General features: G+C 71.9%; 47 protein-coding genes. 32 read left to right on the forward strand and 15 right to left on the reverse strand.

Annotated elements, in window-relative coordinates; genetic code table 11:
- Positions 1 to 170 precede the first annotated feature (170 nt).
- Positions 171 to 770, forward strand: a complete 600-nt coding sequence (locus ABZ193_RS25790) for a hypothetical protein (RefSeq protein WP_354711784.1) — start codon at positions 171 to 173, stop codon at positions 768 to 770.
- Between the two features lie 50 nt (positions 771 to 820).
- On the opposite strand, the gene ABZ193_RS25795 is transcribed toward ABZ193_RS25790, so the two are convergent.
- On the reverse strand, positions 821 to 1096 hold the full coding sequence (locus tag ABZ193_RS25795) for a DUF2631 domain-containing protein (protein WP_020418174.1): 276 nt from the start codon (positions 1094 to 1096) through the stop codon (positions 821 to 823).
- 98 nt (positions 1097 to 1194) lie between these two features.
- Between ABZ193_RS25795 and dxr the strand changes: the two genes are divergently transcribed.
- The 8 genes from dxr (at position 1195) to map (ending at position 8349) form a co-directional block, all read left to right on the forward strand.
- Positions 1195 to 2400, forward strand: a complete 1206-nt coding sequence (gene dxr, locus ABZ193_RS25800; RefSeq protein ID WP_027935888.1) for a 1-deoxy-D-xylulose-5-phosphate reductoisomerase — start codon at positions 1195 to 1197, stop codon at positions 2398 to 2400.
- A 3-nt stretch (positions 2401 to 2403) separates the two neighbouring features.
- Positions 2404 to 3627, forward strand: a complete 1224-nt coding sequence (locus tag ABZ193_RS25805) for a site-2 protease family protein (protein WP_354711785.1) — start codon at positions 2404 to 2406, stop codon at positions 3625 to 3627.
- 127 nt (positions 3628 to 3754) lie between these two features.
- A complete protein-coding gene (ispG, locus tag ABZ193_RS25810; protein ID WP_027935889.1) occupies positions 3755 to 4906 on the forward strand; it encodes a flavodoxin-dependent (E)-4-hydroxy-3-methylbut-2-enyl-diphosphate synthase in 1152 nt (383 codons plus the stop codon).
- 39 nt (positions 4907 to 4945) lie between these two features.
- Positions 4946 to 5320: a hypothetical protein gene (locus ABZ193_RS25815; RefSeq protein WP_354711787.1), complete on the forward strand. Its 375-nt coding sequence runs from the start codon at positions 4946 to 4948 to the stop codon at positions 5318 to 5320.
- Between the two features lie 3 nt (positions 5321 to 5323).
- Complete coding sequence (locus ABZ193_RS25820) at positions 5324 to 6151, forward strand: AraC family transcriptional regulator (protein WP_354711788.1); 828 nt, start codon at positions 5324 to 5326, stop codon at positions 6149 to 6151.
- Entirely contained in the window at positions 6148 to 6543 is a 396-nt protein-coding gene (locus ABZ193_RS25825; RefSeq protein ID WP_020418180.1) for a VOC family protein, read from the forward strand. Before ABZ193_RS25820 ends, ABZ193_RS25825 begins: the two co-directional genes overlap by 4 nt.
- A gap of 48 nt (positions 6544 to 6591) precedes the next feature.
- The gene (locus tag ABZ193_RS25830; RefSeq protein ID WP_027935890.1) at positions 6592 to 7446 is read left to right on the forward strand and encodes a GNAT family N-acetyltransferase; all 855 of its coding nucleotides are present in this window, start codon (positions 6592 to 6594) and stop codon (positions 7444 to 7446) included.
- 45 nt (positions 7447 to 7491) lie between these two features.
- Positions 7492 to 8349 carry a type I methionyl aminopeptidase gene (map, locus tag ABZ193_RS25835; protein WP_237336305.1) on the forward strand — a complete coding sequence of 286 codons (858 nt, stop codon included), beginning with the start codon at positions 7492 to 7494 and terminating at the stop codon, positions 8347 to 8349.
- Here map and ABZ193_RS25840 read toward each other — a convergent pair.
- Positions 8336 to 9004: a FadR/GntR family transcriptional regulator gene (locus ABZ193_RS25840; protein WP_020418183.1), complete on the reverse strand. Its 669-nt coding sequence runs from the start codon at positions 9002 to 9004 to the stop codon at positions 8336 to 8338. The two genes, map and ABZ193_RS25840, sit on opposite strands and share 14 nt — an antisense overlap.
- A gap of 105 nt (positions 9005 to 9109) precedes the next feature.
- Here ABZ193_RS25840 and ABZ193_RS25845 point away from each other — a divergent pair, with 105 nt between their 5' ends.
- Positions 9110 to 10267, forward strand: coding sequence for an MFS transporter (locus tag ABZ193_RS25845; protein WP_237336399.1), 1158 nt, complete (start codon positions 9110 to 9112; stop codon positions 10265 to 10267).
- A gap of 160 nt (positions 10268 to 10427) precedes the next feature.
- On the opposite strand, the gene ABZ193_RS25850 is transcribed toward ABZ193_RS25845, so the two are convergent.
- Complete coding sequence (locus ABZ193_RS25850) at positions 10428 to 11819, reverse strand: mycothione reductase (RefSeq protein WP_354711790.1); 1392 nt, start codon at positions 11817 to 11819, stop codon at positions 10428 to 10430.
- 64 nt (positions 11820 to 11883) lie between these two features.
- A complete protein-coding gene (locus tag ABZ193_RS25855; protein WP_235716121.1) occupies positions 11884 to 12720 on the reverse strand; it encodes a M15 family metallopeptidase in 837 nt (278 codons plus the stop codon).
- 168 nt (positions 12721 to 12888) lie between these two features.
- Here ABZ193_RS25855 and ABZ193_RS25860 point away from each other — a divergent pair, with 168 nt between their 5' ends.
- Both ABZ193_RS25860 and ABZ193_RS25865 read left to right on the forward strand, forming a co-directional pair.
- Positions 12889 to 13698, forward strand: a complete 810-nt coding sequence (locus ABZ193_RS25860; RefSeq protein ID WP_020418187.1) for a serine protease — start codon at positions 12889 to 12891, stop codon at positions 13696 to 13698.
- 10 nt (positions 13699 to 13708) lie between these two features.
- Complete coding sequence (locus ABZ193_RS25865; protein ID WP_020418188.1) at positions 13709 to 14155, forward strand: GNAT family N-acetyltransferase; 447 nt, start codon at positions 13709 to 13711, stop codon at positions 14153 to 14155.
- Here ABZ193_RS25865 and ABZ193_RS25870 read toward each other — a convergent pair.
- On the reverse strand, positions 14121 to 15296 hold the full coding sequence (locus tag ABZ193_RS25870; RefSeq protein WP_237336303.1) for an 8-amino-7-oxononanoate synthase: 1176 nt from the start codon (positions 15294 to 15296) through the stop codon (positions 14121 to 14123). The two genes, ABZ193_RS25865 and ABZ193_RS25870, sit on opposite strands and share 35 nt — an antisense overlap.
- A 45-nt stretch (positions 15297 to 15341) precedes the next feature.
- Here ABZ193_RS25870 and ABZ193_RS25875 point away from each other — a divergent pair, with 45 nt between their 5' ends.
- Positions 15342 to 16061 (forward strand): PIG-L deacetylase family protein, encoded by a 720-nt coding sequence (locus ABZ193_RS25875; protein WP_237336302.1) that lies wholly within the window; start codon positions 15342 to 15344, stop codon positions 16059 to 16061.
- Here the strand turns inward: ABZ193_RS25875 and ABZ193_RS25880 are convergent.
- The gene (locus tag ABZ193_RS25880; protein WP_237336301.1) at positions 16058 to 16654 is read right to left on the reverse strand and encodes a dihydrofolate reductase family protein; all 597 of its coding nucleotides are present in this window, start codon (positions 16652 to 16654) and stop codon (positions 16058 to 16060) included. The genes ABZ193_RS25875 and ABZ193_RS25880 overlap by 4 nt on opposite strands.
- 95 nt (positions 16655 to 16749) lie before the next feature.
- Between ABZ193_RS25880 and ABZ193_RS25885 the strand changes: the two genes are divergently transcribed.
- Positions 16750 to 17250 (forward strand): helix-turn-helix domain-containing protein, encoded by a 501-nt coding sequence (locus tag ABZ193_RS25885; protein ID WP_237336300.1) that lies wholly within the window; start codon positions 16750 to 16752, stop codon positions 17248 to 17250.
- 425 nt (positions 17251 to 17675) lie between these two features.
- Here ABZ193_RS25885 and ABZ193_RS25890 read toward each other — a convergent pair whose 3' ends face one another.
- A complete protein-coding gene (locus tag ABZ193_RS25890) occupies positions 17676 to 19052 on the reverse strand; it encodes a DEAD/DEAH box helicase (protein ID WP_027931758.1) in 1377 nt (458 codons plus the stop codon).
- A 214-nt stretch (positions 19053 to 19266) separates the two neighbouring features.
- Positions 19267 to 20199: an RIO1 family regulatory kinase/ATPase gene (locus ABZ193_RS25895; protein ID WP_020418194.1), complete on the reverse strand. Its 933-nt coding sequence runs from the start codon at positions 20197 to 20199 to the stop codon at positions 19267 to 19269.
- A 209-nt stretch (positions 20200 to 20408) separates the two neighbouring features.
- Between ABZ193_RS25895 and ABZ193_RS25900 the strand changes: the two genes are divergently transcribed.
- Positions 20409 to 21494, forward strand: coding sequence for an FAD-dependent oxidoreductase (locus tag ABZ193_RS25900; protein WP_354711792.1), 1086 nt, complete (start codon positions 20409 to 20411; stop codon positions 21492 to 21494).
- On the opposite strand, the gene yaaA is transcribed toward ABZ193_RS25900, so the two are convergent.
- Positions 21481 to 22212 (reverse strand): peroxide stress protein YaaA, encoded by a 732-nt coding sequence (yaaA, locus tag ABZ193_RS25905; RefSeq protein WP_020418196.1) that lies wholly within the window; start codon positions 22210 to 22212, stop codon positions 21481 to 21483. The two genes, ABZ193_RS25900 and yaaA, sit on opposite strands and share 14 nt — an antisense overlap.
- 69 nt (positions 22213 to 22281) lie before the next feature.
- Here yaaA and ABZ193_RS25910 point away from each other — a divergent pair, with 69 nt between their 5' ends.
- On the forward strand, positions 22282 to 23223 hold the full coding sequence (locus ABZ193_RS25910; protein ID WP_354711794.1) for a GNAT family N-acetyltransferase: 942 nt from the start codon (positions 22282 to 22284) through the stop codon (positions 23221 to 23223).
- A gap of 57 nt (positions 23224 to 23280) precedes the next feature.
- Positions 23281 to 24456 carry an FAD-dependent monooxygenase gene (locus ABZ193_RS25915; RefSeq protein ID WP_237336296.1) on the forward strand — a complete coding sequence of 392 codons (1176 nt, stop codon included), beginning with the start codon at positions 23281 to 23283 and terminating at the stop codon, positions 24454 to 24456.
- Here ABZ193_RS25915 and ABZ193_RS25920 read toward each other — a convergent pair.
- Positions 24444 to 27575: a BTAD domain-containing putative transcriptional regulator gene (locus ABZ193_RS25920; protein ID WP_354711796.1), complete on the reverse strand. Its 3132-nt coding sequence runs from the start codon at positions 27573 to 27575 to the stop codon at positions 24444 to 24446. The two genes, ABZ193_RS25915 and ABZ193_RS25920, sit on opposite strands and share 13 nt — an antisense overlap.
- Before the next feature lie 77 nt (positions 27576 to 27652).
- Here ABZ193_RS25920 and ABZ193_RS25925 point away from each other — a divergent pair, with 77 nt between their 5' ends.
- Together ABZ193_RS25925 and ABZ193_RS25930 are read left to right on the forward strand one after the other, a co-directional pair.
- Entirely contained in the window at positions 27653 to 28405 is a 753-nt protein-coding gene (locus tag ABZ193_RS25925) for a PP2C family serine/threonine-protein phosphatase (protein WP_354711798.1), read from the forward strand.
- Positions 28406 to 29597: 1192 nt separating this feature from the next.
- Positions 29598 to 30110 carry a DUF2087 domain-containing protein gene (locus ABZ193_RS25930; RefSeq protein WP_354711799.1) on the forward strand — a complete coding sequence of 171 codons (513 nt, stop codon included), beginning with the start codon at positions 29598 to 29600 and terminating at the stop codon, positions 30108 to 30110.
- Positions 30111 to 30385: 275 nt separating this feature from the next.
- Here ABZ193_RS25930 and ABZ193_RS25935 read toward each other — a convergent pair whose 3' ends face one another.
- A complete protein-coding gene (locus ABZ193_RS25935; RefSeq protein ID WP_237336292.1) occupies positions 30386 to 30634 on the reverse strand; it encodes a S1 RNA-binding domain-containing protein in 249 nt (82 codons plus the stop codon).
- Between the two features lie 196 nt (positions 30635 to 30830).
- On the opposite strand from ABZ193_RS25935, the gene ABZ193_RS25940 reads away from it, so the two are divergent.
- Positions 30831 to 32648, forward strand: a complete 1818-nt coding sequence (locus ABZ193_RS25940; protein ID WP_020418203.1) for a sugar-binding domain-containing protein — start codon at positions 30831 to 30833, stop codon at positions 32646 to 32648.
- 256 nt (positions 32649 to 32904) lie between these two features.
- Here the strand turns inward: ABZ193_RS25940 and ABZ193_RS25945 are convergent, their stop codons facing one another.
- Together ABZ193_RS25945 and ABZ193_RS25950 are read right to left on the reverse strand one after the other, a co-directional pair.
- Entirely contained in the window at positions 32905 to 33285 is a 381-nt protein-coding gene (locus ABZ193_RS25945; RefSeq protein ID WP_237336291.1) for a peptidase inhibitor family I36 protein, read from the reverse strand.
- A 192-nt stretch (positions 33286 to 33477) separates the two neighbouring features.
- On the reverse strand, positions 33478 to 34551 hold the full coding sequence (locus tag ABZ193_RS25950; protein ID WP_237336290.1) for a LacI family DNA-binding transcriptional regulator: 1074 nt from the start codon (positions 34549 to 34551) through the stop codon (positions 33478 to 33480).
- 66 nt (positions 34552 to 34617) lie between these two features.
- Here ABZ193_RS25950 and ABZ193_RS25955 point away from each other — a divergent pair, with 66 nt between their 5' ends.
- From ABZ193_RS25955 to ABZ193_RS25995, 9 genes are all read left to right on the forward strand, one after another.
- On the forward strand, positions 34618 to 35805 hold the full coding sequence (locus ABZ193_RS25955; protein ID WP_237336289.1) for an MFS transporter: 1188 nt from the start codon (positions 34618 to 34620) through the stop codon (positions 35803 to 35805).
- Between the two features lie 20 nt (positions 35806 to 35825).
- On the forward strand, positions 35826 to 37835 hold the full coding sequence (locus tag ABZ193_RS25960) for a cytochrome c oxidase assembly protein (RefSeq protein ID WP_354711801.1): 2010 nt from the start codon (positions 35826 to 35828) through the stop codon (positions 37833 to 37835).
- A gap of 170 nt (positions 37836 to 38005) precedes the next feature.
- Positions 38006 to 38503 carry a single-stranded DNA-binding protein gene (locus ABZ193_RS25965; protein WP_020418208.1) on the forward strand — a complete coding sequence of 166 codons (498 nt, stop codon included), beginning with the start codon at positions 38006 to 38008 and terminating at the stop codon, positions 38501 to 38503.
- 98 nt (positions 38504 to 38601) lie between these two features.
- Entirely contained in the window at positions 38602 to 40278 is a 1677-nt protein-coding gene (ettA, locus tag ABZ193_RS25970; protein ID WP_020418209.1) for an energy-dependent translational throttle protein EttA, read from the forward strand.
- A gap of 52 nt (positions 40279 to 40330) precedes the next feature.
- Positions 40331 to 43003: a hypothetical protein gene (locus tag ABZ193_RS25975; RefSeq protein ID WP_354711802.1), complete on the forward strand. Its 2673-nt coding sequence runs from the start codon at positions 40331 to 40333 to the stop codon at positions 43001 to 43003.
- Between the two features lie 888 nt (positions 43004 to 43891).
- Positions 43892 to 48853: an NAD-glutamate dehydrogenase gene (locus tag ABZ193_RS25980; RefSeq protein WP_354711803.1), complete on the forward strand. Its 4962-nt coding sequence runs from the start codon at positions 43892 to 43894 to the stop codon at positions 48851 to 48853.
- A gap of 10 nt (positions 48854 to 48863) precedes the next feature.
- Positions 48864 to 49286, forward strand: coding sequence for a thioesterase family protein (locus ABZ193_RS25985; RefSeq protein WP_017987638.1), 423 nt, complete (start codon positions 48864 to 48866; stop codon positions 49284 to 49286).
- Positions 49283 to 49921, forward strand: a complete 639-nt coding sequence (locus tag ABZ193_RS25990; protein WP_237336285.1) for a hypothetical protein — start codon at positions 49283 to 49285, stop codon at positions 49919 to 49921. Before ABZ193_RS25985 ends, ABZ193_RS25990 begins: the two co-directional genes overlap by 4 nt.
- Positions 49922 to 49960: 39 nt before the next feature.
- The gene (locus ABZ193_RS25995) at positions 49961 to 50800 is read left to right on the forward strand and encodes an LLM class F420-dependent oxidoreductase (protein WP_020418214.1); all 840 of its coding nucleotides are present in this window, start codon (positions 49961 to 49963) and stop codon (positions 50798 to 50800) included.
- A 37-nt stretch (positions 50801 to 50837) separates the two neighbouring features.
- Here the strand turns inward: ABZ193_RS25995 and ABZ193_RS26000 are convergent, their stop codons facing one another.
- Together ABZ193_RS26000 and ABZ193_RS26005 are read right to left on the reverse strand one after the other, a co-directional pair.
- On the reverse strand, positions 50838 to 51221 hold the full coding sequence (locus ABZ193_RS26000; RefSeq protein WP_020418215.1) for a globin: 384 nt from the start codon (positions 51219 to 51221) through the stop codon (positions 50838 to 50840).
- A gap of 16 nt (positions 51222 to 51237) precedes the next feature.
- The gene (locus ABZ193_RS26005; RefSeq protein WP_020418216.1) at positions 51238 to 52194 is read right to left on the reverse strand and encodes a mechanosensitive ion channel family protein; all 957 of its coding nucleotides are present in this window, start codon (positions 52192 to 52194) and stop codon (positions 51238 to 51240) included.
- Positions 52195 to 52576: 382 nt separating this feature from the next.
- Between ABZ193_RS26005 and ABZ193_RS26010 the strand changes: the two genes are divergently transcribed.
- From ABZ193_RS26010 to ABZ193_RS26020, 3 genes are all read left to right on the forward strand, one after another.
- On the forward strand, positions 52577 to 53074 hold the full coding sequence (locus ABZ193_RS26010) for an HNH endonuclease (RefSeq protein WP_017987643.1): 498 nt from the start codon (positions 52577 to 52579) through the stop codon (positions 53072 to 53074).
- Between the two features lie 678 nt (positions 53075 to 53752).
- The gene (locus ABZ193_RS26015) at positions 53753 to 54022 is read left to right on the forward strand and encodes a hypothetical protein (protein WP_017987644.1); all 270 of its coding nucleotides are present in this window, start codon (positions 53753 to 53755) and stop codon (positions 54020 to 54022) included.
- Positions 54009 to 54494, forward strand: coding sequence for a DUF5130 family protein (locus ABZ193_RS26020; RefSeq protein WP_020418218.1), 486 nt, complete (start codon positions 54009 to 54011; stop codon positions 54492 to 54494). The genes ABZ193_RS26015 and ABZ193_RS26020 overlap by 14 nt, the downstream gene beginning before the upstream one ends.
- Positions 54495 to 54672: the final 178 nt, after the last annotated feature.

The raw sequence follows: 54672 nt of genomic DNA on the forward strand, positions 1-54672 counted from the left end.
CTTCCCGGCGGCGAAGTTCCTGCCCGACGCGGCAGGGGCGCAACTGTTCGTGCGGAACAGCCCCCTGACGGCGCCGCTGTCACCCACCGCAGGCGGTCTGGTGTTGGCCGGGTGGACCCTGCTCGCACTCGGGGTCGGCGCGGTGGTCTTCCGCCGGCGGGACGCCTGACGTGGCAGGCAGCAACGCCCTCCGTCACGTCGTCCTCGCCGAGCTGATCAAGCTGGCCACCCTGCGCGTGGTGCCCGGAACGGTCGCGCTCACCGTGGTCGTCACGCCCCCGCTCGGCCACCGCGCGGTCGAGTTCGGTCAGGCGGGGTTCCTGCTGCTCGGGGTCTTGGCCGCGGCCACCGAGTACGCCGGGGGCCAGATCCGCACCAGCCTGGCCGCCGTGCCGGACCGGCTCGTGCTGCTCACCGGGAAGGTGCTCGCCTACCTCGCCGTCGCCACCCCGGCCGCCGCGCTGACCGGCGCGCTCTCGTCCGGCGTGCCGGTGGTCGGAGCCACCGCGTACCTCGTCCTGATCGGCTTGCTCGCGCTCGCCGTCGGCCTCGCGGTGCGAAGTCTCGTCGGGGCGCTCGCGACGGTGGTGACACTGGTGTACGTGGTGTCCCCGCTGCTGCCCGCCGCCGCCTACCTGCCCGACCGGGCCGGGGCGGCGCTCTACCGGCCGGGTGCCCTGCCGCCCGCGCTGGGTGGACTGGTGCTGGCCGGGTGGCTCGTGGCCGCGGTCGCCGTGACCGGCTTCCTCTTCGCCCGGCGGGACGCCTGAGCAGCAAAAAGGGGCCCCTCGCCGAGGGGCCCCTCATCATGTCCGGTGCGTCAGCGGCGCCAGGCCGTGCGCTTCTTCCTGATGTCCAGCAGCAGGCCGATCACGATGCCGGCCGCGATGCCGACCAGCCACACGTTCTCGGTGTTGTTCTCGTGGTTGTTGTAGATCATCGCCAGCAGCACGACGACCGTGACCCAGCCCGCGATGCGCGCGCCCTTCGGGAACCCGCCGTGCCAGCCCCACTCGGCCGACGGCTCGTCCCGCGGGTCCACCTTCGCCGGAGCGGCCTGCTGCCGCTTCTCGACCGCCTTGCTCGCCACGATCACTCCTCCAGGCCCTGCACGAACGTCCAACCGGATGATTCCACACCGCGACCCGCCCCGCGCCGATGACCCGCTCGGACGGGTTCGCGACAATGACCCCGATGAACGCACCCCGCACCGTGCTCGTGCTCGGCTCGACCGGCTCGATCGGCACCCAGGCCCTCGACGTCGCCGCCCGCAACCAGCACCTCTTCCGCATCTCGGGCCTCGCCGCGGGCGGGTCCGACCCGGCGCTGCTGGCGGCGCAGGCGCTGGCGCACGAAGTGGACGCCGTGGCCGTGACGAAGCCCACGGCCGTCGAGGACCTGCAGCTCGCGCTGTACGCCGAGGCGCAGAAGCGCGGCTACTCGCGGGGCGAGTTCAAGATGCCGCGCATCTTCGCCGGCCGCGACGCCGTCGTCCAGCTGATCGGCGCGGTCGGGGTCGACGTGGTGCTCAACGGCCTGCCCGGCTCCCAGGGCCTCGAACCGACGCTCAAGGCACTCGAGACCGGCGCGACCCTCGCGCTGGCGAACAAGGAGTCGCTGATCGCGGGCGGGCCGCTCGTGCTCAAGCAGGCCAAGCCCGGCCAGCTGGTCCCGGTCGACTCCGAGCACTCCGCGATGGCGCAGGCCCTGCGCGGCGGCCGCGCCGAGGAGGTCGACCGGTTCGTGCTGACCGCCTCCGGCGGGCCCTTCCGCGGCCGCAAGCGCGCCGACCTGGCGAACGTCACGGTCGACGACGCGCTGGCCCACCCCACCTGGGCGATGGGCCGCCTGGTCACCATCAACTCGGCCACCCTGGTCAACAAGGGCCTGGAGCTGATCGAGGCGAGCCTGCTCTTCGGCGTCCGCTGCGACAAGATCGACGTGGTCGTCCACCCGCAGTCGATCGTGCACTCGATGATCACCTTCACCGACGGCTCGACGCTGGCCCAGGCCAGCCCGCCGGACATGCGCCTGCCCATCGCGCTGGCGCTGAACTGGCCGGACCGGGTGCCCGGCGCGGCCCCGGCCTGCCGCTGGGACCAGGCCGCGCAGTGGACCTTCGAACCGCTGGACAACGAGGCTTTCCCGGCCGTGGAGCTGGCCCGGCACGTCGGGACCGTCGGCGGCTGCCTCCCCGCGGTCTACAACGCGGCCAACGAGGTGTGCGTCGAGGCCTTCCTGACGCAGAACGCGGGCTTCACGGCGATTGTGGACACTGTTACCGAGGTGGTGGAGGCCGCCGACGAGTGGCGTCGCGAGCCGGGCGACGTCGCGGAGGTACTGGCGGCCGAGGAGTGGGCGCGAGCCCGGGCCGCCGAAATCATGACCGGAGGGAAGTAGCGGGTGGCCTACGTTTTCGGAGTCGTGCTGTTCGCGTTGGGCATCTGCGTGTCCGTCGCACTGCACGAGGCGGGTCACATGCTGACCGCCAAGGCGTTCGGCATGAAGGTCCGCCGCTACTTCGTCGGGTTCGGCCCGAAGGTGTTCTCCTTCCGCCGCGGCGAGACGGAGTACGGCCTGAAGTGGATCCCGCTCGGCGGGTTCTGCGACATCGCGGGCATGACCGCGCTGGACGAGGTGACGCCGGACGAGGCGCCGCGCGCGATGTGGCGCTTCAAGACCTGGAAGCGCACCGTCGTGATGGCCGCCGGGTCGGTCACGCACTTCATCCTCGGCTTCGTCGTGCTGTACCTGATGGCCGCCACGATGGGCCTGCCCAACGCGGTCGTCGGCAAGCCGCAGATCTCGTCCGTCTCCGAGTGCGTGCGCAGCGCGACCACCGACGAGGAGTACGCGAACCCGGTGTGCCGGCCCGGCGACGCCGCGCCCGCCAAGAACGGCGGCATTCAGCCCGGCGACGAGATCGTCTCGGTCAACGGCCAGCGCACCAAGACCTACGCCGACGTCACGGCCCTGATCCAGAACCTGTCCGGCCCGACCCGGTTCGAGGTCGACCGGAACGGGCAGATCGTGCCGCTGACCGTCGACGTCGTGCGGGTCGAGCGCCCGGTCACCGACCCGGCCAACCCCAGCGGCCCGGAGAAGATCGTCACCGTCGGCTCGATCGGCGTGACCTTCCCGAACACGCTGGAGTACAACGCGATCACCGCGATCGGCGGCGCGGCCTCGTTCACCGGCGACATGTTCGTGCAAACCTGGCAGCGGCTGATCGAGTTCCCGGAACGCATCCCGGCGGTGGTGTCGTCGATCTTCGGCGGCGAGCGCGACCCGAACACGCCGGTCAGCGTGGTCGGCGCGAGCCGCATCGGCGGCGAGGCCGTCGAGGCCGGGCTGTGGTCGCTGTTCCTGCTGCTGCTGGCCAGCCTGAACTTCTTCGTCGGCGTGTTCAACCTGCTGCCGCTGCTGCCGCTGGACGGCGGGCACATCGCGATCGTCTGGTACGAACGCGTCCGCGACTGGATCCGCAAGCTGCGCGGCAAGGCCGCCGGTGGCCCGGTCGACTACTCGAAGCTGTCTGCGGTCACCGTGGTGCTGGTGCTGATCGGCGGCGCCGTAACCCTGCTCACCGTCACCGCCGACATCGTCAACCCGATCAGGCTGCAGTAACACCAGGTCTTCGCAGGTCAGGGCCCCGCGCGGGGTAACTCACTCCGGCTGGTCACCACCGGGGCGGGCCCGGCCTGTGAGTAAGCTGGACAACGTCAGCAGCCCGTCTCACGCCGTAGAGGATTCGATGAGCGTCGAGCTTGGTATGCCCGCCCTCCCCGCCCCCGTGCTGTCCGAGCGCCGCAAGACGCGCCAGCTCATGGTGGGCAACGTCGGCGTCGGCAGTGAACACCCGATCTCGGTGCAGTCCATGACGACCACCCTGACCGCGGACGTGAACGCGACGCTGCAGCAGATCGCGCAGCTCACCGCGGCCGGCTGCGACATCGTGCGCGTGGCCTGCCCGTCCGCGGACGACGCCGAGGCGTTGCCCGCGATCGCGAAGAAGTCGCAGATCCCCGTCATCGCGGACATCCACTTCCAGCCCAAGTACGTGTTCGCCGCGATCGAGGCCGGCTGCGCCGCGGTGCGGGTGAACCCGGGCAACATCAAGAAGTTCGACGACAAGGTCAAGGAGATCGCCCAGGCGGCGAAGGACCACGGCACGCCCATCCGGATCGGGGTCAACGCCGGTTCGCTGGACCCGCGGCTGATGAAGAAGTACGGCAAGGCGACGCCGGAGGCGCTGGCCGAGTCGGCGCTGTGGGAGGCGTCGCTGTTCGCCGAGCACGACTTCCACGACATCAAGATCTCGGTCAAGCACAACGACCCGGTGATCATGGTCCGGGCGTACGAGATCCTCGCCGAGCAGTGCGACTACCCGCTGCACCTCGGCGTCACCGAGGCCGGCCCGGCGTTCCAGGGCACGATCAAGTCGGCGGTGGCGTTCGGCGCGCTGCTGCGGCAGGGCATCGGCGACACCATCCGCGTGTCGCTGTCCGCGCCGCCGGTCGAGGAGGTCAAGGTCGGCATCCAGATCCTGCAGTCGCTGAACCTGCGGCCGCGGAAGCTGGAGATCGTGTCGTGCCCGTCGTGCGGGCGGGCGCAGGTGGACGTCTACAAGCTGGCCGACGAGGTCACCGCGGGCCTGGAGGGCATGGAGGTCCCGCTGCGCGTCGCGGTGATGGGCTGCGTGGTGAACGGCCCCGGCGAGGCGCGCGAGGCCGACCTCGGCGTGGCGAGCGGCAACGGCAAGGGCCAGATCTTCGTCAAGGGCGAGGTCATCAAGACCGTGCCGGAGCACCAGATCGTCGAGACGCTGATCGAAGAGGCGATGCGGATCGCCGAGGAGGCGGGGGACGCGGAAGGAAGCGGTTCGCCCGTCGTCACGGTGAGCTAGCCTCCTGGCAGAGGGCCCCGGCAGAACGGGAGTGGGTCGATGAGCACCGCGTTCGCACGTCCCGAGGCGGCCTGGAACCGAGCGCTGGACATCCGGTGCGAACTGCACGTGCCGGAGGGCTGGCGGCCGGAGCTCACCGCCGAGGGGAACTGCATGACCCCGCCACCCACCGGACAGCACAACCTGACCGCGAGCTCGGTGCACGACGCGCTCGCGTCGGCCGAGCTGGATGGTTGCGGCATTCTCCAGACGCTGGGTGTCGGTATCCGGGCGACCGGGAGCATCTACGTGCCGGATCTCTGCGTGGTGCCTCGCGACGCCGTTCCGGACAGCCGCACGGTGCGGGTCCCCTTCGGGCAGCCGGTCGAGGTCGGTGATCCGTTCGCGATCCGGCTGGAGACCACCGAGTTCTGAGCCATGACCGCCGAGTGGGCTGTGCGCGCGCCGCATCCGCAGTTGCGGCCCGCGATCACGCGCTACATCGGCTACACGCAGCACGGCGTGACCCTCGGCACCCACCGCGGGCTGCCCTCCCGGCACGTCACCCTCGTCATCAGCCTCGCCGAGCCGATCCGCTTCACCGGCATGCCCCGCCCGGACCAGTCGCCCGGCCGCTTCACCGCCGCGGTCGGCGGCATGCACACCGCGCCCGCCCTCATCGCCCAGGACGCCTTCCAGTCGGGCATCCACGTCGAGATCGACCCGCTCGCCGTGCCCGCCCTGTTCCACGTCTCCGCGGCCGACCTGTCCGGCTGCGTCGTCGACCTCGCCGAGCTGGGCCCGAAGCACCTCGCCGAGCAACTCGCGGAGGCGCCCACCTGGGCGGACCGCTTCGGCATCCTCGACGACGCCTTCCGCGGCGCCCTCGCCGACCGCCGGCCCGCCCGGGAGGTCGGCTGGGCGTGGCGCCGCCTCACCGCGGCAGGCGGGCTGATCCGCGTGGAGGACCTCGCCGCCGAGGTCGGCTGGAGCCGCCGCCACTTCGCCGAACGCTTCCGCCGCGAGCTGGGCCTGCCGCCCAAGCAGGCCGCCCGCGTGCTGCGCTTCGAACGCGCCATCAGCAGGCTCCGCGAGGCGCCCACGGACCTCGCCACCCTCGCCGTCGAGTGCGGCTTCTACGACCAGGCCCACCTGTCCAACGAGTGGCGCGCACTGGCCGGGTGCACGCCCCGCACCTGGATCACCGAGGAGCTCCCGTTCCTCCAAGACCGCCACGCCGCCGCGGACGCAGACTCGCAGGCATGAGCGAGAACCCACCCACCGTCTGGCCCGCCTTCCGCTACGACGACGCGCACGCCGCGCTGACGTTCCTCACCGAGGTGTTCGGCTTCCGCGAGGCGCTCGTCGTGCCGGGGGAGGACGGGCAGATCACCCACGCCGAGCTGCGCTGGCCCGAGGGCGGCGGCGTCATGTTCGGCAGCACCAGCCACACCGAGGGCGTCCACGGCGACACGAAGCACGCCGGCTCCGCGTACGTGGTCACCGACCAGGTCGACGAGATCCACGACCGCGTGCGCCAGGCCGGCGCTGAGATCGTCGCGCCGCTCCACGACACCGATTACGGCTCGCACACGTTCACCGCCCGTGATCCGGAGGGCAACCTGTGGACCTTCGGGACCTACCGCGGGGCCCCTTGATCCCCCACGATTTCCCGATCCACCACTCCATCTGGCAATCTGGTGGATGTGTTGCGGCTTGCCGGTGCACGGCTGCTCAGTGATCGGGATCATCCCGTGGTCCGCGCCGTGCTCGCGGCGGACCCGGTGGCCAGTTGCATGGTCAGCGCGCGCGTCGAGGTGGCCGGTCTGGACCCCTGGCGCCTCGGCGGCGAGCTGTGGGCCGCCGACTACCGCGGCGCCCGCGGTGGCCGGCTGCCCGGACTGTGCTTCTCCGGCCCGAACCTGATCCCGTTGCGCGGCAACGCCGCGGCCCTGCGGTCCTTCGCCGACCGGGCCCTGCGCAAGCAGCGCGTGTGCTCCTCGCTGGTCGGCCCGGCCGAGCAGGTCCTCGGCCTGTGGGACGAGCTGGCGGGGGAGTGGGGCCCGGCTCGCGAGGTCCGCGAGGACCAGCCGCTGATGGCGATGGACGCCCAGCCCGCGGTGGAGCCGGACCCGCTGGTGCGCCCGGTGCGCCCGGACGAGCTGGAGCGGTACCTGCCTGCCGCGATCGCGATGTTCATCGAGGAGGTCGGCGTCGACCCGCGCGCCGGCGACGGTGGCGTGAGCTACCGCGCCCGCGTCGCGGAACTGATCTCCAGCGGCCGCGCCTTCGCCCGGTTCGAGAACGGCGAGGTCGTGTTCAAGGCCGAGATCGGTGCGATGTCCCGCAGCGTCGGCCAGATCCAGGGGGTCTGGGTGCGGCCGGACCGGCGCGGGCACGGCCTCGGCACGTCCGGCACGGCGGCCGTGGTGAGCCGGCTCGTCAACGGACTCGGCCGCACCGCCAGCCTGTACGTGAACAGCTTCAACAGTCCCGCGCTCGCCGCGTACCGCCGCATCGGGTTCAGGCAGGTCGGCCGGTACGCGACCGTGCTGTTCTGACCGGGCTCACGGCCGCCCCGCCCGCGGGGGTCGTAGGGTGGAGTCATGTCCCAGCGTGCTCCGTTGACCCCTGGCGTCCAGACGCCGCGCCGCCCCGTGCCAGCCAGCATTCCGCGCCCCGAATACGTGGACAAGCCGGCGCCGAAGCGGGACACCGGCAACGGGGTGCGCACGCCCGAGGTCATCGAGGCCATGCGGGTGGCCGGCAAGATCGCGGCGCAGGCTCTGGAGGAGGGCGGCAAGGCCGTCAAGCCGGGCAACACCACCGACGACGTCGACAAGGTGGTGCATGAGTTCCTGCTCGACCACCACGCCTACCCGTCGACCCTGGGCTACCGCGGCTTCCCGAAGTCCTGCTGCACCTCGCTCAACGAGGTCATCTGCCACGGCATCCCGGACTCGACGGTGATCCAGGACGGCGACATCTGCAACATCGACGTCACCGCCTACATCGGCGGCGTGCACGGCGACACGAACGCCACGTTCTGCGCCGGTGACGTCTCGGAGGAGGTGCGGCTGCTGGTCGAGCGCACCCACGAGGCGACGATGCGCGCGATCAAGGCCGTGCGGCCGGGACGCCAGCTGAACGTGATCGGCCGCGTCATCGAGTCCTACGCCAAGCGCTTCGGCTACGGCGTGGTGCGGGACTTCACCGGCCACGGCGTCGGCCCGTCCTTCCACACCGCGCCGACCGTGCTGCACTACGAGGACCCGTCGGTGACCACGGTGATCGAGGAGGGCATGACCTTCACGATCGAGCCGATGATCACCCTGGGCTCCATCGACTACGACATCTGGGACGACGACTGGACGGTCACCACCAAGGACAAGAGCTGGACGGCCCAGTTCGAGCACACCCTGGTGGTGACCGCGACCGGCGCGGAGATCCTCACGCTTCCCTGATCAGGGAGTCCAGGAAACCCGCGGCCTCGGCCATGGCGCGCTCGGCGTCACGCGCCGCGATGGCCTCCAGCAGGCCGCGGTGGCCGATCGCCTCCGACTCCGGCAGGCGGGTGTCCGTCGTGGCCGCGACACTCGCGGTCACGGCCTCCAGGATGCCGCGGTAGAGCTCGGTGAGCAGCTCGTTGTGGGCGGCGCGCACGACAGCGAGGTGGAACTCGGTGTCGGCGCGCACGTACGTCTCGATCTCCTCGACGCGGTAGGCCGCGTCGCGCCGGTCCAGCAGCTCGGTGATGGCCGCCAGCTCCTCTTCGGTGCGGACGGTCGCCGCCAGCCGCGCTGCCTCGACTTCCAGCGCCCGCCGCACGCCGAGCACCTCGCGCAGCTCCGAGCCGCAGAGCCGGCGGATCGCGCCGGACACCTCACTCGTCGCGCGCACGTAGGTGCCGTCGCCCTGGCGCACCTCCAGCAGGCCGCTGTGCGCGAGCGCGCGCACGGCTTCGCGGACCGTGTTGCGTCCCACACCGAGGCTTTCGGCGAGCGCCGCCTCAGTGGGTATCCGTTGCCCGATCGGCCATTCGCCCTGCGCGATGGCGTCCCTGAGCTGCCCGATCACCTGGTCGACGAGACCGGTCCGGCGGGTCGTGGCGAGTGGCACGGGGATATCCCTTCACCCGATCATCCTACGTTTGTCATACTAGCCTCTGTGACGGTCAATGATGAGGCATCGGTGCAGGAGAAGACGCGCGTCCCCGCGTCCCGCGTGCTCATCGGCACCGGGTTGCTCGGCGTGGCGGTTCTGCTCGCCGCGCTGAACCTGCGGCCGGCGGTGACCAGCGTCGGCGCGGTGCTCGACGAGATGCGCGACACGCTGGGGGCGTCCGCGACGTGGGCCGGTGCGCTGACGACCGCGCCCGGCCTGTGCTTCGCGCTCGCCGGCCTGACCGCGCCGGTGGTCGCCCGCCGACTGGGCATCGCGGTGGCCGTGGCGCTCGCGCTCGCGTTGCTGGCCGGCGGCCTGGTGCTGCGGGTGCTCGACGGGCCGCTGGTGGTGCTGGGCGGGACGCTGATCGGCACCGCGGGAATCGCGCTGGCGAACGTGCTGATCCCGGTCGTGGTCAAGGAGTCCTTCGCGACGCGGATCGGCCTGATGACCGGCCTCTACACCGGCGCGCTGCAGGCCGGCGGCGCGCTCGGCTCCGCGCTGACGCCGCCGCTGGACAGCGCGTTCGGCGGGTGGCGCCCCGGGCTCGGCAGCTGGGCGGCGCTGGCCGTGGCGGCGCTCGTGCTGTGGCTGGCCGCCGCGCGCACCCGGCCCGGCGGCCCGACGTCCGGTGAGAACGCGACTGCCGCGCGCTCGCTGTTCCGCAGCCCGCTGGCGTGGGTCGTGACGATCTTCTTCGGCCTGCAGGCCTGCCTGGCCTACATCGTGATGGGCTGGCTGCCGCAGGTGCTGATGGACGCGGGCGTCAGCCGCGCCGACGCGGGCCTGCTGATGGGCCTGGTGTCGCTGCTCGGCCTGCCGGTGAGCCTGATCGTGCCGCCGCTGGCCGCGAAGCGGGGCAGCCAGAGCGGGTGGATCCTGCTGCTCGGCGTGTTCGGGATCGCGGGCGTGACCGGCCTGATGGTCGCGCCGGAGGCCGCGCCGCTGCTGTGGTCGATCTTCCTGGGCATCGGGATGGCCGTGTTCTCGCTCGCGCTGACCACGATCGCGCTGCGCGCCCGCACGGGTGCGGAGACGGCGAAGCTGTCCGCGATGGCGCAGGGGATCGGCTACCTGCTGGCCGCGGTGGGCCCGTTCCTGTTCGGCCTGCTGCACGACGTGACGCACGGGTGGAGCGTGCCGTTCGCGATGCTGCTGGCCGTGGTCGTGGGGCAGATGGTGTTCGGCTTCTTCGCGGGGCGGCCGCGCTACGTCTGATTCCCGCCAGCGCCCGGCCGAGCACGGGCGGATCGCCGAGGTGCATCCGTTCTACCGGGACACCTCGGTGATAGCCGATGCCTGCACGTCTCGCTGACCGGCCGCGCTACGTCTGACCGCGCCGGCGCACTTCCGTCGGGGAAGTGCGCCGGACGCCTGCTCAGAGCGGCAGGTTGAGCAGCGCGTTCTCGATCAGCTCGGGCATCGCCGGGTGGATCCAGTACTGGCCGCGCGCCATGGACTTCGTGTCGAGGCCGAAGCTCATCGCCTGGATCAGCGGCTGGATCACCGTCGGCGCCTGCGGGCCGATGATGTGTGCACCGATCAGCTGCCCGGTCGACGGATCGGCCAGCAGCTTCGCGAAACCGCTGGTGTCCTCCATCGCCCAGCCGTACGCGATGCCCGCATAATCCTGTTTGGACGTCACGTACGGCACGCCCCGCGCCTGCGCCTCCTGCTCGGTCAGGCCCACCGAGGCGATCTGCGGCGAAGTGAACACCGCGTGCGGCACGAACCGGTGGTCGGCCGTCATCGGCGACTCCGGGTTCAGCAGGTTGTGCTGCACGACCCGCGCCTCGTGGTTCGCGACGTGCTTCAGCTCGTACGGCGACGAGATGTCGCCCAGCGCGTAGATGCCCTCGACCGCGGTCTGCTGGTGGTCGTCGACCACGACGTGCCCCGCCTCGGTCGTCGTCACGCCCGTCGCGGCCACGTCCAGCAGGTCGGTGTTCGGCCGGCGCCCGACGGCGATCAGCAGCTCGTCCGCCTCGACGGTCTCGGCGCCCGACGGCCCCTCCAGCTCCACCGCGACACCCGTGCCCGACGACCGCACCCGCACGGCCTTCCGGTTGAGCCGCACGTCGAACCGCTGCGCCGCCAGCTCGGTGAACCGCTCACTGATGTCGAAGTCCTCGCCGCGCAGCAACGCGCCGGACCGGGCCACCAGCGTGACCTCGACCCCGAACGAGCGGAACACGTGCGCGAACTCCGCGGCGATGAACCCGCTGCCGATGAGCACCATCCGCGCGGGCAGCGCGTCGAGCCGCATCACCGTGTCCGACGTGTGGTAGCGGACGTCCTCGAGGCCGGGCAGGTCCGGCACCACCGGCCGGCCGCCCGCGGCGAGCACGAACTTGTCCGCGGTGACGACCTCGTCCGGCCGCCCGTCCGCGAACGACACCGTCAGCTCCTTGTGCCCGGTGAACCGCCCCTGGCCCTCGTAGACGGTGACGCCGGCGTTGTCCTCGTGGCTCTTCCGGTACTCGCGCCCGCCCTCGGCGATCGGGTCGATGCGGCCGAAGATCCGGTCGCGCACGTCGGTCCAGCGCACCTTGTCCAGCGTCTCGTCGACGCCGAACCGGCCGGCCACCGACGGCGTCGCGGCGACGTCCGCTGCGTGCACGAACATCTTCGTCGGGATGCACCCGACGTTCAGGCACGTGCCGCCGAACACGCCCTTCTCCACGATCGCCGTCTTCCAGCCCGCGAAACGGGGATCGAGGATCGAGTTCCCCGAGCCGGTTCCGACGATCACCAGGTCGTAGTGGGGCACGTGATTACCTCCCAAGCAGTCCGCACCCGTACAACCGGGCCGGACCCGAAATCTGTTCCCGTTCCTACCCGCCGGTCGCCGTGAAATGCATCCTGTCCACCGGCTCCCGCCAAGCCCCGCCCCAGTCCCAGCCGACCGCGGCGAACGCCCGCACGGTCGCGTCGCCCGCCTCGACCATGCCCGGCCGCACCCACGAGCGGTCCAGGTACGCCGAGGCGAGTTCCGGCAGCACCACGTCGCCCTTGGTGTAGGGGTTGCAGAACGGGTTCAGGTCGATCGCCAGACCGTACGCGTGCGCCGACCAGTTCGTCTGACCGCGCACCGGGCGGCACACGAAGGCGCTGGTGTTGTTGCCGTCCCCGGTCGGCGGGGCGTCGAGTTCGGCAGGCGAGGTGACCCGCATCTCCTCGATCGGGAATCGCGCCGCGAACAGCTGCCCGAACACCCGGGTCACGTCCTCGGCGACGGAGGCGCCGACGAGCATCTCGCCGGTGTGCGGCTTCCCGTCGAAGCCCCAGAACGACATCGTCAGGTACCGCAGCGCGGACACCGCCACCGGGCACGCGGGCTGCCAGGTGCTGCGGGCCAGCACGTCGGCCGGGACCGCGCTGACTGTCGACGCGTAGCGGCCGTCCGCGGGCGGCGGCAGGAAGTCCCGCGTCGGCAGGCGGCGGTCGCGCAGCACCGCCGGGGTCGGCCGGATCTCGCCGAAACCGTCCGGGCGACGGGGCAGCGTCGTGGCGCCGACGGTCCACGGCGGAGCGGCGGAGGTGGTGGTGGTCGGCGGCGCCGTGGTCGTGGTGGTGGCCGCCGGGGCCGTCGGCGAGGGCACAGGCGGGGGCGGCGGCTCGGGTGGGGCGCCGCACGCCACGAGCCCGAGCGCCAGCAGGAGCGCCACGATTCCTCGCACGTCTCCAGCTTCGCAGAGCCGGAGTCCACCCGATCCAGTGACACCGGTTCCGGGCCCTTGTCGATTACTGTATGTGCGGCAATCTCACGCCCCGAATTCGTTTCCGGCGATCGGGTGCGTCACCGGGGGACATCGAGCTTTTCCGAAGGGAGCGCGCGCATGGCGAAGCACCGCCGACGCGACCGCAAGTTCCGCCTGGCGCTGACGGCGGTCATCACCGCCGCCGCGTTCGTGCCGGTGGTGGCAGCGGCCATGCCGAGCACCGGCGCCCGCCCGAACATCGTCGGCGGCACCGAGGCGTCCACCAGCAGCTACCCGTTCGCGGTGTACCTGACCGACAAGAGCGGCAACCAGTTCTGCGGCGGCGTCATCGTCAGCTCGACCGCGGTGGCCACCGCGGCGCACTGCGCCAACGCCGTGAAACGGGCGGACCTGCGGGTCGTCGCGGGCCGGACGGACAAGCGCACGAACGACGGCAAGACCGTGTCGGTGCGCGAGGTGTGGACGCCCGACTCGTTCTCCGACCCCGGCAAGGGCGACGACGTCGCGGTCCTCAAGCTCGCGCAGAGCCTGCCGTACCAGCCGGTGGAGCTGCCCAGCGACGACTCGCTGTACGCCGAGGGCACCCGGGCGACGGTGCTGGGCTGGGGCCGCACCTCCGACGGCGGCCCCCGCTCGGACGTGCTGCGCAAGGCCGAGGTGCCGCTGCTCAGCGACTCCGGCTGCCGCGCCAGCTACTCGAACTACGACTCCCGGTCGATGGTGTGCGCGGGTTACCCGGACGGCAAGATCGACGCCTGCCAGGGCGACTCGGGCGGTCCGCTGGTCGTCGGCGGCACCCTCATCGGGCTCGTCTCGTGGGGCGACGGGTGCGCGCAAGCGGGCAAACCGGGCGTGTACACCCGCGTGCTCACCTACGTGAACGAGATTCGCAGCGAAGCCGAGTCGTCGCGGCTCGTGTTCTGGTAGTCAGGAGTCCGTGAACCCCGACAGAGGCGTCCGCGGACCGGACCTGACCACGCAGCAGCTGTACGACATCCTCCGGCTCCGGGTGGAGGTGTTCGTCGTGGAGCAGACCTGCCCGTACCCCGAGCTGGACGGGCGTGACCTGCTCCCGACGACCCGCCACTTCTGGATCGACGGGCCCGACGGCATCGAGTCCTACCTGCGGGTGCTCGACGACGGGGACGGCGTCCAGCGCATCGGCCGGGTCGTCACCGCGAAGCACGCCAGGGGCCGGGGCCTCGCCGCCCGCCTGATGACCGCCGCGCTGATCTCGGTCGGCGACGCGGACAGCGTGCTCGACGCGCAGACCTACGCCCGCGGTTTCTACGAGAAGTTCGGGTACGTCGCGGAGGGCGACGAGTTCGACGAGGACGGCATCCCGCACATCACGATGCGGCGCCGGCTGGCGCCGATTCGCTGATCACCTTCACCGCGGTGTCCACATCGGACTCCGTCAGGTCGGCCCGGGCGGTCAGGCGCAGCCGCGAAATCCCGTCCGGGACCGACGGCGGGCGGAAGCAGCCGACCCGCACGCCCTGCTCGGCGCAGCGGTCCGCCCACTCGACGGCCGATTCGGCGGAGGGCGCCTGAACCGAGATCACCGCCGCCTCCGGGTTGCTCACCCGGAACCCGGCCGCGCGCAGCTGGGCGGACAGCGTGATCGCGTTGGTCAGGACCTTCTCCGGCAGGTCGGGCTCGGACTTGAGCACCCCGAGCGCGGCCAGCGCCGCGGCCGCGCTGGCCGGCGCGAGCCCGGTGTCGAAGATGAAGCTGCGGGCCGTGTCGACGAGGTGCCGGATCACCCGGCGCGGCCCGAGGACGGCGCCGCCCTGCGCGCCGAGCGCCTTGGACAGCGAGATGGTCGTGACGACGTCCGGCTCACCGGCCAGCCCGGCGGCGTGCACCGCGCCCCGGCCGCCGTCGCCGAGCACGCCGAACCCGTGCGCGTCGTCGACCAGCAGGGCCGCGCCGTGCTCGCGGCACACCTGGGACAGCTCCGGCAGCGGCGCGAGGTCGCCGTCGACGGAGAACACCGAGTCGGTGACCACCAGCGCCCGCGGCTTGCGGCGGGTCGCCAGCGCGTGCTTGATCGCCGCCGGATCGCAGTGGCTGATGGCCGCGACGTCGGTGCGGGACAGGCGGCAGCCCTCGATCAGCGACGTGTGGATGTGCTTGTCGCTGACGATCGCCGACTCCGCCCCGGACAGCGCCGTGACGGCGCCCAGATTGGCCGTGAAGCCCGAGGAGAACACCAGCGCGGCCTGTGCGCCGCAGAAGCGCGCGAGCTCGTACTCCAGCTCGGTGTGCACCTCGGTGGAGCCGGTGTCCAGGCGTGAGCCGGTGGCGCCGGCGCCCCAGCGGAGCGCGGCGGCCGCGGCGGCACCGGCGACGCGCTTGTCGCGGGCCAGGCCGAGGTAGTCGTTGCCGGCGAGGTCCAGCTCCGTCGAGGAGGCTCCCCGCGGCCGCAGCCGGCGGGTCAGCCCGGCCGCCGCGCGCTTCTCGGCGGCGGCGTCGAGCCAGTCGAAAACCTGCTCTGGGGAGGAGGAAGCCGGTAGGTTCACGTCACGCAGTGTCGCACCGAGCCACGGCTGGGCAGTGGAGGGGCCATGACCGACACGGGACCGGCGATGATGCCGGAGGACTGGGACCGGGCGCTGGCTGTGGTCGCGCACCCGGACGACCTGGAGTACGGCGCGGCCGGGGCGATCGCCCGGTGGACCGGGCAGGGGAAGTCGGTGGTCTACGTGCTCGCCTCACGCGGCGAGGCCGGGATCGACACCATGCCGCCCGAGGAGGCCGGGCCGCTGCGGACGCAGGAACAGCTCGCCGCGGCCAGGGTCGTCGGGGTCGAGGAGGTCGAGTTCCTGGACCACCCGGACGGCCTGATCGAGAACGGGATCGCGTTGCGGCGGGACATCGCGGCGGCGGTCCGGCGGCACCGCCCGGAGCTGGTGGTGACGCTCAACCACCGCGAGTCCTTCCCCGGCGGCGGGTACAACATGGCCGACCACCGCAACGTCGGCGTGGCGACCCTGGACGCGGTCCGGGACGCGGCGAACCGCTGGCTGTTCCGCGACCTCGGTCTGGAACCGTGGAGCGGCGTGCGGTGGGTCGCCGTGTGCGGCTCGCCGGTGCAGACCCACGCCGTGGACATCACCGACACCTTCGACGCGGCGGTCGCCTCGCTGCGGGAGCACAAGGCGTACCTGGCGGCGCTGGGCGGCGAAATGGCCGAGCCGGAGCCGTTCCTGCGCCAGTTCGCCGCCATGGCCGGTGAGTCGTTCGGCGTGCCGCTGGCCTGCACGTTCGAGCTGTTCCCGATCTAGCGCCGGACCCGGTAGGTCACGTGCGTGGCCAGTGAGGTGGTGCGCGACGAGACGGGCTCGAGGTCCAGGCTGGTCACGCCGGCGAAGAGCCGGGCGCCGTCGCCGAGCACCGTCGGCGCGATGGACAGCCGCAGCTCGTCGATCAGCCCGGCCTGCAGGTACTGGTCGATCGTCGACGCGCCGCCCATGACCGCCACGGACCGCTCGCCCGCGGCGGCGCGCGCCTGGTCGAGCGCCGACTCGATCCCGTCGGTGACGAAGTGGAAGGTCGTGCCGCCCGTCATCTCGATCGGCTCGTGGGGGTAGTGGGTCAGCACGAAGACCGGCGCGTGGTACGGCGGCTCCTCGCCCCACCAGCCGCGCCAGCCGGGGTCGTCCCACTCGCCGCGGATCGGGCCGAACATGTTGCGCCCCATGATGTACGCGCCGTGGCCGAGGATCGCTTCACGCTCGGCCTTGTTCTCCTCCGCGGCTTCGAACATCCACCGGTGCAGCTCCTCGCCGCCTTCGCCGAGCCCGTGCTCGCGGCTCTGGCGGGGACCGGCCATGAAGCCGTCGATCGAGATGGTCGGGCTGCTGAACACCTTGCTCATCGGAGTTCTCCTGACTGGTTGTGGTTTGCAATCGGTTTCGAGGAACTGTACTGCTTCCGGAACCGGTTGTAAACTGCAATCGGAAGGAGAGTGGGATGACGGACGAACGCCGGTCGGGATGCCCGATCAACCTGTCGGTCGAGGTGCTCGGCGACAAGTGGTCGCTGGTCGTGATCCGGGACATGATGTTCGGCAACCTGCGGCACTTCCGGGAGCTGCTGCAGAACTCGCAGGAGGGGATCGCGTCGAACATCCTCGCGTCCCGGTTGCAGCGGCTGACCGAGCTGGGGCTGGTGTCCCGCGCCCCGGACCCGACGCACAAGCAGAAGGTGATCTACAGCCTGACGGAGCCGGCGATCCAGCTCGTGCCGGTGATGGCGCACCTGGGCGCGTGGGGGCGCAGGCACCTGCCGGTGACCCGCGAACTGGCCGTGCGGGCGGAGCTCCTGGAGCGCGGTGGGCCCCAGCTGTGGGACGAGTTCATGGACGAGCTGCGCGAACAGCACCTTGGCATCCCGCGCCCGCCAGGGCGGGAGTCGGTGTTCGTGAAGCTGCGCACCGCCTACGAAGCGGCGCTCGCCGAGCAGAGCGCGTGAACCACGGCGCCGCGCCTGCACGCCGCGCGACTCACCGGGCAAGGCCGCTGAACGAAAGAACCGCCGCGACCACGGGCTGGGATCGCGGCGGTTCTGGGTTCAGCAGGATCTGCTGGAGCGCTGCCTGGGCTTGTACCCGGCGGAGGGCGTAGCGGCGGTGGTCGGGCCGCTCGATCCCGCGCCGCGCGACTTGCCGGGAAGGCTCGCTGACTGAAGAACCGCCGCGATCGCGGGCTGGATCCCGGCAGTTCTGGGTTCGGCAGGAATCGCTGGAGCGCTGCCTGGGGCTTGTACCCGGCGGAGGGCGTAGCGGCGGTGGCCGGGGCTGTTGATGAGCGCGCCGCGCGACTCACTGAAAAGGCTCACTGAACGAAAGAACCGCCGCGACCCCGGGCTGGGATCGCGGCGGTTCTGCGTTCAGTACGTCAGCTGGCCGACGGCGTGCTGCGACGCGGGCCGCGGCCCGGACGTCCCTGCCGGTAGCCGCCACCGTGACCGCGGTCGCGGTCGCCGTAGCTGCCGCCCCGGCGCGGCCGCTGCGGGCCGCCGAAGCCACGCGAGCCGCCACCCCGGCGCGGGGCGGTGTCGCGCGGACGGTCGACCACCGGGACCCCGCTCGGCTCGCGGGCGCCGGTGATGTCGGACAGCTTCGCGTCACCGGGCCGCACGACCAGCTGGTCGGCGCGCACGCCGGCCTTGTCGGTCATCCGGCGCACGGTGCGCCGCTGGTCCGGCGTGATCAGCGTGACCACGGTGCCCGACGCACCGGCGCGCGCGGTGCGGCCGGCGCGGTGCAGGTAGTCCTTGTGGTCCGCGGCCGGGTCGACGTGCAGCACCAGGCTGACGTCGTCGACGTGGATGCCGCGCGCCGCGACGTCCGTGGCGACCAGCACCGTGGTGTGGCCGTCGCGGAAGTCCTGCAGGACCCGGTTGCGCTGGCCCTGCGACTTGCCGCCGTGCAGCGCGCCCGCCCGCACACCGCGCTCACGCAGCCGGTCGGTCAACCGGTCCACGTGGTGCTTGGTGCGCACGAACATGATCGTGCGGCCCTCGCGGGCGCCGATCTCGGTGACCACCGACTGCTTCTCCTGGCGCGAGACCTGGAACACGTAGTGGTCCATGGTGTCGACGCTGGCCGTGGCCGGCGCGACCGAGTGCTCGACCGGGTCGTGCATGTACCGGTTGACCAGCTGCCCGACGTCGCCGTCCAGCGTCGCCGAGAACAGCAGCCGCTGGCCGTCCCGCGGGGTCAGGTCCAGGATCTCCCGGACCTGGGGCAGGAAGCCCATGTCCGCCATCTGGTCGGCCTCGTCGATGGCGATGAACTGGACCTCGCTGAGGTCCGCGGTGCCCTGCCGGACGTGGTCGGACAGACGGCCCGGCGTGGCGATCAGCAGGTCGACGCCGCGGTGCAGCGCGTCGGCCTGCCGGGGGAAGGCCATCCCGCCGACGGCGGTCCGGCACCACAGGCCCAGCGCGCGGGCCAGCGGGGTGAGCGCGTCGCTGACCTGGAGGGCCAGCTCACGCGTGGGAACGAGGACCAGGCTGCGGGGTTTCCGCGACCGGGCCTTCCCGCCCTCGAGGCGGGCCAGCAGGGCCAGCCCGAAGGCGAGGGTCTTCCCGGACCCGGTCTGCGCCCGGCCGAGCACGTCGCGCCCGGCGAGCGCGTCCGGCAGGGTCGCCGACTGGATCGGGAAGGGTGCGTCGATGCCGGCCTTGCGCAGAGCCCCGAGCAGGGGCTCCGGCAGGTTCAGGTCGGCGAACGACTGCACGGTGGAAGTGGACTCAAGGGTGATGCTCACGCACTGCCTCTCGGACGTGGTGGTACGTCGCAAGGGAGGCCCGGTGTGCCTGCGCGCAGGCAGGCTGAAGAACAAGTTCGGCGGGCTTTCACAAGGACGAACCCGGCGCGGCTGCGCCATCGGTGGTGTGTCCGCGTCCCATGAAGGGGGCGACCCGAATTCACGTCGCCCGGTTGCGGACTGTGATCAGAATACCTGAAGACCGTCGGGGACCTCACCTCAGCCCCGCCCGCTGCCGCAGGTCGAAAGCCAGGTCATCGGCCTCGACCTGCAGACCCCGCGCGGCAAACCACGCGGAGATGTTGTGGACGTCACGGGTGAGGTACTCCGCTCCTCTCGGATTCGCCACGACATCCACGACCTGGGGCAGGTCGATGAGCACGATCCGGCCCTCGTGGACGAGGATGTTGTAGGCGGACAGGTCTCCGTGCGCGAGCCCCTCCGACGCCAGTACGTCGAGCGCCCCGATCGTCTGGAACCACAGTTCGCGTAGTTCGTCCGGTTCGGGCCGCAGCTGTGCCAGGCGTGGCGCCGCTGTGCCGTCGGGCTCTCCGACGAACTCCAGCAGCAGTTCCGTGCCGTCCCGCTGCACCGGGTACGGCACCGGCGCGCCGATCGTCCACAAGCGACTGAGCGCGGCGAACTCGGCGACCGCCCACTGCTCTGCGATGAGGTTGCGGCCGAACGAGGTGCGCTGCGCCATGGCCCGGTTCTCCCGGGACCGGCGCATGCGCCTGCCCTCGAGGTAGCCGGAGTCGCGGTGGAACTGGCGGTGCTCGCTTGATCGGTAACGCTTCGCGGCGAGCAGGCATTCCCGGCTGCGGTCGGGGAGCCCGCGGCGCAGCAGGTGCACCTCGGCCTCCTTGCCGGTCTTGAGGACACCCAGCTCGGTGTCCACGGCGGCCAGTTCGGTGACCAGCCAGGCCGGGTGCGGGCGCGGGCCGTGCTCGGCGCTGTCCCACGTCGAGTACCGGTCGGCGCCGCCGGGCACCGCCGGTTCGGCGTAGCTGTCGTCGCGCACGCGGGCGAGCCGCTGCCGTTCCTGTTCGGTCAGGCGGCCGCTGCGGACGGGGTTGATCTCGTCGTCGAACCGCGGGCGGCGACGACGTGAGCGTGGTGTGAAGTCTTCGAAATCGTGCTGACGCACTGGTGGGTCTCCAAGGCTGAGGGGCCCCACCGGCGCCGTTCGATCAGGCGGGTGGGGCGGGTGGACGGGCGGCGAAGGCACGGCCCAGCACAACGACGGACACAACGCACCTCCTTCACTCGCCACCGGGGCCCAGCGCACCGGCGTTTCGCGTGATCATGCCCGCGGCGGCGCTGCGGCCGCAACCGAATTACCGGCAGACTGGCGGCATGCGCGTGATCGTGATCGGCTCCGGGATCGCCGGAGCGAGCACCGCCCACCAGCTCGCCCGCCGCGGCGCCGAGGTCGTGGTGGTCGAGGCAGGCCGTCCGGGAGTGGCGACGGCCGCGGGTGCGGGCATCGTGTGCCCGTGGACCAGCCGCCGCGGCGACGACGAGTACCGCTTCGCCGCCGCGGCCGCCGCCTACTACCCGGAGCTGGTCGCCCAGCTGGCCGAGGACGGCGCCGGTGACACCTCGTTCGAGGTGGTCGGCGGGATGGTCGTGTCGGCGGACCCGGCCGAACTCGACGAGGCGTTCGCCCGGGTGAGTGCGCGCGTGGCCGGGGAACCGGCGGCGGGCGAGGTCTCCCGGCTCGATCCGGCGCAGGCCCGCGAGCTGTTCCCCGCGCTCGCGCCCGATCTGGCCGCGGTGCACGTCGCCGGCGGCGGCCGCGTGGACGGGCGGCGGATGCGGCAGGCGCTGCTCGACGCCGCGGTGGCGCGCGGCGCCCGGATCGTCGAGGGCGCGGCGGAGCTGACCGGGCGCGGCGTCCGGGTCGCCGGGGACGAGCTGGACGCGGACAAGGTCGTCGTCGCGGCCGGGGCGTGGAGCAGCGAGCTGGTGCCGTCGGTGTCCGTGGCGCCGCAGCGGGGCCAGATCAGCCACTTCGAACTGCCGGGCGCGGACACCGCGCGCTGGCCGGTGGTGCTGCCGGTGTCCAGCCACTACCTGCTGGCCTTCCCCGGCTCGCGGGTCGTCGCGGGCGCCACGCGGGAGACCGGCTCCGGCTTCGACCACCGCATCACCGCGGCCGGCCAGCGGGAGGTGCTGGACCACGCCCTGGCCGTCGCGCCGGGCCTGGCCGACGCGACGCTGCTGGAAACCCGGATCGGCTTCCGGCCCGCCTCGCCGGACGGCCTGCCGCTGCTCGGGCCGCTGGCGGAGCGGCCGGACGTGCTGATCGCCACCGGGTTCGGCCCCGGCGGGCTCACCGCGGCGCCGTTCGCCGGACGTCTCGTCGCCTGCCTCGCGCTCGGCGAGGAGGTGCCGGTCGACCTCGCGCCCTACCGGCCGGAGCGGTTCACCGGTCGGTGATCAGCTCCAGCTCCTGCTCGCCGACCCGGTCCAGCGTGATGCCTGCCCGCTCGGCGGCGCCGATCAGGCCCTCCACAGTGGAGGGTTCACGGGTGGCGGTCGCCAGCGCGGCGGCGAGCTTTCCCTTGTAGGCCTTGTTGAAGTGGCTCACGGTCTTGCCGCTCGCGGTGACCACGCGCACCGTGATCGCACGCGGGATGCGGGCCAGCGCGGCGTAGGCGCCGGAGCGCAGGTCGACGATCAGACCGTCCACTTCGGCCAGTGCGGGCTCCAGGACCGGCCGCCACAGCGACCGCAGCGTGCCGAGCGCGGGCAGGGTGGTGCCCCCGGAGAGCCGGTAGGCCGGGATGCGGTCGTCGCCGCGGGCGATGCCGAACAGGGCGGAGGCGACGGCCAGCCTGCGGTCCGCCTTCGCCCGCGCGGCGGGACGGAGACCGCCGTAGTCGAGCGCGTCGTAGAGCACGCCGGTGTAGCGCTCCAGCGCGGGCAGGGTGGGCGCGCTCCAGAGCGCGGCGTTGCGCGCCACCTCGTCCTCCTGCCGCGCCGACAGGCCCAGCACGTCCAGGCTCTCCCGAACGTTGCCGGCCAGCTCGACCAGCGCGTCGGCCAGCTTGCGCCGCAGCGGGTTCAGCTCGGCGAACGACAAGGCGTCGAGATCCAGCGGAGGGCCGTCCCCACCGGCGGCTTTGGTTTCCGAAGGAGGCAGCAGCACCAGCACGGCCAGCAGGGTAACCCGGGCACGGAAAATCGCTGGGGACGGGCCAGCGGCTGTGCCTACGCTCGACCGATGACTGTGACCTGGCGCGCACTGCGGTTGGACGACGCCGAAGCGGTGACGGAGTTGTTCGCCGCAGGCGAGAAGGTGGAGCCCACGGGGGAGGAGCACAGCGTCGACGACATCAGGGAAAGCCTGGAGTCGCCGAACTCGCCGCTGCCCGAGGCGGGGGTCGCCGTGCTGGACGGCGACCGGATGATCGCCTACGCGATGACGGCGCGACGGACCGCCGCCGATCCGGTGCACCAGATGCGGGTCGAATCGATGGTGCACCCGGACCACCGGACGGACGCCCTCGGCGCGGAGCTGCTCCGCTGGTACGAGGAGGCGAGCTCCGAACTTCACCGGAAAGTGTTCCCGGGAGCGCCGCTGGAACTGCACGCCATGGCGCACGACAACCAGCGGTGGTACGCGTCGGTGCTGCGCCGCGGCGGCTACGAGCACGTGCGCACCTTCCTCGACATGACGGCGGACCTGTCGGCCCTGCCGTCCGTGGAGTCCACGGTCGAGCCGGTCCGGTACGAGCCGCGGCACGAGGAGGCCACCCGGCTCGCCCTCAACGAGGCGTTCGGCGAGCACTTCGGCAGCGCGCCGCTGACGCCCGAGGTGTTCCGGCACCGCGTCACCGGCAGTGCCGGGTTCCGGCCGGAGCTGTCGTTCCTGACCCTCGACGGCGACCGGGTGACGGCGCTGGTGCTGTGCGTCGAACGCGGCGTCGCGGACGGCGAGGTGGTCGTCGAGTACGTCGGCACCCTGCCCGAGGCGCGCGGTCGCGGAGCGGCGAAGAGCCTGGTGGCGCGGGTGTTGCGGGAGGCCCGCGAGCGCGGCTACCGGCGGGCGGTGCTCGGCGTGGACGGCGAGAACCCGACCGGCGCGCAGCGGGTGTACGAGCGGTGCGGCTTCGTGGTGACCGGCCACTGGCACGTGCACGCGCGCCCGGTCAGCGGACGGTAAGCCGCCGGTCAGCGCTCCTGGCGAAGCTCGGGGCAACCGAGTTCGAGGAGTGCTTCGATGAGTAGGACAGTGCTGATCTCCGGCGCGAGCATCGCCGGCCCGTCCACCGCGTTCTGGCTGAACCGTCTTGGCTACGCGACGACCGTGGTCGAGCGGGCGCCCGCCCTGCGGGAGGGCGGGCAGGCCGTGGACTTCCGCGGCGAGCAGGTGGCGGTGCTGCGGCGGATGGGATTGCTGGAGGAGATCCGCGCGCACCAGACGTCGATGGGGGAGCAGCACATCCTGGACGCGTCCGGGAAGCGCGTGGCGAGCCTGCCGTCCTCGATGATCAGCGGTGAGGTCGAGATCCAGCGCGGCGACCTGAGCCGAGTGCTGTACGAGGCGACGAATGACCGCACGGAGTACGTCTTCGGCGACTGGATCACGTCGCTGACGGAGACCGGTTCGGGTGTCGAGGTGACGTTCGCCCACGGCGCCCCACGGACCGTGGACCTGGTGATCGGCGCCGACGGGCTGCACTCGGGCGTGCGGGCGCTGGCGTTCGGGCCGGAGTCGCGGTTCCGCACCGAGATGGGGTACGCGTGCGCGGGGTTCAGCGCGCCGAACCACCTGCGGCTCGACCACACCGGGCTGATCTACAACGTGCTCGGCCGCGGCGTGACGTACGCCGCGCAGGACCCGGACGGCCCCGCGAGCATCGGTTTCGTCTTCGCGGCCGACGGCCTGACCTACGACCGCAAGGACGAGGACCAGGTGAAGCGTTTGATCGCGTCGGTGTACGCCGGGGTCGGCTGGGAGGTCCCGCGCCTGCTGGACGCCCTGCGCGACGCCGACGACCTGTACTTCGACGAGCTGGCGCACGTGTACCTGCCGCGCTACACCAGCGGCAGGGTCGCACTGGTCGGCGACGCGGGCTGGGGCGTGGGGCCCGGCGGTGGCGGCACGGGCCTGGCGATGATGGCGGCGTACGTGCTGGCGGGCGAGCTGGCCGCCGCGGGCGGGGACCACGCGGTGGCCTTCGAGCGGTACGAGTCGGAGGTTCGCCCGGCCGCCGAGGCGGGCGCGAAGCAGGCGAAGGGCACCGGCCCGTTCCTGGCGCCCCGCACCGCGCGTGGTCTGTGGCTGCGGAACCAGTCGCACCGGATGCTGACGACCCGCGTGTTCTCCGGGGTGTTCGACAAGATGACGCTGAAGGCGGCGAACACGTTGAAGCTGAAGGACTACGGGATCTGAGGCTCCGGGGAGCTGAGGGTTTCGGCGATCTCCTCGAAGGACATGGCGGCGCCGCGGTCGTAGGCGGCTGCGAAGGCGTCGGCGCCCAGCAGCTTCTGGCAGCCGGCCGCCACCGCCGCCACGTCCTGGTCGTGCGGCCTGGCGGCGCTCCGCAGCGCCACCGCCATCCCCAGCTGCTCGGCCGCCCGCTCGGGATCGCCGTCGAGCAGGGTCATCCCCGCCTGGCCCTCCAGCGCGTCCGCAATGTCGGTCCGGAAGTGCTGCGCCAGCGTGATGTCCAGCGCCTGCCGGTGCCGTGCCCGCGCCTCAGGCCAGTCGCCCGTCGCCTCGGCGAGCCTGCCCATCGCCGTGAGGGTCCGGGCGCTCGCCGCGTCGCTCTGCCAGTCCGTGCCCAGCGTGGCCAGCGCCCGCTCGAAGTGCACCCTGGCCTGCGCGAAGTCCCCGCGACGCCGGGCCAGCTCGCCGAACCCGCGCTCGGTGAGGCCGAGCAGGGTCGAGGCGCCCGCACGCCGCGCGAGGTCCGCCGCGTGGCGGTGACCGGTTTCGGCGTCGGTCAGGTCGCCGTCGCGCAGCAACCGGTCCGCCCGCCGCGCCCACAGCTCGGCCAGCTCCTCCGTCGCGTTGAGCTGCCCGAGCAGGTCCATCGCCTCGTCGACGAGCGCGGCGGACCGGTCCCGGTCACCCCGCAGGTCCGCGAGCTCGGCGAGCCCGTCGAGCACCTGCGCGGTGCCCCACCGGTCGCCGATCTGCCGGAACAGCTCGAGCGACCTGGCGAACGCCTCTTCGGCGCCCGCGCTGTCACCGTTGAACAGGCGCAGGTAGCTCGTCGAGAAGTGCACCAGCGCCTGGAACCACGGATCGTCGTCGTCGACCATGGCCTGTTCCAGCTCGTTCGGCCGCCGCGCCGGGCTGGGCGGGCCGGCGAACAGCGCCCAGTAGACGAGCAGGTACGGCTGACGCAGCGGCCACGGCAGCGACGGCACGATCGAATCGACCCGCCGCAGGTGTTCGTCGAGACCGGGTGGTTCGGCGGGCGCGGCGTTGAGCACGCACAGCACGTACTCCTCCGCCAGGTCGGCGGGCGGTTCCGGGCCGAGGTTGGCCAGCAGCCGCGCGGCGAGCGGCGCGATTTCCGTGCGCACGCCCTGCAGACGCCAGTACGAGGACAGTGCGCCGACCAGTCGCAGTGCCAGCGCGGTGTCCGACTCGACCGCCCAGCGCAGTGCCGCGTGCAGGTTCGCCCGCTCGGCGGTCAGGCGGGCGAGCCACTCGATCTGCTCGGTGCGGCGCAGGTGCGGGTCGGCGGTCTGGGCGAGGGCGAGGAAGTGCCCGGCGTGCGCCCTGGCCACCGCGTCCCGTTCGCCCGATTCGTCCAGCCGCTCGGCGCTGAACGCCCGGATCGTCTCCAGCATCCGGTAGCGCTCACCGGAGAACTCGATGAGCGACTTGTCGACAAGGCTGTCGAGGAGGTCTTCGGTGTCCGGTTCGGACAGTCCGCACACGCTCGCGACCGCGTCCACCGTCGCCCCGCCGGCGAAGATCGCGAAGCGGCGCACCAGGTTCTGTTCGTCCGGCGTGAGGAGGTCCCAGCTCCAGCCGACGACGGCACGCAGCGTCTGGTGGCGGGGCGCGGCGGTGCGGCTGCCCTTGGACAGCAGGCGGAACCGGTCGTCGAGGCGGGCTTCGAGCTGGTCCAGCGGCAGGGTCCGCAGGCGCGCCGCGGCGAGTTCGATGGCCAGTGGCAGTCCGTCGAGCGCCTCGCAGATCCGCCGCACCCGCTCGGCCGAGTCGTCGTCGAGGCGGAACCCGGGCCGCACGGCGGCGGCGCGTTCGGTGAACAGCCGCACCGACTCGTAGCCGGTGGCCTCGGCCGCGCCGCTGCCGTGCGGCGGGGACGCGAGCGGCGGCACCGCGCACAGCGCCTCGCCGGTGATGCCGAGTGGTTCGCGGCTGGTGGCGAGCACCCGCAGCCCGGGGCTCGACGAGAGGAGCCGGTGGACGAGCTTCGCGGCGTCGGCGATCACGTGCTCGCAGTTGTCGAGGATCAGCAGCAGGCGCCGGTCGGTGAGCGCGACCTCGATGCGCCCGACCGGGTCCGGCGGGGCGCCGCCGGTGGGGAACAGGCCGGTCTCCCGCAGGCCGAGCGCGGTGAGGACGGCCTGGGCGACGTCGGCGCCGCTGGTGACGGGGGACAGGTCCACGAAGCACACTTCGCCGTCGGCACGGCCACCGGCCTCGATGGACAGACGGGTCTTGCCCGCGCCGCCGGGGCCGGTCAGGGTGACCAGGCGCCCGGCCTCGAGCAGGCCCGCGATGCGGGCCAGTTCCGGTTCGCGGCCGATGAAAGTGGTGAGCTGGGCGGGGATCTTCGGCGGTTCGGGCGGCGGCTCGGCGCGCAGCACGGCGAGGTGCGCGGCGGCGAGTTCCGGGGACGGGTCGGCGCCGAGTTCGTCGACGAGCACGCGCCGGGCGTCGGCGAAGACGGTGAGCGCCTCGGCTTGGCGGCCGTTGGCGGCGAGCGCGCGCATGAGCAGGACGCGGGGCCGTTCCCGCAGGGGGTGCGCGGCGCACAGCTCGGTGAGTTCGCCGATCACCGCGCGGGATTCGCCGATGGCGAGGTCGGCTTCGGCGCGGTCCTCGACGGCGGCGACGCGCAACTCGTCGAGGCGCGCGGCCTGTGCTTCGGCGAAGGGGGCGTCGCGTACGTCCGCGAGGGCCGGGCCGCGCCAGAGGTCCAGGGCTTCGCGTAGCAGCTTCGCGGCGCGGGCGTGCTCGTTGGTGGTGAGGGCTTGGCGCCCGTCGCGGGCGAGGCGGGTGAAGCGGTGGAGGTCGACCTGGTCCGGTTCGACCGCGAGGCGGTAGCCCGCGGGGTGGGATTCGATGCGGGCCTGGTCGCCGAGTTTGCGGCGGAGGCGGGACACCTGGGCCTGCAGGGCATTGGCCGCGTCGCCCGGCGGGTGGTCGCCGTAGAGGCCGTCGACGAGCCGGTCCGTGCCGACGACGCGACCGGCGTCGAGCAGCAGGAGCGCGAGGAGGGACCGTGGCCGTGGCCCGCCGAGGGGCACCGGGTCGCCGGCCGCGGAGCGCGCCTCGACAGGACCCAGGACGGCGAACCACACCCCGCGATTGTGGCGCATGGCGCGCCGGACGGGGTGAGGCTGTGCCGCGGTTCGCGGGCCGCTGCTTTACTTCACTCATGGAACCTGGGCCGCTGACGATTTCCTACGCCGTGGCTTCCGACGTCGGGCAGCGACGCGAAGCGAACGAGGACTCGGTCTACACCAGTCCGCGTCTGCTCGCCGTCGCCGACGGGATGGGGGGTCACGTCGCCGGTGAGGTCGCCAGTTCGGGCGCGGTCGCCGCGATCGCCGCCCTGGACGAGCGCCTCGAGGCGGAGTCCGCGAAGGCCGACGTGGAGGCGCTGGCGGCCGCCGTGGCCGACGCCGGTGCCCGCTTGCGGGCCCAGGTCGAGGAGGACAGCCGGCTGCAGGGCATGGGCACCACGCTGACGGTGCTCGCCTGGGACGGCACGTCGTTCGCGGTGGCCCACGTCGGGGACTCGCGGGCGTACCGGCTGCGCGAGGGCGAGCTGACGCAGGTGACGCGTGATCACACGGTGGTGCAGGAGCTGGTGGACCAGGGCCGGATCTCGCCGGAGCTGGCGATGAGCCACCCGCAGCGTTCGGTGCTGACGAGGGCGCTCCAGGGCGCCGGCGAGCCCGAACCGGACCTCTTCGTGGTGGACGCCAGGCCCGGCGACAGGTACCTCATCTGCTCCGACGGCCTCTCCGACGTCGCGACGCCGGAGCAGCTGACGGAGGTGCTGACGACGGTGCCGACCCCCGAGGAGGCCGTCCAGAGGCTCGTGGAGCTGGCCAACGCAGGCGGCGGACCGGACAACATCAGCTGCATCGTGGCCGACGTGGCGGAGGCGAACGCGGCCGACTGAGGCCGACGCGGGCGGCGTGGCCGGCTGAGGCCGACGTATCCGATGCGGGCGGCGTGGCCGACTGAGGCTGGCATGGCTGGCTCGATCCGGCGTGGCCAGCTGAGGCCGACCTATCCGATGCGGGCGGCATGGCCGGCTGAGGCCGACGTCTCCGACGCCGGCGGCGTGGCCAGCTGAGGCCGCTGCTCGGTCCGGCGTCGCTGGTCGGGCTGGCGTGGCTGGCTCGGGTAGGGGTCGCGGACGCGGTCGGCTGAGGCCGACGTGGCTAACTGGGGCCGGGGTGGCTTGGTTGGGTCGGCGTGGCTGGCTCGGGCAGGCGTCGCGGACGCGGTCCGGCTGCGGCCGGCTGAGGCCGACGTGGCTAACTGGGGTCGGCGTGGCTTGATTGGGCCGACGTGGCTGGCTCGGTCCCGTGTGGCGAACGCGGACGCGGCCGGCTGAGGCCGACGTGACGCGGGCGGCGTGGCTGCTCGGTCCGCTGTGACTGGCTGGGGCCGGTGTGGCGGTCATGGACGCGGCCGGCTGACGCCGACATGTCGGACGCGGCGGCATGGCCGGCTGAGGCCGGCGTGGCTGGCTCGGCAGGCGTGGTGACGCAGACGCGACCGGCTGACGTGGTCGGCTAGGACTGGCGTAGTCGGTTAGGGCTGATGGGGCTGGCGCGGCTGGCTAGGGCCGATGGGCCGACCCGGCTGAGGTGGTCGGTTAGGGCTGACACGGTCGGCTGGGACTGATGGGGCTGGCGCGGCTGGCTAGGGCCGATGGGCCGACCCGGCTGAGGTGGTCGGTTAGGGCTGACACGGTCGGTTGGGACTGATGCGGCTGATGCGGCTGGCTAGGGCCGATGGGCCCGATGGGGGCTAGTCGCTCGGGTCGGCCGGCGCGCCGGCGAAGGCTGGTCAGGCCTGCGGAGTCGCGCGCCGGTGGAGGGCTGTTCCAGCGGGCGGCGGCTGCGCGCGCCGGCTGAGGCTGGTCGCGCGCTCTGCGAACGCCGCTGGTTCTTCCACCCGGGCGGCGGCCCGCCTTCCGGCGGGTGTGCCCTCCGAGGTGGGCTTCGCCGCCCGGCGGCGACGCGCACCCTTGGTGGGGTGCGCTACCTCGTGGTGGGCGTGCCAGGTCGGCCCGGCGGCGTACCGGTTCGGATCTTGAAAACTGGTTCGCGGGGGCGTCGGCCGCGGGTACGGTCTGAGCCATGGCCTCACCGGAAGCGCTGGTCTCCGCGCTGGCGGACCCTGAACGCCTGATGCTCTTCGCCCGGATCTGCACTTCGCACGACGGGTTACCGGTCGCGGGGGATCGGCATACCGCGAAACTTGCGAAGCGCCTCGTTTCGGCTGGGATCGTCACCGTCGACGGGGATCGGTACCGGGCAGTGCCGCAAGCTTTCCGCGACTCGCTCGCCAAGCCGCCGAGCGATCCGCTCGAAGCGCTGTTCAGCCGCGGCCGGCTCACCACCATTCCTCGTCCGGGCAAGCTTCGCCAGGCCCTGCTCGAGAAACTCGCCGAGCAGTTCGAGCCCGGCCGGGTCTACACCGAGCCGGAGGTCCGCGCGAAGCTCGCCGCGATCTACGAGGACCATGCCGCGCTTCGCCGCTACCTCGTCGACGCCGGGCTCCTCCAGCGCAGCAACGACGGCCGCGCATACGGCCGCCCCGCCGAAGCCCGGCCCAACCCCGAGAACGACGGCCGTCGCGCTCACGTCTGAGCGGCTCGGCCATAACGAACGCCGGCTTGAGCCGCTGACCCGGCGAGTTTGGCGTTGTGGTTTGCCCACAACTGGCCGTTGCCGCGCACGGCTCGGCTCCAGGTGCACGTCGGCGCGGCTGCTCGATCGGGTCGGCGCGGTCCGGCCGCCCCGGCAGCGCGCGGCGCGACAGGGCCGAAACGGCGGCGTCCCAGGGCTGGAGCGCTCGCTAGGCTGCGGAGAGTGCGGGGGCAGCGCCATTCTGCCCCCGCACCCTGTCGATCACACCGTGTCAATCACGCAGGAACCACGCTCACGCGCCGGTTCTCGACGTCGAGGCTCGCGATGCGGACATCGACCCGTTCACCGGCTTCCGCTTCCGCGGTCCAGGCGGGCCGGGACAACAGCCCGGGAACGCCCGGCGGCAGTTCGACGAAGGCGCCGAACGGAACCACTCGCGTCACGGTCGCGGTGATGACTCCGCCATTCGCGTGCTGGGCGAGGAAATCGCGCCACACGGCCTGCGAGACCTGGTACTGGGACATGTGATCACCTCCTTTCGCTTCGTCCCAGAGAAGGGGAGAGCGCAGGAGGTGGCGGGCCGCGGGCCCGCCGGGTGATCACGGCGCGGCCGGGAGTCCTGTCTGTGCGCGGCGCAAGGCCGACCCGGCAGTCACGGCGTCGAAGTTAACAGCTCACGGGGTCATGCTCAACAGTCCTTCCTGTCGTAGGGTTTCCGGCATGATCGCCGCCGACCCGGACCGACTTTGCCCACGACCACAACTCGTCCGGTCCGAGTGGTTCGACCTGGACGGCGCCTGGGGCTTCGCCTTCGACGACGACGATCGCGGCCTCGCCGACCACTGGTTCACCGCCACCGAGCCGTTCGACCGGACGATCACCGTCCCGTATCCGCCGGAGTCGGAACTCTCCGGCGTGCACGCGACCGAACCGCACACCGTGGTCTGGTACCGGCGTGAGTTCGACGCCCCGCCGATCCCCGACGGCCACCGGCTCGTCCTGCACTTCGCCGCCGTGGACTACGCGGCGTCGGTGTGGATCAACGGAATCCACCTCGGCAGCCACGAAGGCGGGCAGACGCCGTTCTCCTTCGACATCACCGCGGCTCTGCGGCCCCACGGTCCGCAAGTGATCGTCCTGCGCGCGGAAGACCGCCCGGACGAAGGCACCCAGCCCAGGGGCAAGCAGGACTGGCACCCGGAGCCGCACGACATCTGGTACCACCGCACCACGGGGATCTGGCAGCCGGTGTGGGCGGAGGTCGTCCCGGCACTCCACCTTCGCGAACTGCACTGGACTCCCGAACTCACCCGCGCATCGGTCTCTTGTGAGGGCGAGCTTTCCGCGACGCCCGGCGAAGCGGTGACGATCCGCGTGGTGCTGCGGCACGGCGACGAGATCCTTGCCGAGCAGTCCGTGCGCGTCGACCGGCGGCGGTTCCGGTTCGACATCGCCGTGCCCGCGCTGCGGCACGGTCAGGATCGGTCCCGCCTGCTGTGGTCGCCGGAGAACCCGGTGCTCGTCGATGCGTCGGTCGAACTGCACGCCGCGGAAGTGCCGTCCGACACGGTGAGCAGCTATCTGGGTCTGCGCGAGGTCGGCGTGGCCGACGGCCGCTTCCTCCTCAACCACCTCCCTTACTACCCGCGAATGGTCCTGGAACAGGGCTATTGGCCGCAGTCGCACCTGGCCGCGCCGGACTCGGTCGCACTCCGCCGGGAGGTCGAGCTCATCAAGGAACTCGGCTTCACCGGCGTCCGCGTGCACCAAAAGGCCGAGGATCCGCGGTTCCTCTTCTGGTGCGACAAGCTCGGCCTGCTCGTCTGGGGCGAGACCGCGAACGCCTACGAGTTCGCGCCCGAAGCCGTCGAGCGGCTCACCCGGGAGTGGCTGGAGATCCTGCGCCGGGACCGCAGCCACCCCTGCATCGTGACCTGGGTGCCGATCAACGAGAGCTGGGGCGTTCCCGACGTCGCCACGGCACCCGGGCAAACCCACTTCGTGCGCTCGATCTACCACCTCACCAAGAGCATCGACCCCAGCCGCCCGGTCATCGGCAACGACGGCTGGGAAATCCCGGAAGCCGACATCATCGGCGTGCACGACTACGCCCCGACCGGTGAGGCACTGTCCACACGGTACGGTGCCGAATTGCGCCGTGCCCTGTCCGACGGCCGGCCCGGTGGTCGCCGCCTCCTGCTCGACGACACCACGACGGACCGCCCCGTCATGCTGACCGAGTTCGGTGGCCTCTCCCACGTTCCCGCCGAGGACGAGAAGTGGTTCGGCTACTCGACGGTGACCGACGACGAGGAGCTGGCCGCCCGGCTGGACCAGCTCGTCACCGCGGTCCTCTCGTCGCCGGACCTCGCCGGCTTCTGCTACACCCAGCTGACCGACACCGAGCAGGAACGCAACGGCCTGCTCACCGCCGGACGCGTGCCCAAGATCGATCCGGCCCGGGTACGAGCCATCCTCACTCGCCCTGCCGCGGCCGTGCCCCCGGAAGAACTGAACCCCTACCGGGAGCGCAGCTGACAGCCGGGACCTTCGAGTGGTGTCACCATCCCGGTCTTGTGTTGCCGACGATCTTCGGCACCAAGCGGGAGCGCGAGACCACGGCTGGTACCTCGGCCCGTGGGCGAGAACCTTCAGTGGTGACCCGCGGGCGCGCCGTGTGCCCGCGACGCGCCCGCGGGCGGGAACCGCGGGGAAGCGGTTCCCGGACCGCCGCCAGCCCGGACTCACGTCCCCAGGAGCGGGCGAACGGCGATCTCGTCTGCGGCGGCGCGGCCTAGTAGTCCCAGATCTGGATCGCCCGCACAACGAACGGCGCGTGCGGCACGAACGTCCCGCCACCCGGGTACGTGGTGAAGTCGCCTTCGGTGGAGCAGTCCTCGCCCTGGTACACCGTCACCTCGCGGTCCAGCCGGTTCACGAACGACCGCGCGTCACCGCTGAGCGGGATGCACTCGCCGGGATTGGCCGTGCGGAGGTCGAGGAACTGCACCGACCCGCCGTAGAACTCCTCGGACCACGCGCAGAACTCGCCCTGCTCGCAGCCGTACCCGACCGGCGGCGCGGTCTCGGCCTCGGCGATGCCGCCCGCGGTCAACAGTCCCAGCGCGGCCAGGACGAGCGCCTTCGGCAGATACGCGCGAAAATTCCCGAACATTTCTCATCTCCCCTGTGAGTCGGTCTCCGCGGTGCGCGGTTCCGGACTCCACAATGGCCGGTGGGAGAAGGGCTGTCAGCAGGGATTTCTACTTCTGTGGATAAGTAGGTTCCGTTAACCCGATCGGGGCCTCGGAAACGCACTTGTCCACAGGGTGCCGAATTCGTTCTTGCCGAATGGGCGAAACCTCTGCTATTTGGCGGGACCCGTGGAACCGCGCACCACCAGTTCGACGTCCAAAGTGGTCGCCTTCGGCGCGCGCTGTCCGGAGAGCAGGCGCAGCGCCAGTTCCCCGGCGAGCTGCCCCTTGCGCACGAGGTCCTGCCGCACGGTCGTCAACGGCGGATCCGACCACGCGGCCGGCGGCGTGTCGTCGAACCCGACGATCGACAGGTCCGCAGGCACCCGGAGACCGCGTTGCCGGGCGACGGCCAGCGCCGCGAGGGCCAGCTCGTCCGACATGCACAGCAGCGCGGTCGGCTCCCGGTCCAGCAACGCCGCCGCGCCCGGCATGGCCGCCTCCCGCGACAGTCCGGACACCTCCCAGATCGGCACCGCGTCCGGATCGATCCCGGCCGCCCCCAAGGTTTCCAGGTAGCCGGCGAGCCGCTCCCGGTTGTCCAGGAACCGGCTCCGCGCCGCCTCCGTCGCGCTCAACGGGCCCCCGCGCGGCTCGGACAGGCACTGCGCGGACAGGATCGCGAACCGCCGGTGGCCCAGCTCCAGCAGGTGCCGGGCCGCGGCCGTCGCGCCGCCGCGGTCGTCCGTCGACACCCGCGCCGACCCGGGCACGATCGGCTGGTCGATCACCACCAGCGGCAGTCCGCGCTGCTTGACCGCCCGCAGCGCCGGCGCGTTGTCCGCCAGCGAGTAGGCGACCGCGAGGTCCGCCTGCGCCGCCAGCACTCGGTCCGCCCGTGGTCCGCCGTCGTGTCCGCCCGGCAGGAGGAGCAGCGCGTGCCCTTCCGGATCGACCCGGCTCGCGAGCGCATCCAGCGTGATCGACAACGCCGGATCGGAGAACGCCGCCGACAACCCGGTGTCGAGCATGAAGGCGATCGCGCCCGAGCGCTGCGTGGCGAGGCTGCGCGCGGTCGGGTTGGGACCCGTGTAGCCGAGCCGCTTCGCCACGCGCAGCACTTCGTCCCGCAGCTCGGCCGACAGCTGGTCCGGGCGGTTGTACGCGTTGGACACCGTCGCCCGCGAGACGCCCACCGCTTCGGCGACGTCGTCGAGCGTCGGGCGGCGCCGACGGGTACCGGTCATCGCCGCAGTCTAGACCGATCACCGACCGGCTTGACGTTCTGAAGCGCTTAAGTCATTGTGGGACGGGTGATTGGGGTCAGTGATCGGGTAGCGGTCTTCGTCGTCTTCGCGCTCAACGGTGCGGTTTACGGGTCGTGGGCGCCGCGCGTGCCCGCGCTCGCCGAGCAGGTCGGAGCCAGTCCGGGCGAACTGGGGCTGGCGTTGCTCGGCGGCACCGCGGGGCTCCTGCTTGCGGCACCGCTGTCCGGCCGCGTGTCGGAGCGGTTCGGCGCGCGTGCCGTGATGCTCGTGGCGACTCTGCTGTCGTGCGTCGTGCTGTCGCTGACCGGGCTGGTCGGCTCGGTGGCGTGGCTCGCGGTCGCGTTGTTCGGCCTCGGCTTCGCCAACGGCGGGCTCGACGTGGCGATGAACATCGGCGGCGTCAGCGTCGAGCGGCGCACGGGCAAGGCGATCATGCCGGTCTTCCACGCCGGTTTCAGCTTCGGTGGGCTGGTCGCGTCCGCCGCCGCCGGGCTCGCCGCGGCGCAGCATTGGTCACCTGAGCGGCACTTCCTGGTCGCCGCCATCGTGACCGCGCTTGTGATGCTGGTCGTCTACCACGGCTTGCCGCGTGCGGTGCCCCGGACCGAACGAGCCGCCCGGCCGGCGACCACCGCACCCACCCGGCGCCCGGTGCTGTGGCTGCTGGCCGTGGTGCCGCTGTGTTCCGCGATGGCCGAAGGCGCCAGCTCGGACTGGTCCGCGTTGCTGCTGGTCACTGAGCACGGCGCGGGCGAGGGCGCCGCCGCGCTCGCCTTCACCGCGTTCTCGCTCGCCATGGCTGTCACCCGGCTCGGCAGCGCGTGGGTGCAGCGCCGCCTCGGCGCCACCCGGACCCTCGCGATCGGCGCGGTCGTGGCCGCGGCCGGGCTGCTGGTCTCCGCACTCGTCCCGGTCGCCGCGCTGGCCTTCGCCGGGTTCGTGCTGGCCGGCACGGGTCTGGCCGCCGCGTTCCCGGTCGCGCTGAGCCTGGCGGGCGAGGCGGGCAAGCGCGCGGACGGCAGCGGTGGGGAGCGCGAGATCGCGTTCGTCACCACTGTCGCCTACACCGGGTTCCTGGCCGGTCCGCCGCTGATCGGCGGTATCGCACAGGCGACCTCGTTGTCCGCTTCGTTCGTGCTGGTAGCGGTTCTGGCGGCGCTCATCGCGCCGGCCGCGGTCGGCGCGAGTCGCGCACGTCACCGTGAACGGACCGCTGCCGAACTCCCCGTTTGAGGCGGGCCTACCCTCGACGTGTGCCCTCTGAAGTTTCCGAGACCGCGACCCGGCGCCGGGTGAGCGTCCTCCCGCTGCTCCTGGTGTGCGGGTTGCTGGCGGCGGTGGTGGCCGTCGCGCTGCTCGCGCTGTCGGGCGGGGCCACCTACCAGATCGCCGGCCTGCCCGAGCCGGGCCTCGTGACCCAGTACGGCGTCGGCGTGGTCCGGGTGCTCGCCGACGCGGCGTCGGTCGTGTGCGTCGGGTCCCTCCTGCTCGCGACGTTCCTGGTGCCGCCGCAGAAGTCCGGCGTGCTGGCGCGGGACGGGTACGCGGCGCTGCGCACGGCCGGGATCGCCGCGTGGGTGTGGTTCTTCGCCGCGCTCGCCTCGGTCCTGTTCACCGCGGCGGACGCGGCGGGCAAGCCGGTCACCGAGCTGTTCTCGCCGCAGGTCCTGCTGGACCTGGTGGACGCGATCGAGCAGCCCAAGGCCTGGCTGTGGACGGCTGGCATCGCGCTCGTGCTGGTGCTCGGCTGCCGCCTGGCGCTGTCGTGGGGCTGGACCGCGGTGCTGTTCGGGCTGTCCGTCGCCGGGCTCGTCCCGGTCGCCGTGACCGGCCACTCGGCCAGCGGCGGCTCGCACGACCTCGCCACGAACAGCCTGCTCTACCACCTGATCGCCGCCTCGCTGTGGGTCGGCGGCCTGGTCGCGCTCCTCGCGCTCGGGTGGCGGCGCGGGGAGCACCTGTCGCTCGCGGCGCGCCGCTTCTCCCGGCTGGCGCTGGTCTGCTGGATCGTGATGGCCGTGTCCGGCGTGGTCAACGCGCTGGTCCGGCTGCCGCTGTCCGACCTGCTCACCACCGAGTACGGGCTGCTCGTCGTGGCGAAGGTCGTCGCGTTGCTGGTGCTCGGCGTGTTCGGACAGCAGCAGCGGACTCGCGGGGTGCGCGCGGTGGTGGACGGACAGGGCGGCGGGCAGTTGCTGCGGCTGGCCGCGGTCGAGGTCCTGATCATGTTCGTCACGATCGGCATCGCCACCGCGCTCGGCCGCACCCCGCCGCCGCAGGAGGCCGTCCAGCCGTCGACGACGGAACTGCTCATCGGCTATGACCTGCCCGGCGCGCCGACCGTGCTCCGGCTGTTGTTCGACTGGCGCTTCGACCTCGTCTACGGCACGGCGGCGATCGTGCTGGCCGTCCTCTACCTGGCGGGCCTGCGGCGGTTGCGGCGCAACGGGATCGAGTGGCCGGTCGGACGCACGGTGGCGTGGCTGGCCGGGTGTTTCGTGCTGCTGATCGCCACGTCGTCCGGCATCGGGCGCTACTCGCCCGCGATGTTCAGCGTGCACATGGGCAGCCACATGCTCCTGTCGATGATCGCGCCGGTGCTGTTCGTGCTGGGCGGGCCGGTGACGCTGGCGCTGCGGGCGCTGCCGGTCGCGGGCCGGGACGCTCCGCCGGGGCCGCGCGAGTGGTTGCTGGCCGCGGTGCATTCACCAGTGTCCCGCGTGCTCACCCATCCGATCGTCGCGCTGGCCTTGTTCGTCGGTTCGTTCTACGCGCTGTACTTCTCCGGCCTGTTCGACGCGGCGCTGAACTACCACTGGGCACACCTTCTGATGAATGCCCACTTCCTCCTCGCCGGTTACGTCTTCTACTGGCCGGTGATCGGGGTGGACCAGGCTCCGCGGCGCCTGCCGCACCTCGGCCGGCTCGGGATGATGTTCGCCGCGATGCCGTTCCACGCCTTCTTCGGCGTGATCCTGATGTCGAAGCAGACGATCATCGGCGACAACTTCTACCGGGCGCTGCACCTGCCGTGGGTGTCCGACCTGCTGGCGGACCAGCGCCTCGGCGGCGGCATCGCGTGGGCGTCCGGCGAGGTCCCGGTGCTGCTGGTGCTGATCGCGTTGCTCGTGCAGTGGTCGCGGGCCGACGCGCGCGAGGCGAAGCGGAAGGACCGCCGCGAGGAGGCCAGCGGAGACCAGGAGCTGGCGGCCTACAACGCGATGCTCAAGCAGATGGCGGACCAAGGCAAGCCGCGCCCCTAGCACAGCCCACCGACAATTCCGGGATCACGACCGATCAGCCCGGCGAGTTGTCCACACGCCCCGAAACCATCCACAGATTTCGGCCGATTTCGCTTTCGCTCTCCCAATCGCTCGTTCCCGGTGCACTCTTGATCTCAAGCCGGTGACGACGAGTGTGAAGGAGAGCGGCGATGGCGATCGGGGAGACGATGGTGACCCTGGTGGGCACGGTGACCAGCGACATCACGGTCAAGCGGGTCGGGCAGGACAGGCACGAGCTGGCGATCTTCTGGGTGCGCAGCGATGAGCGCCGGTTCGACCGGAACAGACAGGAGTGGGTGCCGGGCAGGCGGTTCTCGGCGCGGGTGGTGTGCCGCCGCGGGATGGCGGTATCGGCCGCGGACGGGCTGCGCCGGGGCGATCCGGTCGTGGTCAACGGGCGGCTGCACACCGCTGACCCGGACACCGGCGGGTCTCGTGCTCAACTTGAACTCGAGGCTTTCGCGCTCGGGCCGAACCTCGCCCAGTGCGGCGTCTCGCTGAGGCGGGGCCCGCGGCCCGAACCCGATGTCCCGTCCCAGATCCCGTTGTGGGACGCTGCCGGCTCCGCCGTCGAAACCCTGCAGGACGGGCCCGTGGACGAGCCTGCGCCGGCGCTCGCCGGGCCACGAGGAGGGCAGGGCCCGTGACGAGCGGAGCGTTCTCCACGGTGACGAGGGGTTGACTGTCCGTCGCGGGATGGTGACCGGCGTTCGGTCGCGCGTGACACGGCTCTACGATCGTGGGCATGGCCGAGTTCATCTACACCATGAAAAAGGTGCGCAAGACCGTCGGGGACAAGGTCATCCTCGACGATGTCAGCACCGCGTTCTACCCGGGCGCCAAGATCGGCGTCGTGGGTCCGAACGGTGCCGGCAAGTCCACCGTGCTGAAGATCATGGCGGGGCTCGATCAGCCGAGCAACGGTGAGGCCTTCCTCCAGCCGGGCGCGAGCGTCGGGATCCTGCAGCAGGAGCCGCCGCTCAACGAGGACAAGACTGTGCGCGGCAACGTCGAGGAGGGCCTCGGCGAGATCAAGGTGAAGCTCGACCGCTTCAACGAGATCGCCGAGCAGCTGGCCACCGACTACAGCGACGAGCTGATGGAGGAGATGGGCCGGCTCCAGGAGGAACTCGACCACGCCGACGCGTGGGAGCTGGACTCCCAGCTCGAGCAGGCGATGGACGCGCTGCGCTGCCCGCCGCCGGACGAGCCGGTCACCCACCTCTCCGGTGGTGAGCGCCGCCGGGTCGCGCTGTGCAAGCTGCTGCTGTCGAAACCCGACCTGCTGCTGCTCGACGAGCCCACCAACCACCTGGACGCGGAGAGCGTGCTGTGGCTGGAGCAGTTCCTGGCCACCTACCCCGGCGCTGTCCTCGCGGTCACCCACGACCGGTACTTCCTGGACAACGTCGCCCAGTGGATCATGGAGCTCGACCGCGGCCGCGTCGTCGGCTACGAGGGCAACTACTCCACGTACCTGGAGAAGAAGCGGGAACGCCTCGAGGTCCAGGGCAAGAAGGACGCCAAGCTCGCGAAGCGCCTGAAGAACGAGCTGGACTGGGTGCGGTCGAACGCCAAGGCACGCCAGACCAAGTCGCGGGCCCGTCTCGACCGCTACGAGGAGATGGCCGCGGAGGCCGAGCGCACCCGCAAGCTGGACTTCGAGGAGATCCAGATCCCGCCGGGGCCCCGGCTGGGCAGCGTGGTCGTCGAGGTCTCGCACCTGAAGAAGGGCTTCGAGGACCGCGTCCTGATCGACGACCTGTCGTTCACGCTGCCGCGCAACGGCATCGTCGGCGTGATCGGCCCGAACGGTGTCGGTAAGACGACCCTGTTCAAGACCATCGTCGGGCTGGAGAAGCCGGACGACGGCGAGGTCAAGATCGGCGAGACGGTCAAGCTGTCCTATGTAGACCAGAACCGGGCCGGGATCGACCCGAAGAAGACGGTCTGGGAGGTGGTGTCCGACGGGCTCGACTACATCAACGTCGGGCAGACCGAAATGCCGTCGCGCGCGTACGTGAGCGCGTTCGGGTTCAAGGGCCCGGACCAGCAGAAGCCGTCGGGCGTGCTCTCCGGTGGTGAGCGCAACCGGCTGAACCTGGCGCTGACCCTCAAGCAGGGCGGCAACCTGATCCTGCTGGACGAGCCGACCAACGACCTGGACGTCGAGACCCTGGGCTCGCTGGAGAACGCGCTCGAGCAGTTCCCCGGCTGTGCCGTGGTCATTTCGCACGACCGGTGGTTCCTGGACCGCGTGGCGACGCACATCCTCGCGTGGGAGGGCACCGACGAGAACCCGGCCAAGTGGTTCTGGTTCGAGGGCAACTTCGAGGGCTACGAGAAGAACAAGGTGGAGCGGCTCGGACCGGACGCGGCCCGGCCGCACCGGGTGACACACCGCAAGCTGACTCGCGACTGAGCGGGGAAGCCCCGTGCTAGCACGCTCGAGCCGACACGGAAGCGGAGTCCCCTTGGTAGCCACCCAGCACAGCCGATCCGGTTCGCGTCCGCAGGACGGCGGCCGGAGCGCGGAGATCGCCGCGGTCGAGCGCCTGCTCGGCCAGGCCGCCGACTTCGAGCTGCGCGCGCCCGAGCTGGCGCTCGTGCTTGGGGAGCGGGCGGCGGCCCTGGCCGAGGCCGCCGGGGCCGAGGAGCTGTGGGTGCGTGGCGAGGGACTCGCGGTGTCCGCGCGGGTTCGTCTCGGTTTGCGCGCGCCGACGGTGGGGCGTGCCGTGGCTGCTTTGCGTGCCGCGGAGGACACGGGGCAGACGACGCTCGCGGCGCAGCTGCGCACCGACCTCGCCGTCTGCGCCCGCAGCGTCGGTGCGCCCCTCACCGGGCTCGCCGCGCTGCGGCCGGTGCTGGACGCGTCCAGTTTCGGCGGTGCGCGGAAGGCGGCGGTGCTGAGCCAGCTGGTGGCGTGTCTGGCGCAGTTCGGGCGCAAGCTGGAGCTCGACAAGACCCTTGCCGAGGCGGACCGGTTGTGCGGGGCGGACGACGACCTCGACGGTGACGGGCGGCTGCTCGCGCGGTCGCTGCTGCGGGTCGCGGTGTCGGCGCATCGGCGTCGACACGGGGACGTCATCGGCGCGGCCGACGCGGCGCGCACGGGGCTCGGTTTTCTCGAACAGCTGGAGGACGCGCAACACGACGGTGGTGTGGTGCGGGTCCGGCTGGTGCTCCAGCTCGTGTGCTCGCTGCTCGACCGCGGGGACGGCAGGAACGCGCTGGACCTCGCGCAGTCGGTGCTGGACGAACCGGCGCGGGCCGCGTCGGTCGCCCCGGCGGGATGGCTCCGGATGGCGATCGCCACCCGGGTCTTGCTGCCCTCCGGCAGTGTGGAGGCGGCCGCGCGCATGCTGCGGGATGCCGTGCACGCCACGGAACGGCACGAGTTGCACGCGTTGACCGCGCGGCTGTGGACAGAGCTGGCACACGTCGAGGAGCGCCTCGGCCGCTACGCCGAAGCCATCGAGTGCCTGCAGCTGGCGCGTGCGGCCGAGCACATCCACGCGCGGGCCCGCCGCCAGGCGGTGGGACTGCTCGCCGGAGAGTTCGGCGGTGGCGGGCACGAGGTCGACCTGGACCGCGTGCTCGGGTCGGTGCCTGCGGGCGAGGGAACGAGTGCTTCCGTTGCGGTCGCGCCGTTGTCGGTGCCCGAGCCGAAGGTTCCGGCCAGCCGTGAGCCCAGCGCCGAGGTCGCGACCGGGAACGGGGACGCCCCACGGCCTCGTGTGGCGGCGGAACAGAGCCGGAACAACAGCGAACGGCCGAGCTGGTCGCTGGCGCCCGAACCCGCCGACAAGCGTCCGGACGTTGCGAAGGTCTCCCGCGCCGAGGATGCGGCACAGGTTTCGCGGTGGGATGAGATCGGGGCCGCGTCGCGGTTGGAGCGGACCTCGCGAGCGGACGAGGTGGGCCGGTCCGAACGTGAGCCCGCGCGAGCGAAGGCGGACGAGAGCGCGGCAGCGTCGCTCGGGCAGCGTGAGTCGGTGCGGGACCGAGCTGACGAGGTCGCGGCGGTCTCGCGCCTCGACTCACGCGAGTCGGTGCGGTCTGACGCGGGTATGTCGCGGTCCGAACCGGCTTCTGGCGACGTGGTGCGGTACCGGCGGCCCGAGACGGCCGCGTCCGGGATGCCGTTGGAATCCGAGCGGCGGACAGCCGGAGGGCGTCGGCGGGCCGAGGAGAAGTCGGTTGGGCAATCGGCTGACGTCTCGCCGAATGAGGTGTCGTCCGAGATCGTGGCGATTTCCCGCTCGGAGCGCGCTGACACGCGGGCGTCCCGGAAGACTCGGCACGATTCGGAGCACGGGTCGGTCGCGGCGCGGAGCGTGCTGGACCGGCTGGGGGTCAGCACCGGTGCGGGTGGCGGGCGCCGGCGCGCGCCTGGCACGGGAGAGCCCGAGTCGGGCGGGCACCGTCGCGCGCCTGGCACGGGGGAGCCCGAGTCTGGTGGACGTCGCCGCGCTGAGGACGGCCCGAGCCGGGAATCCGTCGCGCCCGAAGCTGTGGGCGAGGGCGTCCGCGGTGAGTCCGTCGATGCGGGCCGGGATTCTGCCGGACGAGCCGACGAGAGCACGACCCTCAGCGGCGACTCGGGCACGCGCCGCGAGGACACCGCCCGGGAGGACGTTGGCTCGTCGAGTGAGTCGTGGTTGAGCGCGGATGCGGAGCCGGTCAGCCGGGCGGACGTCTCGCCGGCGGGGCGGGCCGAATCCGAGGCGCGCAGTGAGAACGAGCCTGCGCCGAGCATGCCGGTCATCGACAACTGGTTGCCGCGCTTGCGATTGCCACCGTCGCTGGCGCCGTGGGACGACTCCACCGACACGGACAGCGAACCGGCTCCCAGCAACAGCACATCGGAGACTCCCTTCACGAACGCGCCGGTGCTGCAGGACGACGGCCTCGGCGAGCCGTTCCGCACCGAGTTGACCGGCGTGCCGGACGACGACCTGCCCGAGGACGCCGGCCTCGCGGACCTGCTCGCCCGCGCGCTCGCCGAACACCAGGCGGGCACCGCGAGCGCGGCGGCGCTCGTGAAGCGACTCGGCAACCAATCGTCCTCCGAGCCGCGGCCCGTCAACGGCCACGGACGCAACGGCAGCGAGCCCGGAAACGGCCGCCACCGCGGCGACCGCTGATCTCCCCGGCCGGCCTGTCGACGCCGGCGCGGCAGGCTTGGCCTGGCGTTGCTGCGCTGGTGCCCCCTTCCGGCGCGCGGCTGGGGTGAGGGTTGGTGGTGGGCGTTGCTGTGCTGGTGCCCCCCTCCTGGCGCGCGGCCGGTGAGGGTTGGCGCTGAGTGCGTTGCCGAGCCGGTGCCCCCTTCCGGCGCGCGGCCGGGGTGAGGGTTGGTGGTGGGCGGTGCCGCGCCGGTGCCCCCTCCCGCCGCGCGGCCGGTGAGGGTTGGCGGTAGGTGCGTTGCCGAGCCGGTGCCCCCTTCCGGCGCGCAGCCGGGGCGCGGGGTTGGCGGTGGGCGTTGCTGTGCTGGTGCCTCCTCGCGACGCGCGGACGGGGTGAGGGTTTGCGGTGGGTGCGTTGCCGCGCCGGTGACCCCTCCCGGGGTGGAGCTCGCGGTGCGGGGTTGGCGGTGGGGGCGCGTTGGTGAGGCTCCGGTGGCTGGTTGGGCCGGGGGAGTGGCGGCGGTGGGATTCGACGGGATCGGCGGCTGCGGTGGAATTCGCGGCGATCTGCGGCGTGAACCGTCCGAGCACTGCATCTCGCGGCGGTCTGGGCCCGTAGACACCCGGTGGGGCCCGGGCATCAGGCGGCGGTGCATTCACGGGGTTTGCCGCCTCGCCAGGCGGGGCAGTCGCGGGGGATGGACAGCGGCGGCCGATCGCCCCGCCGGGCCGCGCGAAACCCGGGCGCGGAGGCACGATGAACACCTCCGAACCCCAGCGCCGATCTGCCTCGGTTGTGCATCGATTCAACAATCCGATGGTCGGGCGTCAGCACGATTTACGAGCTGGTTATGGTGGTGTTCGTTCAGCGTCACGCGCGCGATCAGACTCGGTGGAGAGTTGCCTGAGATGAGCTCGACGAGAGTGTCCGTCCGCCCCGGAACCGCGACCGGAACCGACCGCCTACGACCCGCCAGCCCGGAGCAGATCCGGGACGAGCTGATCGAAGCCGCGGCCCGGCACGCTCCCGACATCGCCGACCTCATCCGCCTCTACTACCGCCACATCCCCGCCGACGAGATCCTCGGCGACGACCCCGTGGACCTCGTCGGCGCCGTCCGGTCCCACCAGGAGTTCGCCCGCAACCGCGTGCCGGGGCGGCCCGCTGTCCGGCTGCTGAACCCGACCACCGCCGAGGACGGCTGGACCCGCGACGCCACCGTGGTCCAGATCGTCACCGACGACATGCCCTACCTGGTCGACTCGATCACCGCCAAGCTCGCCCGCGACGGCGTCCAGGTCCAGCGCCTCGTGCACCCGATCGTCGCCGTCACGCGGGACATCACCGGCGAGCTCGTCAAGGTCCACCCGGCCGCCGACGTCGCCAACCCGCCCGAGGGCGCGATGGTCGAATCCTGGATGTACGTCGAGATCGACCTCATCACCGACCTCAACCGCGCCCGCGAGCTGGACACCCACCTCGCCTCCGTGCTCGGCGACGTCCGCGAGGTCGTCGAGGACACCGACAAGATGATCCAGGCCGCCGAGGGCCTCGCGGCCGAGCTCGACGCCACCCCGCCGCCCCTGCCCTCCGACGAGGTCACCGAGGGCGCGAACCTCCTGCGCTGGCTCGCCGACGGCCACTTCATGTTCCTCGGCTACCGCCGCTACGAACTGGTCGAGGACCCCGACCCGGGCACCGACGAACCCGCCCTGCGCGCCGTCCTCGCGTCCGGGCTCGGCGTGCTCCGCCAGGACAGCCTCGCCGCGCGCAGCCTCACCGCGGGCCCCGACACGGCCGCCACCGCGCTCGCCCCGCACCTGCTCGTCCTCACGCAGGCCAGCGCACCGTCCACAGTGAACCGTCCGGTGTACCCGTACTACGTGGGCGTCAAGACGTTCGACGAGCGCGGCAACGTCACCGGCGAGCACCGGTTCCTCGGCATGTTCACCACCTCCGCGCTGCACGAGGACGTCCTGGACGTCCCGGTCGTCTCGCGCAAGGTGTGCGAGGTCATCCACCGCGCCGGCTTCCCCATGGAGTCCTACTCCGGCCAGCGCATGCTCGAGGTCCTGCAGAACTGGCCGCGCGCCGACCTGTTCTCCGCCGACCTCGACTCGCTCTACTCGACCGCCATCGGCGCCATCACGCTGTCCGACCGGCGCCGCCTGCGGCTGTTCCTGCGCCGCGACACCTTCGGCCGCTTCTACTCGTGCCTGGTGTTCCTGCCGCGCGACCGCTACACCACCCGGTCCCGCCTGGCGATGCAGGAGGTGCTGCTCGCCGAACTGGAGGGCACCCACCTCGAGTACGGCACGCGCGTCGGCGAGACCGCGCTCGCCCAGGTCCACTTCACCGTCCACACCGACCCGGCCACGCGCGTCGAGCCGGACGTGCTGCGCATCCAGGAACGGCTCAACGCGGCGGTGCGCAACTGGGACGACCTGATGGTCGAGGCGATCCTGGCCGAGCGGCGCGAGCGGGCGGGCGAGGTCGCTCGCACCACCGCCACCCTCGGCGAGGAGTCGGCCGGCGAGCTGGGCCAGCGCTACTCGGGCATCTTCCCGGAGGCGTACAAGGAGGACTTCACCGCCGTCGAGGCGCTCGCCGACCTGCGCAAGCTGGAGGGCCTGACCGGCCCCGACGACCTGGCGATGTCGTTCTACACGCCGGACGGAGCGGAGCCGGGGGAGCGGCGGTTCAAGCTCTACCTGCTCGGCGAGGGCGTCACGCTGTCGGCCGTGCTGCCCGTGCTGCAGCGGATGGGCCTGGAGGTCGTCGACGAGCGGCCCTACGAGCTGCGCCGCTGGGACGGCACCCGCTCCTGGGTCTACGACTTCGGCCTGCGCATCGGCCTCACCGACCTCGGTGACACCGAGGTCGACCTGCGGGAACGCTTCCAGGACGCGTTCGCCGCCGCCTGGCGGGGCGACTGCGAGGTCGACGACTTCAACGCCCTCGTGCTGCGCGCCGGGCTGACCTGGCGCCAGGCCGCGGTGCTGCGCGCCTACTCGCGCTACCTGCGCCAGGCAGGCACGCCGTACTCGCAGGAGTACATCCAGCGCGCCGTCCTCGCGCACACCGACATCGCCAAGGCGCTGGTGAAGCTGTTCGAGCACCGCTTCGACCTCGCCACGAACCCGGATGCCGACGAGCAGACCGAGGCGCTGGTCGGCGAGATCTCGGCGATGATCGACGCCGTCACCAGCCTCGACGAGGACCGCATCCTGCGGCGCCTGCTGTCGGTCATCTGCGCCACCCTGCGCACCAACTACCGCGTCACCGACGCCGACGGGCGCCCCCGCCCATACCTGGCGCTCAAACTCGACCCGCAGAGCGTGCCGGACCTGCCGGAGCCGCGGCCGCGGTTCGAGATCTTCGTGTACTCGCCGCGCGTCGAGGGTGTGCACCTGCGCTTCGGCTCTGTCGCGCGCGGTGGCCTGCGCTGGTCCGACCGCCGGGAGGACTTCCGCACCGAGATCCTGGGCCTGGTCAAGGCGCAGGCGGTGAAGAACGCCGTCATCGTGCCGGTCGGCGCGAAGGGCGGGTTCGTCGTCAAGCGCCCGCCCGCCCCGACCGGCGACCCGGGCGTGGACCGCGACGCGCACCTGGCCGAGGGCATCGCCTGCTACCGCATGTTCATCTCGGGACTGCTCGACCTCACCGACAACCTCGTCGAGGGCCGCACGGTCCCGGCCAAGGACGTCGTGCGCTACGACGGCGACGACAACTACCTCGTGGTCGCCGCGGACAAGGGCACCGCGACCTTCTCCGACATCGCCAACGAGGTGTCCGCGTCCTACGGCTTCTGGCTGGGCGACGCCTTCGCCTCCGGCGGCTCGGTCGGCTACGACCACAAGGCCATGGGCATCACCGCGCGCGGCGCGTGGGAGAGCGTCAAGCGGCACTTCCGCGAGCTGGGCGTGGACACCCAGAGCCAGGACTTCACGGTCGTCGGCATCGGCGACATGGCGGGCGACGTGTTCGGCAACGGCATGCTGCTGTCCGAGCACATCCGGCTGGTGGCGGCGTTCAACCACCTGCACGTCTTCCTCGACCCGAACCCGGACGCGGCGGCGTCGTTCCGCGAGCGCAAGCGCCTGTTCGAGCTGCCCCGCTCGTCGTGGGAGGACTACGACCGCTCGCTGATCAGCGAGGGCGGCGGCGTCTTCTCCCGCAGCGCCAAGACGATCCCCGTCTCGCCGCAGGTGCGGCAGGCGCTCGGCCTCGCCGACGACGTCACGCAGCTCGCCCCGGCCGACCTGATCCGCGCGATCCTGCTGGCGCCGGTGGACCTGCTGTGGAACGGCGGCATCGGCACCTACGTCAAGGCCGAGACCGAAAGCCACGCCGACGCCGGGGACAAGGCCAACGACGCCGTGCGCGTCAACGGCAACCAGCTGCGGGTGAAGGTGGTCGGCGAGGGCGGCAACCTGGGCCTGACCCAGCGCGGCCGCATCGAGTTCGCGTGCGCCGGTGGCAAGATCAACACCGACGCGCTGGACAACTCCGCCGGCGTGGACTGCTCCGACCACGAGGTCAACATCAAGATCCTGCTCGACCACCTGGTCAGCAGCGGCGCGCTGGACCGCGAGCAGCGCAACGAGCTGCTGCACCAGATGACCGACGAGGTCGGCCGCCTGGTGCTGGCGGACAACTACCACCAGAACGCCGTGCTCGGCGTGAGCCGGGCGCACGCGCCGCAGATGCTGCCCGTGCACGCCCGGCTGGTCGCGAACCTGGAGAAGGCCGGGGCGCTGGACCGCAAGCTGGAGGCGCTGCCGAGCAAGCAGCAGTTCCAGGCGCTGGAGAAGGCCGGCGACGGCCTCACCTCGCCGGAGTTGGCGACCCTGCTCGCGCACGTGAAGCTGGAGCTGAAGGACGAGCTGCTGGCCAGCGACCTGCCGGACGCGGAGGTGTTCGCCCGGCGGCTGCCCGAGTACTTCCCGGAGCCGCTGCGCGAGCGGTTCGCCGACCGCATCGGCGAGCACCCGCTGCGCCGCCAGATCATCACGACACTGCTGGTCAACGAGGTCGTCGACGGCGCGGGCGTGTCCTACGCCTACCGCCTTGCGGAGGAGATGAACGCGACCGCGACCGACGCGGTGCGCGCGTACACGATCGTCACGCGCGTGTTCAACCTGAACGCCCTGTGGGACGACATCAACGCCCTCGACAACGCGGTGCCCACCGAGGTCCAGGACGAGATGATGCTGGAGTCGCGGCGGTTGCTGGACCGCGCCGCGCGCTGGTTCCTCGCCAACCGGCCGCAGCCGCTGGCCGTCGGGGCCGAGATCTCGCGCTTCGGGCCGGTCGTCGCCGAGCTGGCGCCGAAGGTCGACACGCTGCTGCGCGGCCGCGAGGCCGAAGCGGTGCGCGAGCAGGCCGACCGCTACGCCGAAGCCGGCGTGCCACGTGAGCTGGCGCTGCGGATCGCGGGCCTGCTCGACGCCTACGGCCTGCTCGACGTCGTCGAGGTGGCCGAGCTGGCGGTCCGCGAGGCCGGGGTGGACGTGGAGAGCAGCCCGGAGGAGGCGTCGCAGCTCTACTACGCCCTGTCCGCGCACCTGGACGTCGACCGGCTGCTCACCTCGATCAGCGCGCTGGAGCGGGGCAACCGCTGGCACGCTCTGGCCCGGCTGGCCCTGCGCGACGACGTGTACTCGTCGCTGCGGGCGATCACGCTGGACGCGCTGCGGCACAGCGATCCCGGGGACGGCACCGACGAGAAGATCGCCCAGTGGGAGAAGGCGAACGCCTCCCGGCTGGCACGCGCCCGGGTGTCGCTCGACGAGATCAACCAGTCGGGCCGGCTCGACCTGGCGACGCTGTCGGTCGCCGCGCGCCAGCTGCGGAGCACGGTGAGGTAGGAATATCGGGGTGTACGTAGCGAAGGTGCGGCCCCGCTGGTCGGACATGGACGTGTTCGGGCACGTCAACCACGCGAACATGGTGACGTTGCTCGAAGAGGCACGCGTGCCGTTGTTGTTCGACGAAGCGGGCCGCGCCGGGCTCGCGGAGTTCGCGAAGGGCATGGTCGTCGTGAAGCTGGCCGTGCACTACCGCGCCCCGGTCGTGGTCGACGGGCAGGAGATCCGGGTGGAGATCTCGTTGCAGGACCTCAAGTTCGCCTCGCTCACCCTGGCCTACCGGGTGCACGACGGTCCGGACGCGGAGTCGCCCGTCGCGGTCACCGCGGAGACCGTCCTGGCGCCCTACGACGTCACCACCAACCGCCCGCGCCGCCTCACCGCGGAGGAGCGGGCGTTCCTGCAGACCAGGCTGACGGAGGCCGGCGCGTGACCGAGCTGCGCATCCCGGACCGGGGCGACCGCGAGACGCTCGGGGCCTTCGTGGCCAGGGCGGTGCGGCTGGACGGCCAGGCGGCGGTGCGGCTGCGCAACCGCAGCGGCGGCGGCGTCGTCGAGGCCTGGGTGTCCACGCCGTTCGACTGCCTCGCGACCCGCGCCGTGCACGGCGAGGTCGAGCCGGGCGACGTGACGGTGTCCGGCAACGAGTTGCTGGCCGCCCTCACGGTCGCCGGTGGCGAGCGGATGGACCCCGGCCCGCCGCGGGACCTGCTGTGGCACAGCGAGCTGCCGGCCACCGGGCCCTGGCAGCTGATCGACGAGCTGCCGACGAAGGTGATCAGCGAGCTCACCGACCGCGGTGTCGCGCTGGCCCGCGAGAACGCCGGCCCGCACGGCAATCCGCCGGCGTCGCTGATGGACCAGGCGGTCCTGACGGTCAGCGAGGGCGACGTCGAGGTCAAGGTCCAGATGCGGTGCCTGTTCGCCCTGTCCGGGATGGGGTTCTTCGATTCGTCTATCCCGGACGACATCATCCGGGTGACAGCCACGAACTCGTGGATGCGACTGGACGCCAGGTACGGCGCGGTGGTCCGGCGGCGGCACGCGCTGCTGCCCCTGCTGTTCTGACTTGCGCTGGAGCTGCTCCAGGTCGCTAGGGTCGCGGCCATGCGCTTCGCGTTCAAAACCTCACCGCAGAACACCGAATGGGCCGACATGCTCGCCGTGTGGCAGGCCGCCGACGACATCGAGGTGTTCGAGTCGGGCTGGACCTTCGATCACTTCTACCCGATCTTCTCCGACCCGACCGGCCCGTGCCTGGAGGGCTGGGTCACGCTGACCGCGCTCGCGCAGGCCACCAAGCGGCTGCGCCTCGGCACGCTCGTCAGCGGCATCCACTACCGGCACCCCGCGCTGCTGGCGAACATGGCCGCGACCCTGGACATCGTGTCGAACGGGCGGCTGGAGATCGGCATCGGCGCCGGCTGGAACGAGGAGGAGTCCGGCGCCTACGGCATGGAACTCGGCACGGTCAAGCAGCGCAGCGACCGGTTCGAGGAGGCCTGCGAGGTGCTGGTCGGCCTGCTCACCCAGGAGACGACCACCTTCCAGGGCGAGTACTACCAGCTCACCGACGCCCGCAACGAGCCGAAGCCGATCCAGCGCCCGCACCCGCCGATCGTGATCGGCGGCAGCGGCGAGAAGCGCACCCTGCGCACCGCCGCCCGCTTCGCGCAGCACTGGAACTTCGTCGGCGGCACGCCGGAGGAGTTCGCCCGCAAGCGGGACGTGCTGCACCAGCACTGCGCGGACATCGGCCGCGACCCGAAGGAGATCATGCTGTCCAGCCACGTGCGGCTGGGCACCGATCTCGACTACGCCAAGGTCGCCGACGAGGCCGCCGCGCTCGGCGAGCAGGGCCTCGACCTGGCCATCGTCTACCTGCCGCCGCCGCACACCCCGGACGTGCTGGAGCCGCTCGCCGACGCGCTGAGCAAGCTGAGCTGACGCCCGAGGGCCCCGTGCCCGGCAGCGGGCACGGGGCTCAGACCCAGCTGTTCATCATGCTCTGTGCGGCCATCTCCAGGTAGTTCCACAGCTGCGTCTCCAGCGGCTCCGGCAGCCCCGCTTCGTCGACCGCGATCCGCATCGCGCGCAGCCACGCGTCGCGCTCGATCGGGCCGATCTTGAACGGCGCGTGCCGCATCCGCAGGCGCGGGTGTCCGCGCTGGTCGGAGTAGGTGTGCGGGCCGCCCCAGTACTGCATCAGGAACAGCCGCAGCCGGTCCTCGGCCGGCCCGAGGTCCTCCTCGGGGTACATCGGCCGCAGCACCTCGTCCTTCGCCACCTCGGCGTAGAACCGCGCGACGATCTTGCGGAACGTGGGTTCCCCGCCGACGGCCTCGTAGAAGGACTGGGGGTCGCTCATACCGGTCACCCTTCCATCATGCCGTGGTCGCCGTGGACAGGAAGCCGGCTTCCTCCAGCGCCGTGAGGCACGCCGCACGCAGCTGCCGCTGCACGGCCCACTGGCGGCCCGGCCGCACCTTCACGGTCAGGCGCAGTTCGATGCTCTCCGGTGTGACCTTCTCCACGCCGAGCACCTCGGGCTCCTCCAGCAGGTCGACCGACAGCGGCTCGGTCGCGGCCGCGGTGTGGGCGGCCTCGGTCAGCACCGCCGTGGCGCGCTCGACGTCGGCGTTGTAGCTCAGCGGCACGTCGACCAGGGCGATCGCGTAGCCCTGGCTGGAGTTGCCGACGCGCGTCACCTCGCCGTTGCGGACGTACCAGACGGTGCCCTTGACGTCGCGGATCGTGGTGATGCGCAGGCCGACCGACTCGACCGTGCCGGTGGCGGGCCCGATGTCCACGACGTCGCCGACGCCGTACTGGTCCTCCAGCATCATGAACATGCCGGACAGGAAGTCCTTGACCAGATTCTGGGCGCCGAACGCGAGCGCGATGCCGACCACGCCGGCGGAGGCGAGCAGTGGCCCGAGGTTGATGCCCAGCTCGCCGAGGATGTAGATCGCGGCGAGCCCGAGCACGACGAACGAGGTCAGCGACTTCAGCACCGAGCCGATCGTCTTGGCCCGCTGGCGGCGCCGCTCGGCCACGACCGGGCCGAGGATGTCGGGGGCGCGCTCGCGCAGGGGACGCAGGATCGTGGGCAGCTTGCCGCCGTTGCCGCGCGGCATGGTGGTGACCCGGTCGATCAGCTTGTGCAGCAGGAACCGGATGATCAACGCGACGAGCAGGATCAGGATGATCCGCAGCGGCTTGGCGATCAGCCAGTTGGCGGAGGCCGCCAGCCATTCGTTGTGCGTGATCTGGAACACTTGGTAGCACCAGGTGCCGGGCTGGTTGATGCACTCGGGTGCTTCGTTGAGCAGCGGCGTCACGGGGCTCGGGGATCCCTTTCTGGCCGTTTTCGCCCGTCGTCACGCAGACGTCGAACGAATTTCACAGGACACGTCTTCTAACACAGGTGCGCATCGGGTGTGATCTGTGGTCGACTATGGCTGCACCGGTGGAGGTGGTCGAGTGCCAGACCGACAACCGATCCCCCTCGGCGCCCCCGACCAAGCGGTGGGCGGGCAGGCGCCGGAGGTAGCCCTGTGTGCTCACCAGGGTCAGGGGCCGCCCGGAGGCGGACCTCAGCCCAGTGGGCCACCCCCGCGAGGCGGCCGCGTGAGCCGACCCTCGGGTCAGCGTAGAGGGCGGGATCCGGCCGGTCTGAACGCCCCTGCCACGCCCGGCGCGTTCTCGATGGGCAGGCGTCGCGTGCTGCTCCTCAACGCCACGTTCGAGCCGCTCACTGCGCTCCCGCTGCGGCGGGCCGTGGTGCTGGTGATGTGCGGGAAGGCGGAGGTCGTGCACGGCGATCCGGGAGGCCTGACGTTGCACGCCGCGACGTTGTCGCTGCCCGTGCCGTCGGTGATCCGGTTGTCCACGTACGTGCGGGTGCCCTACCGGGCGCAGGTGCCGCTGACGCGGGCCGGGCTGATGCACCGGGACCGCTACAAGTGCGCGTACTGCGGCGGGCGGGCCGAAACGATCGACCACGTGCTGCCGCGCAGCAAGGGTGGGCCGCACAGCTGGCAGAACTGCGTGGCGTGTTGCGCGAAGTGCAACCACCGCAAGGCCGACCGGCTGCTGGAGGACCTGGGCTGGCAGCTGCGCGTGGTGCCGACGGCGCCGCGGGGCCCGCACTGGCGGCTGCTGGTGCACTCCGGGGACGCGGACCCGCTGTGGAAGCCCTACCTCGGCGTGGCGGCCTGACAGGGGACGCACCGGCGCCCCGGCTGTGGTGGTGAGCCGGGGCGTTCCGACGTCTTCGTCTCGGTGGTGGTTCGGTTCAGTTCGGGGAGGGACTGCGTCTCAGGCCGCGGTGACTCGCGTGCCGCGGGTGACCCGGGTGCCCATCGTGACGCGAGTGCCACGCGTGACGCGGGTGCCCATCGTGACTCGGGTGCCGCGGGTGACTCGCGTGCCACGGGTCACGCGGGTGCCGGCGGTCACGCGGGTCCCCCTGGTGACCCGGGTGCCGCGGGTGACTCGAGTACCGGCCGTCACCCGTGTGCCGCGCGTCACACGCGTGCCCCGCGTGGTGCAGCCGTTGGATGCGTCGATCAGTGACGCAGCGTGGTCATCGTTGGTCTGAGCGAGGGTACGGAGCAGGTGCATGATCTGTCCTCCAGGGACCTGTGCGTTACTCATTGGGAAGGGGAGCGGGGCGCAAGGCCCGTACAGGTGAAAAAGCTACGAGGAACTGGGCCACCGGACAAGGCAATCGCGCCCGGTGCGGCCGGCTGTACGTTGAGTTGCAACCTTTCGTCCGACCGCTCTTCAGCCCATCGCCCCAACGCGGTCGCGACGCTCGGCGGACGGCGGCCCCCACGCGACGAGCGGTCGTGACCGGCTTCGGCGGGCTTGGGCTCGTCGGGCTACTCTTCTGGCGTGAACATCGGAGAGACGATCCTGATCTTCGCGCTGATCCCGGCCGCGATCTACGGGGTGATCAGCGTGCTCACCCTGCGGTCGAAGCTGACCGGCACGCCGCGCTACCGGCCCGGCCAGGCCTGGGAGTACCCGCCGATGTGGTGGAGCGGCAACCCGGAAGGTATCGGGACCGTGCACGACACGCACTCCGGCGAACCGGTGGAGAACAGGGACGCGAGCGGGAACGCGCGCGTGACGGCGGCAGGAGGAGCCCGTGGCAGCTGGTGAGCTGACCCGACAGCCAGGATCGGACGAGGAGCTGGAGATCGGGGTCGCGATTACCGCGACCGGTCGCCGCTCGGTGGCCCGGATGTACGAGCCCGCTGCTCCATCCAGCCCATTCAGCACCGTCCAGTTGGCCCGTCTGGACGAGGCGCTGACGCTCGCGAGCCGGGAGACCGGGCTCGACTTCAGCGTGTACCTGGGCGAGCTGGGCTCCGAGAGCCGCGCCCGCGCCGAGGAGCTGCACGCGAGGATCGAACCAGACTCCGCGAACGCCGTGCTGATCGCCGTCTCGCCCGGCGAGCGTGTGGTGGAGATCGTGACGGGCTCCGACGCGATCCGCCGTCTCCCCGACCGCGGCGCCAAGCTCGCCGTGATGAGCATGGTGGCGTCCTTCAAGGAGGGCGACCTCATCGGCGGCCTCACCTCGGGGCTGCGCATGCTGGCCGACCAGGCTGGCTCCGCCCCCAAGCACTAAAAGGCAGAAAAGAAGAAGGGCGGTCGCGTTAGCGGCCGCCCTTCTTCTTTTGATCTTTGCACCCAACCCGAGCTGGGTGGTCATCCCGTCGCCTGACACGCAACGATCACCTTGAGCCAGGGCCGCAACCCAGGCCGCCAACCGGCGGCCGACCATGCCAACCTTGCGGCCCTGGCTC

This window comes from Amycolatopsis sp. NPDC006125, from assembly GCF_040614195.1.
Classification (GTDB): domain Bacteria; phylum Actinomycetota; class Actinomycetes; order Mycobacteriales; family Pseudonocardiaceae; genus Amycolatopsis_E; species Amycolatopsis_E tucumanensis.

Bases quoted from the DNA above. Each gene is read 5' to 3' on its own strand.
- ABZ193_RS25885 (WP_237336300.1), top strand. From the start codon at position 16,750: ATGACGGACGAACGCCGGTCGGGATGCCCGATCAACCTGTCGGTCGAG.
- ABZ193_RS25995 (WP_020418214.1), top strand. From the start codon at position 49,961: ATGCGCTTCGCGTTCAAAACCTCACCGCAGAACACCGAATGGGCCGAC.
- ABZ193_RS25925 (WP_354711798.1), top strand. From the start codon at position 27,653: ATGGAACCTGGGCCGCTGACGATTTCCTACGCCGTGGCTTCCGACGTC.
- ABZ193_RS25820 (WP_354711788.1), top strand. From the start codon at position 5,324: ATGACCGCCGAGTGGGCTGTGCGCGCGCCGCATCCGCAGTTGCGGCCC.
- ABZ193_RS26000 (WP_020418215.1), bottom strand. From the start codon at position 51,221: ATGAGCGACCCCCAGTCCTTCTACGAGGCCGTCGGCGGGGAACCCACG.
- ABZ193_RS25965 (WP_020418208.1), top strand. From the start codon at position 38,006: ATGGCGATCGGGGAGACGATGGTGACCCTGGTGGGCACGGTGACCAGC.
- map (WP_237336305.1), top strand. From the start codon at position 7,492: ATGTCCCAGCGTGCTCCGTTGACCCCTGGCGTCCAGACGCCGCGCCGC.
- ABZ193_RS25935 (WP_237336292.1), bottom strand. From the start codon at position 30,634: ATGTCCCAGTACCAGGTCTCGCAGGCCGTGTGGCGCGATTTCCTCGCC.
- ABZ193_RS25815 (WP_354711787.1), top strand. From the start codon at position 4,946: ATGAGCACCGCGTTCGCACGTCCCGAGGCGGCCTGGAACCGAGCGCTG.
- ABZ193_RS25940 (WP_020418203.1), top strand. From the start codon at position 30,831: ATGATCGCCGCCGACCCGGACCGACTTTGCCCACGACCACAACTCGTC.
- ABZ193_RS25980 (WP_354711803.1), top strand. From the start codon at position 43,892: ATGAGCTCGACGAGAGTGTCCGTCCGCCCCGGAACCGCGACCGGAACC.
- ABZ193_RS25910 (WP_354711794.1), top strand. From the start codon at position 22,282: ATGACTGTGACCTGGCGCGCACTGCGGTTGGACGACGCCGAAGCGGTG.
- ispG (WP_027935889.1), top strand. From the start codon at position 3,755: ATGAGCGTCGAGCTTGGTATGCCCGCCCTCCCCGCCCCCGTGCTGTCC.
- ABZ193_RS25880 (WP_237336301.1), bottom strand. From the start codon at position 16,654: ATGAGCAAGGTGTTCAGCAGCCCGACCATCTCGATCGACGGCTTCATG.
- ABZ193_RS25930 (WP_354711799.1), top strand. From the start codon at position 29,598: ATGGCCTCACCGGAAGCGCTGGTCTCCGCGCTGGCGGACCCTGAACGC.
- ettA (WP_020418209.1), top strand. From the start codon at position 38,602: ATGGCCGAGTTCATCTACACCATGAAAAAGGTGCGCAAGACCGTCGGG.
- ABZ193_RS25945 (WP_237336291.1), bottom strand. From the start codon at position 33,285: ATGTTCGGGAATTTTCGCGCGTATCTGCCGAAGGCGCTCGTCCTGGCC.
- dxr (WP_027935888.1), top strand. From the start codon at position 1,195: ATGAACGCACCCCGCACCGTGCTCGTGCTCGGCTCGACCGGCTCGATC.
- ABZ193_RS25875 (WP_237336302.1), top strand. From the start codon at position 15,342: ATGACCGACACGGGACCGGCGATGATGCCGGAGGACTGGGACCGGGCG.
- ABZ193_RS25900 (WP_354711792.1), top strand. From the start codon at position 20,409: ATGCGCGTGATCGTGATCGGCTCCGGGATCGCCGGAGCGAGCACCGCC.
- ABZ193_RS25825 (WP_020418180.1), top strand. From the start codon at position 6,148: ATGAGCGAGAACCCACCCACCGTCTGGCCCGCCTTCCGCTACGACGAC.
- ABZ193_RS25915 (WP_237336296.1), top strand. From the start codon at position 23,281: ATGAGTAGGACAGTGCTGATCTCCGGCGCGAGCATCGCCGGCCCGTCC.
- ABZ193_RS25860 (WP_020418187.1), top strand. From the start codon at position 12,889: ATGGCGAAGCACCGCCGACGCGACCGCAAGTTCCGCCTGGCGCTGACG.
- ABZ193_RS25950 (WP_237336290.1), bottom strand. From the start codon at position 34,551: ATGACCGGTACCCGTCGGCGCCGCCCGACGCTCGACGACGTCGCCGAA.